This is a genomic window from Shewanella avicenniae (assembly GCF_017354945.1).
Taxonomy (GTDB): domain Bacteria; phylum Pseudomonadota; class Gammaproteobacteria; order Enterobacterales; family Shewanellaceae; genus Shewanella; species Shewanella avicenniae.
Window position 1 is genome coordinate 3,169,888 of record NZ_CP071503.1, and the last position, 57,671, is coordinate 3,227,558.

General features: G+C 47.9%; 54 protein-coding genes and 2 tRNA genes (1 of these 56 running past the window's edge). 23 read left to right on the plus strand and 33 right to left on the minus strand.

Features of this window, described 5'->3' with window-relative positions; genetic code table 11:
- The first annotated feature begins 71 nt into the window (after positions 1-71).
- Both mutY and JYB87_RS14080 read left to right on the plus strand, forming a co-directional pair.
- Positions 72-1,184, plus strand: a complete 1,113-nt coding sequence (mutY, locus tag JYB87_RS14075) for an A/G-specific adenine glycosylase (protein WP_207354102.1) — start codon at positions 72-74, stop codon at positions 1,182-1,184.
- Between the two features lie 3 nt (positions 1,185-1,187).
- Positions 1,188-1,466: an oxidative damage protection protein gene (locus tag JYB87_RS14080; protein ID WP_207354103.1), complete on the plus strand. Its 279-nt coding sequence runs from the start codon at positions 1,188-1,190 to the stop codon at positions 1,464-1,466.
- A 526-nt stretch (positions 1,467-1,992) separates the two neighbouring features.
- Here JYB87_RS14080 and JYB87_RS14085 read toward each other — a convergent pair.
- Together JYB87_RS14085 and JYB87_RS14090 are read right to left on the minus strand one after the other, a co-directional pair.
- The gene (locus JYB87_RS14085; protein WP_207354104.1) at positions 1,993-2,997 is read right to left on the minus strand and encodes a hypothetical protein; all 1,005 of its coding nucleotides are present in this window, start codon (positions 2,995-2,997) and stop codon (positions 1,993-1,995) included.
- Between the two features lie 130 nt (positions 2,998-3,127).
- A complete protein-coding gene (locus tag JYB87_RS14090) occupies positions 3,128-4,297 on the minus strand; it encodes an MFS transporter (protein WP_207354105.1) in 1,170 nt (389 codons plus the stop codon).
- A gap of 310 nt (positions 4,298-4,607) precedes the next feature.
- Here JYB87_RS14090 and JYB87_RS14095 point away from each other — a divergent pair.
- Positions 4,608-4,683: transfer RNA gene (locus JYB87_RS14095), tRNA-Phe, on the plus strand.
- 6 nt (positions 4,684-4,689) lie between these two features.
- Positions 4,690-4,765: transfer RNA gene (locus JYB87_RS14100), tRNA-Thr, on the plus strand.
- Between the two features lie 138 nt (positions 4,766-4,903).
- On the opposite strand, the gene JYB87_RS14105 is transcribed toward JYB87_RS14100, so the two are convergent.
- The 11 genes from JYB87_RS14105 to malQ all read right to left on the minus strand — a co-directional run bounded on the left by JYB87_RS14105 (position 4,904) and on the right by malQ (position 25,099).
- Positions 4,904-5,605, minus strand: a complete 702-nt coding sequence (locus tag JYB87_RS14105) for a SapC family protein (protein ID WP_207354106.1) — start codon at positions 5,603-5,605, stop codon at positions 4,904-4,906.
- Positions 5,606-5,839: 234 nt separating this feature from the next.
- On the minus strand, positions 5,840-7,129 hold the full coding sequence (locus JYB87_RS14110; RefSeq protein WP_207354107.1) for an NAD(P)/FAD-dependent oxidoreductase: 1,290 nt from the start codon (positions 7,127-7,129) through the stop codon (positions 5,840-5,842).
- A gap of 125 nt (positions 7,130-7,254) precedes the next feature.
- Positions 7,255-8,532, minus strand: coding sequence for an MATE family efflux transporter (locus JYB87_RS14115; RefSeq protein ID WP_228730016.1), 1,278 nt, complete (start codon positions 8,530-8,532; stop codon positions 7,255-7,257).
- A gap of 101 nt (positions 8,533-8,633) precedes the next feature.
- Positions 8,634-9,695: a CobW family GTP-binding protein gene (locus JYB87_RS14120; protein ID WP_207354109.1), complete on the minus strand. Its 1,062-nt coding sequence runs from the start codon at positions 9,693-9,695 to the stop codon at positions 8,634-8,636.
- A 169-nt stretch (positions 9,696-9,864) separates the two neighbouring features.
- Positions 9,865-12,915, minus strand: coding sequence for an EAL domain-containing protein (locus JYB87_RS14125; protein ID WP_207356715.1), 3,051 nt, complete (start codon positions 12,913-12,915; stop codon positions 9,865-9,867).
- Between the two features lie 73 nt (positions 12,916-12,988).
- Entirely contained in the window at positions 12,989-14,581 is a 1,593-nt protein-coding gene (locus JYB87_RS14130) for a glycogen synthase (protein ID WP_228729875.1), read from the minus strand.
- The gene (gene glgC, locus JYB87_RS14135; protein WP_207354110.1) at positions 14,581-15,849 is read right to left on the minus strand and encodes a glucose-1-phosphate adenylyltransferase; all 1,269 of its coding nucleotides are present in this window, start codon (positions 15,847-15,849) and stop codon (positions 14,581-14,583) included. The genes JYB87_RS14130 and glgC overlap by 1 nt, the downstream gene beginning before the upstream one ends.
- A 37-nt stretch (positions 15,850-15,886) precedes the next feature.
- On the minus strand, positions 15,887-18,403 hold the full coding sequence (locus JYB87_RS14140) for a glycogen/starch/alpha-glucan phosphorylase (RefSeq protein WP_207354111.1): 2,517 nt from the start codon (positions 18,401-18,403) through the stop codon (positions 15,887-15,889).
- The gene (glgX, locus tag JYB87_RS14145) at positions 18,400-20,646 is read right to left on the minus strand and encodes a glycogen debranching protein GlgX (protein WP_207354112.1); all 2,247 of its coding nucleotides are present in this window, start codon (positions 20,644-20,646) and stop codon (positions 18,400-18,402) included. Before glgX ends, JYB87_RS14140 begins: the two co-directional genes overlap by 4 nt.
- The gene (gene glgB / locus JYB87_RS14150) at positions 20,646-22,919 is read right to left on the minus strand and encodes a 1,4-alpha-glucan branching protein GlgB (protein ID WP_228729876.1); all 2,274 of its coding nucleotides are present in this window, start codon (positions 22,917-22,919) and stop codon (positions 20,646-20,648) included. Before glgB ends, glgX begins: the two co-directional genes overlap by 1 nt.
- Before the next feature lie 26 nt (positions 22,920-22,945).
- Complete coding sequence (gene malQ, locus JYB87_RS14155; protein WP_207354113.1) at positions 22,946-25,099, minus strand: 4-alpha-glucanotransferase; 2,154 nt, start codon at positions 25,097-25,099, stop codon at positions 22,946-22,948.
- Between the two features lie 12 nt (positions 25,100-25,111).
- Between malQ and JYB87_RS18795 the strand changes: the two genes are divergently transcribed.
- Positions 25,112-25,234, plus strand: a complete 123-nt coding sequence (locus JYB87_RS18795; protein WP_267459550.1) for a hypothetical protein — start codon at positions 25,112-25,114, stop codon at positions 25,232-25,234.
- A gap of 239 nt (positions 25,235-25,473) precedes the next feature.
- On the opposite strand, the gene JYB87_RS14160 is transcribed toward JYB87_RS18795, so the two are convergent.
- Positions 25,474-25,950: a MarR family winged helix-turn-helix transcriptional regulator gene (locus tag JYB87_RS14160; RefSeq protein ID WP_207354114.1), complete on the minus strand. Its 477-nt coding sequence runs from the start codon at positions 25,948-25,950 to the stop codon at positions 25,474-25,476.
- Positions 25,951-26,278: 328 nt separating this feature from the next.
- On the opposite strand from JYB87_RS14160, the gene yiaY reads away from it, so the two are divergent.
- The 5 genes from yiaY to JYB87_RS14185 all read left to right on the plus strand — a co-directional run bounded on the left by yiaY (position 26,279) and on the right by JYB87_RS14185 (position 30,130).
- The gene (yiaY, locus tag JYB87_RS14165) at positions 26,279-27,427 is read left to right on the plus strand and encodes an L-threonine dehydrogenase (protein WP_207354115.1); all 1,149 of its coding nucleotides are present in this window, start codon (positions 26,279-26,281) and stop codon (positions 27,425-27,427) included.
- A gap of 115 nt (positions 27,428-27,542) precedes the next feature.
- On the plus strand, positions 27,543-27,770 hold the full coding sequence (locus tag JYB87_RS14170; protein ID WP_207354116.1) for a hypothetical protein: 228 nt from the start codon (positions 27,543-27,545) through the stop codon (positions 27,768-27,770).
- A 22-nt stretch (positions 27,771-27,792) separates the two neighbouring features.
- A complete protein-coding gene (locus tag JYB87_RS14175) occupies positions 27,793-28,464 on the plus strand; it encodes a DUF2461 domain-containing protein (RefSeq protein ID WP_207354117.1) in 672 nt (223 codons plus the stop codon).
- A gap of 62 nt (positions 28,465-28,526) precedes the next feature.
- Positions 28,527-29,816, plus strand: coding sequence for an RsmB/NOP family class I SAM-dependent RNA methyltransferase (locus JYB87_RS14180; RefSeq protein WP_207354118.1), 1,290 nt, complete (start codon positions 28,527-28,529; stop codon positions 29,814-29,816).
- A gap of 146 nt (positions 29,817-29,962) precedes the next feature.
- The gene (locus JYB87_RS14185; protein ID WP_207354119.1) at positions 29,963-30,130 is read left to right on the plus strand and encodes a small highly charged protein; all 168 of its coding nucleotides are present in this window, start codon (positions 29,963-29,965) and stop codon (positions 30,128-30,130) included.
- A 92-nt stretch (positions 30,131-30,222) separates the two neighbouring features.
- Here JYB87_RS14185 and JYB87_RS14190 read toward each other — a convergent pair whose 3' ends face one another.
- On the minus strand, positions 30,223-30,561 hold the full coding sequence (locus JYB87_RS14190) for a P-II family nitrogen regulator (protein ID WP_037439230.1): 339 nt from the start codon (positions 30,559-30,561) through the stop codon (positions 30,223-30,225).
- Positions 30,562-30,773: 212 nt separating this feature from the next.
- Between JYB87_RS14190 and JYB87_RS14195 the strand changes: the two genes are divergently transcribed.
- The 3 genes from JYB87_RS14195 to JYB87_RS14205 all read left to right on the plus strand — a co-directional run bounded on the left by JYB87_RS14195 (position 30,774) and on the right by JYB87_RS14205 (position 32,360).
- Positions 30,774-31,280, plus strand: coding sequence for a GspH/FimT family pseudopilin (locus JYB87_RS14195; protein ID WP_207354120.1), 507 nt, complete (start codon positions 30,774-30,776; stop codon positions 31,278-31,280).
- 91 nt (positions 31,281-31,371) lie between these two features.
- The gene (locus JYB87_RS14200) at positions 31,372-31,875 is read left to right on the plus strand and encodes a GspH/FimT family pseudopilin (RefSeq protein WP_207354121.1); all 504 of its coding nucleotides are present in this window, start codon (positions 31,372-31,374) and stop codon (positions 31,873-31,875) included.
- 116 nt (positions 31,876-31,991) lie between these two features.
- Positions 31,992-32,360, plus strand: a complete 369-nt coding sequence (locus tag JYB87_RS14205; RefSeq protein ID WP_207354122.1) for a PilZ domain-containing protein — start codon at positions 31,992-31,994, stop codon at positions 32,358-32,360.
- 31 nt (positions 32,361-32,391) lie between these two features.
- On the opposite strand, the gene radA is transcribed toward JYB87_RS14205, so the two are convergent.
- Positions 32,392-33,759, minus strand: coding sequence for a DNA repair protein RadA (gene radA / locus JYB87_RS14210; RefSeq protein ID WP_207354123.1), 1,368 nt, complete (start codon positions 33,757-33,759; stop codon positions 32,392-32,394).
- Between the two features lie 148 nt (positions 33,760-33,907).
- On the opposite strand from radA, the gene JYB87_RS14215 reads away from it, so the two are divergent.
- Complete coding sequence (locus JYB87_RS14215) at positions 33,908-36,295, plus strand: PilZ domain-containing protein (RefSeq protein WP_207354124.1); 2,388 nt, start codon at positions 33,908-33,910, stop codon at positions 36,293-36,295.
- Positions 36,296-36,315: 20 nt separating this feature from the next.
- Here the strand turns inward: JYB87_RS14215 and serB are convergent, their stop codons facing one another.
- Positions 36,316-37,284 (minus strand): phosphoserine phosphatase SerB, encoded by a 969-nt coding sequence (gene serB, locus JYB87_RS14220; RefSeq protein ID WP_207354125.1) that lies wholly within the window; start codon positions 37,282-37,284, stop codon positions 36,316-36,318.
- 80 nt (positions 37,285-37,364) lie between these two features.
- Between serB and JYB87_RS14225 the strand changes: the two genes are divergently transcribed.
- Positions 37,365-38,039, plus strand: a complete 675-nt coding sequence (locus tag JYB87_RS14225) for an AhpA/YtjB family protein (protein ID WP_207354126.1) — start codon at positions 37,365-37,367, stop codon at positions 38,037-38,039.
- Between the two features lie 109 nt (positions 38,040-38,148).
- On the opposite strand, the gene folA is transcribed toward JYB87_RS14225, so the two are convergent.
- The 6 genes from folA to rplU form a co-directional block, all read right to left on the minus strand.
- Complete coding sequence (gene folA / locus JYB87_RS14230) at positions 38,149-38,631, minus strand: type 3 dihydrofolate reductase (protein ID WP_207354127.1); 483 nt, start codon at positions 38,629-38,631, stop codon at positions 38,149-38,151.
- Positions 38,632-38,643: 12 nt separating this feature from the next.
- A complete protein-coding gene (locus tag JYB87_RS14235; RefSeq protein WP_207354128.1) occupies positions 38,644-39,111 on the minus strand; it encodes a threonine/serine exporter family protein in 468 nt (155 codons plus the stop codon).
- Positions 39,111-39,869 carry a threonine/serine exporter family protein gene (locus JYB87_RS14240; protein ID WP_207354129.1) on the minus strand — a complete coding sequence of 253 codons (759 nt, stop codon included), beginning with the start codon at positions 39,867-39,869 and terminating at the stop codon, positions 39,111-39,113. Before JYB87_RS14240 ends, JYB87_RS14235 begins: the two co-directional genes overlap by 1 nt.
- Before the next feature lie 26 nt (positions 39,870-39,895).
- Positions 39,896-41,062, minus strand: a complete 1,167-nt coding sequence (gene cgtA / locus JYB87_RS14245; RefSeq protein ID WP_207354130.1) for an Obg family GTPase CgtA — start codon at positions 41,060-41,062, stop codon at positions 39,896-39,898.
- A gap of 124 nt (positions 41,063-41,186) precedes the next feature.
- A complete protein-coding gene (gene rpmA / locus JYB87_RS14250) occupies positions 41,187-41,441 on the minus strand; it encodes a 50S ribosomal protein L27 (RefSeq protein ID WP_037439204.1) in 255 nt (84 codons plus the stop codon).
- A 16-nt stretch (positions 41,442-41,457) separates the two neighbouring features.
- The gene (rplU, locus tag JYB87_RS14255; RefSeq protein WP_207354131.1) at positions 41,458-41,769 is read right to left on the minus strand and encodes a 50S ribosomal protein L21; all 312 of its coding nucleotides are present in this window, start codon (positions 41,767-41,769) and stop codon (positions 41,458-41,460) included.
- 267 nt (positions 41,770-42,036) lie between these two features.
- On the opposite strand from rplU, the gene ispB reads away from it, so the two are divergent.
- A complete protein-coding gene (gene ispB, locus JYB87_RS14260; protein ID WP_207354132.1) occupies positions 42,037-43,008 on the plus strand; it encodes an octaprenyl diphosphate synthase in 972 nt (323 codons plus the stop codon).
- A 95-nt stretch (positions 43,009-43,103) separates the two neighbouring features.
- Here ispB and mdh read toward each other — a convergent pair whose 3' ends face one another.
- On the minus strand, positions 43,104-44,039 hold the full coding sequence (gene mdh, locus JYB87_RS14265; RefSeq protein WP_207354133.1) for a malate dehydrogenase: 936 nt from the start codon (positions 44,037-44,039) through the stop codon (positions 43,104-43,106).
- A gap of 275 nt (positions 44,040-44,314) precedes the next feature.
- Here mdh and argR point away from each other — a divergent pair, with 275 nt between their 5' ends.
- A complete protein-coding gene (argR, locus tag JYB87_RS14270) occupies positions 44,315-44,785 on the plus strand; it encodes a transcriptional regulator ArgR (protein ID WP_207354134.1) in 471 nt (156 codons plus the stop codon).
- Between the two features lie 69 nt (positions 44,786-44,854).
- On the opposite strand, the gene JYB87_RS14275 is transcribed toward argR, so the two are convergent.
- Together JYB87_RS14275 and ggt are read right to left on the minus strand one after the other, a co-directional pair.
- A complete protein-coding gene (locus JYB87_RS14275; RefSeq protein ID WP_207354135.1) occupies positions 44,855-45,790 on the minus strand; it encodes a Dyp-type peroxidase in 936 nt (311 codons plus the stop codon).
- A 79-nt stretch (positions 45,791-45,869) separates the two neighbouring features.
- The gene (gene ggt, locus JYB87_RS14280; RefSeq protein ID WP_228730017.1) at positions 45,870-47,558 is read right to left on the minus strand and encodes a gamma-glutamyltransferase; all 1,689 of its coding nucleotides are present in this window, start codon (positions 47,556-47,558) and stop codon (positions 45,870-45,872) included.
- A 273-nt stretch (positions 47,559-47,831) separates the two neighbouring features.
- Here ggt and JYB87_RS14285 point away from each other — a divergent pair, with 273 nt between their 5' ends.
- Entirely contained in the window at positions 47,832-48,239 is a 408-nt protein-coding gene (locus JYB87_RS14285) for a hypothetical protein (RefSeq protein WP_207354137.1), read from the plus strand.
- A gap of 21 nt (positions 48,240-48,260) precedes the next feature.
- Here JYB87_RS14285 and JYB87_RS14290 read toward each other — a convergent pair whose 3' ends face one another.
- From JYB87_RS14290 to JYB87_RS14300, 3 genes are all read right to left on the minus strand, one after another.
- Positions 48,261-48,854 carry a glutathione S-transferase N-terminal domain-containing protein gene (locus tag JYB87_RS14290; protein ID WP_207354138.1) on the minus strand — a complete coding sequence of 198 codons (594 nt, stop codon included), beginning with the start codon at positions 48,852-48,854 and terminating at the stop codon, positions 48,261-48,263.
- 6 nt (positions 48,855-48,860) lie between these two features.
- On the minus strand, positions 48,861-49,595 hold the full coding sequence (locus tag JYB87_RS14295) for a ferredoxin--NADP reductase (protein ID WP_207354139.1): 735 nt from the start codon (positions 49,593-49,595) through the stop codon (positions 48,861-48,863).
- A gap of 93 nt (positions 49,596-49,688) precedes the next feature.
- Positions 49,689-50,291: a DUF5610 domain-containing protein gene (locus JYB87_RS14300; RefSeq protein ID WP_207354140.1), complete on the minus strand. Its 603-nt coding sequence runs from the start codon at positions 50,289-50,291 to the stop codon at positions 49,689-49,691.
- 154 nt (positions 50,292-50,445) lie between these two features.
- On the opposite strand from JYB87_RS14300, the gene JYB87_RS14305 reads away from it, so the two are divergent.
- Together JYB87_RS14305 and JYB87_RS14310 are read left to right on the plus strand one after the other, a co-directional pair.
- Positions 50,446-51,936 (plus strand): FMN-binding glutamate synthase family protein, encoded by a 1,491-nt coding sequence (locus tag JYB87_RS14305; RefSeq protein WP_207354141.1) that lies wholly within the window; start codon positions 50,446-50,448, stop codon positions 51,934-51,936.
- 106 nt (positions 51,937-52,042) lie between these two features.
- On the plus strand, positions 52,043-52,258 hold the full coding sequence (locus JYB87_RS14310; RefSeq protein WP_207354142.1) for a hypothetical protein: 216 nt from the start codon (positions 52,043-52,045) through the stop codon (positions 52,256-52,258).
- 17 nt (positions 52,259-52,275) lie between these two features.
- Here JYB87_RS14310 and JYB87_RS14315 read toward each other — a convergent pair whose 3' ends face one another.
- Entirely contained in the window at positions 52,276-52,542 is a 267-nt protein-coding gene (locus tag JYB87_RS14315) for a hypothetical protein (RefSeq protein ID WP_207354143.1), read from the minus strand.
- Between the two features lie 295 nt (positions 52,543-52,837).
- Between JYB87_RS14315 and JYB87_RS14320 the strand changes: the two genes are divergently transcribed.
- Positions 52,838-53,023, plus strand: a complete 186-nt coding sequence (locus JYB87_RS14320) for a hypothetical protein (RefSeq protein ID WP_207354144.1) — start codon at positions 52,838-52,840, stop codon at positions 53,021-53,023.
- Between the two features lie 81 nt (positions 53,024-53,104).
- Here the strand turns inward: JYB87_RS14320 and aroG are convergent, their stop codons facing one another.
- The 3 genes from aroG to glnK all read right to left on the minus strand — a co-directional run bounded on the left by aroG (position 53,105) and on the right by glnK (position 56,049).
- Positions 53,105-54,166, minus strand: a complete 1,062-nt coding sequence (aroG, locus tag JYB87_RS14325) for a 3-deoxy-7-phosphoheptulonate synthase AroG (protein ID WP_207354145.1) — start codon at positions 54,164-54,166, stop codon at positions 53,105-53,107.
- Between the two features lie 276 nt (positions 54,167-54,442).
- Complete coding sequence (locus tag JYB87_RS14330; RefSeq protein ID WP_207354146.1) at positions 54,443-55,690, minus strand: ammonium transporter; 1,248 nt, start codon at positions 55,688-55,690, stop codon at positions 54,443-54,445.
- Between the two features lie 20 nt (positions 55,691-55,710).
- Positions 55,711-56,049: a P-II family nitrogen regulator gene (gene glnK, locus JYB87_RS14335; RefSeq protein WP_207354147.1), complete on the minus strand. Its 339-nt coding sequence runs from the start codon at positions 56,047-56,049 to the stop codon at positions 55,711-55,713.
- A gap of 255 nt (positions 56,050-56,304) precedes the next feature.
- Between glnK and JYB87_RS14340 the strand changes: the two genes are divergently transcribed.
- Positions 56,305-56,847, plus strand: a complete 543-nt coding sequence (locus tag JYB87_RS14340; protein WP_207354148.1) for a hydrolase — start codon at positions 56,305-56,307, stop codon at positions 56,845-56,847.
- 213 nt (positions 56,848-57,060) lie between these two features.
- On the plus strand, positions 57,061-57,671 hold the 5' portion of the coding sequence (locus JYB87_RS14345) for a TatD family nuclease-associated radical SAM protein (protein ID WP_207354149.1). 4 nt of this gene lie beyond the right edge of the window; only the first 611 of its 615 coding nucleotides appear in the window; the start codon lies at positions 57,061-57,063; the stop codon falls past the right edge of the window.

The window sequence follows — 57,671 nt, forward strand, 5'->3', positions numbered from 1 at the left end:
CCACACTTTTAATCGCGCGCCTAATGCAGATTTGCTTGTGCAGCCACCACGCCAAAGCTACACTGGCGCCCATGAATACCGCCCCTTTTTCTCAGCGCATCATCGACTGGTATCGGCAGTTCGGCCGCACCACCTTGCCATGGCAACAGCATAAAACCCCTTATAAAGTATGGATAAGTGAGATAATGTTGCAACAAACTCAAGTTGCCACCGTTATCCCTTACTTTGAGCGTTTTATGGCCCGCTTTGAAAGCGTTACCGCACTTGCGAACGCCGACATAGATGAAGTGCTGCATCATTGGACCGGACTAGGCTATTACGCCCGTGCCCGCAACCTGCATAAAGCCGCAGTGATTATCCGCGATAAATACCACGGTGAGTTTCCTACTCAATTTGATGAGGTGGTCGCCCTCCCCGGCATTGGTCGCTCTACTGCGGGCGCAATTTTGTCGCTGGCCAGCGGCCAACATCATGCAATTTTAGATGGCAACGTTAAACGGGTATTGGCGCGTCACCACGCTGTGGCAGGTTGGCCGGGATTACCCAAAGTTGAGCAACAGCTGTGGCAGTTAGCAGACAACCTTTCGCCCGCTGAACATATCGACCAATACAATCAAGCGATGATGGATATTGGTGCCACATTATGTACCCGCAGCAAGCCCGCCTGTGAACGTTGCCCAGTGGCATTTGATTGCCAAGCGCAGCGCCAAGGCAGACAAAAAGATTTCCCAGAGAAAAAGCCAAAAAAGACCATTCCGGTCAAAAATGGCTTTTTATTGGTGCTGCGCCAGCAACAGCATGAACAACAGCAAGTGTTACTGCAACAGCGCCCGCCAGCGGGAATTTGGGGCGGCTTGTGGTGTTTCCCAGAATTTAGCACTGAGGCTGAACTCAAGGCTGCCGCCGCGAAAATCAATGCTGCTGCAAGCTTGCATCCACTGCCCGCATTTCGGCATACCTTTAGCCATTTTCACTTTGATATTCAGCCAGTGTTGCTAAACATAGCTGCAGCTGACAACGCCTTCAGTGAAACCATGCTAATGCCGCAAGCTGGCAATGCCGTCATGGAAGCTAAAGCCACTCTCTGGTATAACTTAACGCAACCATCAAGGGTCGGGCTGGCCGCCGCAACTGAGCGGATTATTGCCAGTCTTCAGACCGCTTCAATCAAGGAGCTTGAATAAATTATGGCACGCACAGTTCATTGTGTTTATTTCAACAAAGACGCCGACGGGCTGGATTTTCAACTTTACCCAGGCGAGTTGGGTAAAAAGATCTTTGATAGCATCAGTAAAGAAGCTTGGGCGCTGTGGCAAAACAAGCAAACCATGCTAATCAACGAGAAAAAGCTCAACATGATGAATCCAGAGCACCGCAAGTTGCTTGAGGAACACATGGTCGCATTCCTGTTTGAAGGTGATGAAGTGCACGTGGAAGGTTATGTTCCACCAAAAGATGAAGAGTGATTTTTCTCTTTTTGTAGCGCGTAGCTCAAAGTGACAAAAGGCCCTTGATGGGCCTTTTTGCTGCCTACTAAATTCGCTGATGTACGTTCATAAACGTTAGCTGAACTTAATGCTGAGAACCGTTGTGGCTGATACTTTGGGCGAAATATAAGCCAAGTGACCTACAAAAGGTTTCAGAGCTAACCGAATCCTCCACAAATTCGGATAATTATTTCACAGGACAATTTACTAATGATGTAACATATTTACCCGCAAGATTAAGTTTAAAAATAACCTTGTCTGAAGAAAAAATAAGGATAACGTTATAATTCAACCTCAAAGAATATTTACGCCAGAACCAATATCCTTTTACATTTCAACAGGAAAAAAAGCACCAACACCACCAACTGTGGATGGAGGAACTAACACCTGTACTGATCAAGAGAAAAATAGTTTTAGGACGATTTGTACTTCAGATATAAACACGGAGTCGCCATCTTATTCCGATTGTGTTAGATGTAGTTTGTTAACATAAAACAAACTTAATTTATTTTTTAAATGCAGCTTCATATAATTCACTAACTTGACTAGGAGTAAAATTTATTTTGGAGAATATATTCATTTTAGGTCCATCTTTTTCTACTAAGTCCCATTTTTTAGTTTTTATATATTGATAAGTAAGTTTCTCAAGTGTAACAAGTAAAGCATTATTTAACACCCTCATATTCCCCTTACCCATCTCATCTAACTTGTCAGTTTCTTTTTTAAATTTTAGGTAAATGGCTTTTTTCGCTTCTAAATCGCCATTGATGTATGAGTCCCATAATTGGTTTTGTTCAAGTACAATCTTTTGGTTTTCTTCTTCAGATAATGGCATATGTTTATATTTTTGATCTTCAAATACTTTTAACGTATAAACCATTCCTTTAATTAATTTTTCTTCTGAGGTTTGTAGTTCTTTTAAATTATAGGCCCAATAAGCACGACCAATTCCAAAATAAATACTTTCAATTTGTGGTTTTTTTTTAAAAACCTTACTACTAAGAGCATCTTCTGAGTTTATATGATGAATTATAGTTTTTTCAAGTAATCTATAATCAAATACTTTAGTTTTATCTCCAACATAAATTTCAGCAAGATCAGTATTTGCTTGTCTGCTAAATTCTCCTGCTGAAATATAACCTTTAATTTTATTTTCAATAGCCTGGGGACTTTCACTAGACTCGTTTTCAAATCTATATGCAAAAGAAGGTTTTTCTTTAGCAACTTTTTGTTCAAGTTGGTTTTCTTTTAATTTTTGAGCTCTAAGAGCAAGTTCTTGCTCTTTTAATTTTAGTTCTTTTGCTTTTAATTTAAGTTCTTGTTCTCTATTTTTAAGCTCCATCATTTGAAGCCTTGCTTCTAACTGTGCTGGTGTTTCTTGAGTTTGCACTTGTTGTGTTTGGCTATTTTGTTCAGAAGCTGAACTTAACCCATCTTGCGCGTTAGTGGCTGCTGTTGCAGCGCTCATTATCCCGCCCTGCAGGGCAAGTAGCACAATAGATCGCCACATAATTAGATTTCCTTGCTAATGCTAATTTAATATTGAACAAAATATACACAGAAAGCATATTTTTTGTATCCGTTAAGGTCACACTTCTCAGCTGCACATACTAAAACGCACAAGCATAGTGCTTCGAAAATTAATTGCGCTGCGTCATTCCCAAAAAGCTGATACCGACAAGTGAGAGCACAATCCCGCCGCTGCACACCGCCAACCAGCCTTGCCATTGATAGAGGATGACCGAGATATAAGACCCCAGTGCGCCGCCAGCAAAGTAGCTGGTCATATAGCCTGCGTTTAGGCGGTTACGGGCTTCAGGCTGCAAAGCATAAACTACGTTCTGGTTACTGACATGCGCCATCTGCACCGCCAAATCGAGCAGCACAATGCCGATGATTAAACTGAGCAGTGAATGGTCAGCTAACAACAATAGCCCCCAGCTGATTAACCCAGCAATCCATCCCACCCAACTGCCAATGCTGCCTTTACCTATATCGGCCAATTTGCCTGCCCATTTTGCTGCAGCAACGCCAGCAACACCGGCAATACCAAACAAGCCGATGACCGCATCAGAATACTCATACGGCGGGTTAGCAAGCAAAAAGGCCAGAGGCGTCCAAAACAGGGTAAACATGGCAAAGCTAAGCGCCCCTAAAAACGAGCGCTGGGCGAGCACAGGTTCGGTTTTAAACAGGGAAATCACCGAACTGAGTAACTGCTGATAGGTTAACGACACTTGGGGCTGATATTTAGGTAGCGATCGCCACAACGCCAAGGTGCAGATCAAAATGGCGACAGCGGCCACCCAATACACCGCTTGCCACGACAGCAAAGATGAGATGGTGCCAGCCACTACACGGGCGAGCAAAATCCCCAGCAACAAACCGCCCATCACAGTGCCAACCGCTTTACCGCGCTGTTCAGGCGCCGACAAGGTGGCAGCCAGCGGCACTAATACTTGCGCCACCACCGAACACGCGCCCGTTACCGCGGTACCCACAATCAGCCAACCCACTGTGGGCGCTAAGGCATTAACAAACAAGCCCACCGTTGCCAGTAGCATTAACAGCACAATCATGTAGCGGCGCTCAACCAAATCGGCCAACGGCACCAGAAAAAACAGCCCGAGCCCATAACTTAACTGTGCGGCGGTGACGATACTGCCCGCCATTGAGTGCGATACATTTAACGCTTGCGCTATGGTGTCGAGCAAAGGCTGCACGTAGTAGTTGTTGGCCACGGCTACACCGGTGGCAATGGCCATCAATAAAATGAGTTTGGGAGAAAGCGTGCTGGTTTCAGGTTGCATATACGTCCTTGGCAAGATGAACTGGAAAAGCGCCGTTTGCGAATCCCGCATTATGCGCTTTTATGGCTACATCAGAAAGGCGTGATACTGGCCACCAACAGTATCAATGGCGTTAACAAGCTAAGAATATGGCGTTTTTGGGTGACTTTGGTGCTTAAAAACGCATTTTGTGCATTAACTAAGCGAATAAAACCTTGGAGATAAAAAAGGGCTTGCGCCAGTAAAATGTCCTGCTATATGATACGCACCACTTCAGCGGGACAGGATGTTGTGTGACTCGCTAAAGTAATGACTGATAAAGAAATCAGTTGCCCGAATAGCTCAGTCGGTAGAGCAGCGGATTGAAAATCCGCGTGTCCCTGGTTCGATTCCGGGTTCGGGCACCACTTGATGCCGGCATAGCTCAGTTGGTAGAGCAACTGACTTGTAATCAGTAGGTCCCGAGTTCGACTCTTGGTGCCGGCACCATTTTTAAGGCCACTTTTAAGTGGCTTTTTTTATGTCTAAAATTCACCATATCCTGCCAAATTATCGGTTGCCACGGTCAATTTTGGACAATAAAAAAGGCGGTGAATCACCGCCCTCTCGTCAACCGTTAACTCACTCTTACAGTGCGTTTTCAGCCAGTACCAAACGTGGAATTTGGTTCAGTGAAGTTAGGTGGCTGTAGATAGGACCTAACAGGCCTTTCTTACGCAGATCCAAAAAGTCTTCGTCGCTCAGCCCAGCCAGTTTACGCTCATCGATCAGGTAGATACCGTTGATGTTGCGTTTTTCGCCTTTGACTTCAACAGTCAGGGTTTGTTGGATCAGCAGTTCTTTTTCAGCAAGGAACTTCAACACAGCGCGAGATTGTTGATCTTGTTCGAAGTGACGCAGTACTTGCTCACGACGCTCTTTCAGCGCAGCAGTTTCTTCGCCGTTTTCAAACAGGGCTACGCCCTCTTCTTTGCTCAGCAGTTCGCTTTCTTCGCGAATACCAAACCATACGCGGTCAGTTTGTTCTGGGTCTAATACTACAGCCAGTGGGTAGTCACGCAGTACGTTTGGAATGTAAGTACCCGTCCATTCGTCATCTTTAACACGCAGGTTTTGTTGTGGCTTTAAGCCCAACATCATAACGGCTTGGAAATCGTTAGATTCAGCGTTTGCTTTAACAAATACAACAGGCACGTCGGTGGCTGCATACATCACTTCATGCAGGCTTACTGGCATCAGATGTTCATTAGCAACATGCGCAAAAGTCGGTTTCTTAAATTTAAGATCGGCATGTTTAGTTGGATCTAACAGTGAAATTGCTTGGGTCATTTAAAGCTCCTTGAGGGCTCTTTTTCTCTAAATTCTAAGTTCCGATTTAACAGGAAGCGCTTTTCCCTTGCCCGTAGTTATACCCTGTTTCATTCACGAATAGAAATACAAAACCATAACAAACTGTGACTCAAACGCCGAGAAATGGGCGATTTTGCCTCGACTGCGGGATTTTTAAGCAAGCAGAAAACAGAAAGGGAAGCGAATGCTTCCCTCAATCGAATATTTGTAGCCTTAATGCAGCTTGAGTTTTGGCCGCTGCCATTTCAATAATCGCTGCGCCAAGCTAAATACGGCAGCTGAGAACCAGCCATATAAGCTGCCTAAGTGGCGTTGATACAGCGACAGATACATCATCCGCGCCACGTAGCCTTCAATAAACAGTGAGCGCGAACGTAAGTTGCCCATCAAGTTACCCACAGCAGAGAAACGGCTGAGTGACACCAAAGATCCATAGTCACGGTATTCAAATGGGTTTTCCGCTTTGCCTTTCATGCGGTTGAGCAAGTTTTGGAACAAGCATTCGGCCATTTGCGATGCAGCTTGCGCCCGTGGCGGTACGGGCTTGCCACTTTCTTGGATCAGCATAGCGCAATCGCCGATGGCGTAAATACATTCATGGCCTTTAACGCGCATGCAGGCATCTACTTCCACTTGATTACGTTTGTTGATTGGCAAAGCAGTAAAACGTTGCAGCGCATCAGGGCCTTTAACCCCAGCAGCCCACACTTTTAAGCCGCAGTTGATCAAAACGTTATCGGGGGTGATAAAGCCTTCTTTAACCACTTCTTTTACCTGCACACCGATATGCAAGCGCACGCCGATATGGTCCAGTACGGTTTGCGCGCGGGCGCTGACTTTATCGGGCAAGGCTGGCAGGATTTTTTGCGCGGCTTCGACCAAGTGGATCTCAAGGTGAGATTTATCGATATTGAGGTAGCCGTATTCTTTGACCGATTCCAGCACATGATGCAGCTCGGCGGCTAACTCGACGCCGGTCGCCCCTGCGCCGACAATACCAATGCTGAGTTTTTCATTGGTTTCATCGAGCAACAGCAGCTCATCGAGCAGTTTTTTATGGAATAGGTTGGCGCTTTCTAAGCTATCAAGGAAGATACAGTGTTGTTCAGCACCTGGGGTATTGAAGCTGTTCGATACGCTACCAATCGCCAGCACGAGGTAGTCATAGCTGACTTCACGCTCGCCGAGTAGCTCTTCGCCTTCATCATTCAATACACGAGAAAGGTAAACGCATTTTTTCTGGGGGTTACAGTCGTTGATCTCGCCGCGCAGAAAACGATAGCCGTTCTTCAAGCCATGGTCGCGATACAGCAGCCCTTCAACAGACTGATCAATCACGCCAACTGCGACTTCATGTAACTTTGGTTTCCAAATATGTACAGGGCTTTTATCAATCAAACAGATTTCAGCTTCACCTGACAAACCGAGTTTTCGGCCAAGTTTTGAAGCAAGTGCTAAACCACCAGCACCACCTCCAACAATCACGATTCGTTTAGCGGTCACAACTCAAATCCCCTCATGAACCTCAATAAATTGTGTTAGTTATATCACATTTATACAGACTAATGAGCTGAGCCTATGACCAGATCACTAAGTTTTGTTTTGTAAAAAATCTAATAAATGGACAGCTAAGTTGCCAGTGTTCGCTGCTGTAATTGATTAAACTTACGCAACATCCACACGGCTAACAGCGTACTACAACAGGATAACGACACCCACACACCGTTTACCCCAAACAGCGCGCCAAGGCTTGCCAGCAACAGCCCAATCAGCAGCAGTTTACTGCCGGTCAGCAAGTTGGCCTCTTTCGGGCGGTTCATTGCTTGAAATAAGGCTGCACCCACTAACACCATCCCTTCCATCGGTAAGCCCCAAAAGTAGAGATACATGCCTTCGACCGCATAGGGCGTAAGTTGCGGGTTATCGCCGGCAAACAGAAACACCAACCACTCGGGCTTACTGTAGATAAAGCCCATGCCCAATATGGCCACCAGCAAGCTCAAGCTCAGCGCCAGCTTTACGGTTTGCCTAACGCGATCATATAAACCTGCGCCTACGTTAAAACTGAGTAGCGGTTGCGTGCCCAAGGCGATGCCTTCAAAGATCAGATAGAACAGCGCTTCGGTATAACTCACCACCCCGTATGCGGCGAGATGAATCGCACTGCCCTGCCATAAAAACGCCAGATTATGCAGCGTTAACACCACCGAAAGATACAGCGTCATCATCATGCTTGGCACGCCAAGGCGCAGCATCTGTTTGCTCCAATGCCAACTTAAGCGCAACTGTTCACGGCCAATGCGCAAGCGGCAGTCTGCCGAAAAAAAGTGGCGCATACACAGCCATGCGGCAACGCCTTGGCAGATCATGGTGGCAATCGCGACCCCAGCAAAATCAAGCGGGATGACCACAATCAGCAGCCAATCCAGCACAATATTGAGTACGCCGCAGCCGATTTGGATCAACGTTACCCGCAGCGGAAACCCATCATTGCGCAGCATGGCGGTGAAGGTCATCGATAGAATGGGAAACACGCTGAGCAGAAAGTACCAGAACAGGTAGGTTTTGGAGTAAGTAAGCACTTCGCCGCTGACGCCAATCAGCCCTAGCACAAACTCTCGGCTAGAAATCCCAATGATGGCCAGCAGCACACCGGCGATAATCGACACCAATATACTGTTGCCAATAATCTGCCGCGCCGCACTAAGATTACCTTTGCCAAGTTGCAACGAGGCTAACGCCGCGCTGCCCATGCCCACCAGCGCGCCAATCGCATAAATCACCGCGCCCACTGGATAGGCCAAAGTGATAGCCGCCAACCCAGTTTCACCGAGAAAATGGCCGATAAACATGCCATCGACGGTGACATAAATGCCGGTGGCCAACATCGACACCACGGTCGGCATGGCATAACGCCAAAACAGCCGCGTGATGGATTGGATTGCCAGCTCATCTTGCAGCGCATCCACTTGCTGTTCTTTCTGTGCCAATGGTTCAGCGCTCAAACTCATGACGAATAAGACTCCAACCAGCGGCACGCCATCAAGCTTTGCTGTAATTGCGCAGCATCCAACGGTTGACGTGAAATAAGCTCAATACGTGACTCCATTGCGTCATCAAGCTCTGATAAATTCAGCTGTTGTTGCAGTTGATTGATGCCGATAACGCCTTCGTCGGTCAGCATCACCGCTTTTAGGCGCTCACAATCTTGCGCCTTCACCCATGCCATTAATGGCGCAAATTCAAAAATCCACGCAGGGCTAAAACGCCAGCCATAACTGTAATGGCCTTCGGCATGCTGCTGTTTGAAAATGATGCCGCTGGCGTCAAAATCATCGCTGGTTTCGTCTGCATCTGAAGCGTTAAACGCCTTACCCAGCCCAAAGCCTGCGTCATTAGCTAAGGCGCGCTGAGCTGGAACCGCCGTTTTCGCTTGCTGCGAGGCTAATAATGCGCGGGGTTGCTGCAAGGCTGCCAGTAAATCACTATCGAGCGGTTGTTGTTGGCTCCACCGAAACAGCGCACTGGGAGCTAACTCAGCAGGCAACATCGCCAAAGCGGCATTAAGATCTAAATTCTCAGACCAAGTATCGGCTTTACTCAGCAACCACAGGTCACTGCTACGTAATTGATTTAAAAAGGTGTCATGCTCTGTGTAGCGCGTATCGAGCAGATTGCGCGGGTCAACGACACAGCAACTGCGCTGCAAGCTAATAAGTTGCTGAAACTGCGAAGATGATAACAGCTTGATGATCTGCTGCGGATGCCCAAGCCCTGTGGGTTCAATGATTAATCGGTCAGGCTTGGCTTTGGCTAGAAGTTGGGTAACCGCCACTTGCAGCGGCACGCCAGCGGCACAGCACAAGCAACCGCCCGGCACTTCGCGGATCACGACCGAATCACTGCCCTGCATCAATGCGGCATCAATGCCAATTTCACCGAACTCGTTGACCAACACCGCCCAGGTTTCATGGGCAGGTTTGGCCTTTAATAGCGCTTGAATAAAGGTAGTTTTACCCGCGCCTAAAAAGCCGGTAATCACATTGGTAGGAATATTGGCAAGAATCATCAGTTTGGTCGCTAGTTGGCTGTGGCAAATTGGCTGTGGCTAATTTGCCGCAGCTATTTGTCTACAGCTGTTTATATAAAAGAAAAAACGACCAAGTGTACCCTGATTTATGTGCGGCCACACAGGCTAACGCTGATTTTTTGGCAGAAGAACGCCATTGCAAACGGAGTCACCCGTGACGGCGTTTATTAGGTGCCAGATAGCGCAGCTCAAACTGTTCACAAGGCAATGGACGGGAATAGAAGTAGCCCTGCGCATAATCACAGCCCATCTGTTGCAGGATCTCGACCTGCGCCTTGGTTTCAACTCCTTCGGCTATCACCTTAATCCCCAATTTATGGGCCATCACGATGATCGCTTCACATAAGGTGACGTTGTTTTCATCCTCTTCCAACTGATTGGTAAAGGAGCGATCGATTTTCAGATAATCGATATCAAACCGCTTCAAATAGGCCAGCGATGAATAGCCAGTACCAAAGTCATCGAGCGACACCTGCACCCCGTTATCGCGATAACGCAGCAGTTTTTCCGAAACGTTATCATTGGCTTCTAGCAGCAAGCCCTCGGTGATTTCGATACACACACAACTGCCAGGCACGCCTTTCTGCTCAAGGTAAGTAAACCATGCATCAAAGCGTTGCCCTTCATCGCGGAACTGAATGGGGGATTTGTTGATGCTAATTTGCACCTCAATATCGTAACGCTCACGCCACGCCACTATTTGGTTTACCGCCTTGCGGAAGATCCAATCGCCAATGTCCATGATCAAGCCGGTATCTTCTGCGATTGGAATAAATTCCCCCGGTGAAATAGCACCACGGGTGGAGTGATGCCAGCGGATTAAGGCTTCCACCTTGACCACTTGTTGGGTATTTAGGTCGGTGATTGGCTGGTAGTACACATCGAAATCACAAGCAGCCACAGCCTCACGCAGATCTTGGATCAGCTTCATTCGATAGTGAGCGTGCTGCTGCATCGAATGAGTGAAATAGTTGAAGCGATTGCGCCCCATCTCTTTGGCGGCATACATTGCCTGATCGGCGTGCTTCAACAACACCTCTTCGCTGGTGCCATCGTCAGGGAACAACGTAATGCCGATACTGGCGCTGATGTAGGCGCTTTCATCGCCCAACTGAAATGGCTCAGCCAACTGTTGCAAAATCAACTGCGCCACCCGCTCGATACCTTTGCTGTCGTTGGCATCCATTAACAGCAGGGTAAATTCATCCCCGCCTAAACGCGCCACAAAGTCAGATTCGCGCACACAGCTGCAAATGCGCCCAGCCGCCTGTTGCAACAAGCGGTCGCCCATATCGTGGCCAAGGGTATCGTTAATCTCTTTGAAGTGGTCTAAATCTAAAAACAACAACGCCAGTTTGGTGCCACGACGATTGGCTTTACGGATTTCGGCACTGATCTGCTCAAGGAACATGCGTCGATTGGGCAAACCGGTAAGCGGATCGTAGTTCGCTTGTTTCCAGATTAATTGCTCACTGGTTTTCTTCTCAGTGATATCAGAGAACAGCACAATCCAGCGCTGATCATTGGCTTTATCGGTCAAGGTATTGATCGACAACCACACCACAATCTCACGGCCATCTTTGCAGGTGAGCCACAACTCGCCTTGCCAGCGTTTTTCACGCGCTAACTCTCGCCGAATATGGCGATAATCTGTGCCCGTATGTTGCTGACTTTGGAGCAGATTGATATTGCGCCCCAAAATATCGCCCTCGCGATAACCGGTAATGGCTGAAAACGCCGGATTAATGGTGATAATTACCCCGCGGCTGTTGGTCACCGTCATCGCTTCAGTGCTGTGCTTATAAACGGATGCGGCCAACAGCAAAGAACTTTCACGCTGCTTTTGTTCGGTAATATCTTCATGCACCCCACAGAGGCTGATGGCGCTACCTTGCTCATTTCGCTCCGTCACTTTACCGGTAACACGCAGCCAACGCGGCTCTCCGTCAGGTCGCCTCAAACGATACTCATGGGTAAAACGCGGTGATTTTCCCGCAAGGTGTAATTCTAACTTCTGAAATAACTCGGTCAGTTCAGCGGGTTCTATCAGGCTAAACAACGCATGACGCCCGCGTTGCTCAACATCTTCCGCGGTGCAACCTATGAGTTCGATGGAGCGCTTATCCAAAAAGAACTTATCGCTGGGCACATCCCAGCGCCAATACCCTAATCCGCTGCTGTTAAGCACTAATTCTAATTGCTCGAAACTCGCAGCAAGCTTTTGCTCAGTCACTTTTGCAGAAGTCACATCGACAAACCCAGTAATCACCAAAGCAACTTTGCCATTTTGATATTTACACGACACCGTGGTTTGGCAGTAGACGGATTCGCCATTCCTTTTTATCAGGCGTTTCTCAAACTCGTAGCTATCAATTTTGCGCGCCAGCAGTTGGTCGCTGAGCGCTTGTTCGCGGTTTATATCTTGTGGGTGAGTAATTTGAATCCAATTCAGCTCAAGCAATTCCGCTTCAGAGTAGCCCAACATGCGGCATAAGCCTGGGTTTACCTTAATCCAATGAAGTTTAGCGTCGGCAATGGCAATGCCTATATTGCCGAGATCAAACTGAGCGCGAAACAGGTAATCATCATGGGATTTTTCCAATTGGTACTGCTGATATTGCAATCTGTTCGCCAGCAAGATCCCCATAATCGCGGTAGCAATTGGGAAGATAGTGAGAGCGGGTAACGCCATGGTAAAGATCACATCAACCGCCACATCAATCGGCAATAACTGATTCGCTAACAACATGGGCAACTGAGTTACGCCGGCAAACACTAGTAATTCTGGAATTTTGATGCTGTGCAGCTCGCCGTATCGATGTTGACGCCACTCGCGCCACGCCAAACCAATCAAAATAGCGGACCAGATAGCCGCAATCCCCGGTGCAACGCCAATACCGCCGAGTGACATGCGAAAAAACGTCGCAATAACGCCAGCAATTACGGTTGGAATGGGGCCGAAAAACAGCCCCGCAAGACTAAGTAGAATGGTGCGACCATCATGAATAATGCCGGGCGAGACACGCCATGGGGTGAGAATAACCGCCATGCACAGAATGCCGATAATAATACCAGCGAGTATCTGCCAAGCGTATTTATAGCGAGAATTGCTATTAAGCGGAATAGCCTCAAAAGCGACAATTAGGACTAATAAAAGCGCAGCATTTTGAACGATAACCAGCACAATATTGGGCGCCATCTGCGACATAGAATCCCTAATAAATTAAGCAACTAAGTCAAAGTTTAGCACAGCGCCCGATTCGCAGAGTTAATCAAGCAAATCCATATAACTCATTCACATACCGCTCGGCGCTGGCTTGCCATTCAAAGCGACAACTGCCGGCGTTCTCAACCATTGACTGCCACGCTTCAGCGCCATAAAGCGCTAAAGCACGATCAAGGGTATCGAGTAATTCTGCGGCTTGCGCCTGCAGATTTTCACCGCCGAACGTAAAACCGTTTTTGCCATCCACGACAGTATCACGCAGCCCGCCCACACTGTGAACTAGGCAAGGTTGTGCCGCTCGCAATGCTAACATCTGGCTGATGCCACAAGGCTCAAATGAGCTGGGCATTAAAAACAGATCGCCACACTGATACAAAGCCGTTGACAGTTCTTCATGGTAGCCGTTGATAAACAGGAAATTATCATGTCTTGCGGCGACTTCGCTGAACTGCCGCGCAATCGCATCATCACCGCTGCCCAATAACCAAAAACGCGCTTTTTCATCCCATTGCTTGAGCCGCTTTAATACCGCATCAAGCACGATGCGGCCTTGCCAAGGCTGCCGCAGCAGTAGCACTTTTTGGTCGGTTAACCGCCCCACGGACGTCATTAAAAAGCCCTTAGGACGACGCTGTTGGAACAAACGGATCTGCGCAATTAACTCAGATGGATGCACGGTTTCACTAAAGCCAAGTTTGTATAACAGCGCTTCGTTGGCCAGTGACACCAGTTTGCGTTTGGTCTTGTCTCGCTGCACTTCAGTAACCCGTTGCTCGGCATATTCACAGCCGTTGAGGATGCCGTAAAGCTTACCTTTGCGCTGAATATATTGCAGATCCAGCTCTAACCCTTCACCACCGAAGAAGCCTTGTTCATGCTGCGATGGTTGCAACACTTCTTCCGCATAGCCCGGTGACACTAGATGCACCGCATCACTCAGGGTGATCGCCGCGCGTAGCGGATTGACGCAATCAGGATAGCGAGGGTCAATCACTGAATTAAGCAGATGATGCTGCAAGCGCAATAGCTCAGGAAACCACGCTTCGAGCGAGGAGATATCACCACGAAGTGGACGGATGCCCTGCATCGCCAAGTTATGAATACTCAACACGACAGGCACATCCTGCAGGGCTTTGTATTCGGTAATATAGTGACGCAACATAGTAAAAAAGCCGCAATGCCAGTCATGCAGATGTAGACGCTGTGGCATTGGAATAAAACCCGCACATAGCGCGGTTGCAACCGCAGTACAGTACAGGGCGAATTTTCCTGCATCGGTGGCAAATGGACGCCCGGGGGCGTCCTGGGTGTAAATCGCATGGCCGGGGGAGACAAACATCTGGTGCGCTAACAGATAAATTAACGCCCCTTGTTGCAGCGGATTGGGCATACGATAGAGCTTCATCAGATAATGGCCGCTATCAAAATGCACCGGAAACTCACACACATATTCCGCCTGCTGCTCTCTGGCGAGAAAACCATAGTCAGGCATGACGATATGGGCGGTGACACCGTTTTTGGCGAGTGCGCCGGGCAAATCCCGAATCACATCCGCCATTCCCCCAACTTTTGCTCCTTTCAAGGCGGCATTTTCTGCCGCCAACATCAACACTTCACGCACATTTGGCGATTGCTGCATTATTCGTATCCCACCGGCAAGCCAAGCATATCTCGAGTGACTAACACGACCCCATCTTTGGAGACCCTGAAGCCTTTAGCTCGGTCATGGTCATGGTTGTAGCCTATCTCCATTCCTTCAGGAATAATGCAACCACGATCGATAATTGCCTTCTTAATTTTACAGTTACGCAGCACAACTACATCGGGCAGAATCACCGAATCTTCTACCAGCGAGTATGAGCAGACACGTACCTCGTTAAACAACACGCAGTGACGTACAGTCGCCCCAGAAATAATACAACCGCTTGAGACCACCGAGTCCACAGCCATACCGCGACGGCCATCATCATCAAACACAAATTTAGCCGGTGGCAGTTGCTCTTGGTAGGTCCAGATTGGCCACTTGGCATCGTACAAGTTCAATGCTGGCGTTGGGTACAGCAGTTCCATATTGGCCAGCCAGAACGAATCCAAGGTGCCCACATCGCGCCAGTATGCCGGTTCATTGGGAAACGCACTGCGGAACGGATAGGCAAATACATTGTGTTTTTCGATAATAGACGGAATGATATCCATACCAAAATCACGTTTTGATTCAGAGTTTTGCGCATCTTTACGCAACTGGTCAAACAGAAATTCAGTATTGAATACATAGTTGCCCATCGACGCTAAACATAATTCGGCGTTATCTGGCAGCGGTTTTGGATGCGCGGGTTTCTCTTGGAAGCCTAAAATGCGATTGCTGTGATCTACTTCCATCACCCCAAACGAATTCGCCGCTTCTTCAATGGGCACTTCCATACAGCAGCAGGTCATATCCGCGCCCGACTCCGCATGAGCCGCCAGCAAACCAGCGTAGTCCATGCGGTACACATGGTCGCCAGACAACACCATCACGTAACGGGGTAATTCGTGACGAATAATATCGATGTTTTGGAATACCGCGTCGGCGGTGCCTTGGTACCAACTATCAGAAAATCGTTGTGACGCTGGCAGAATTTCAACTGACTCGCCCAACTCTTTCTTAAAATGCCCCCAACCACGCATGATATGGCGAATAAGTGAGTGTGACTTATATTGGGTCACGACCCCTACCCGGCGTATACCGGAGTTGATGCAGTTCGACAATGGAAAATCAATAATCCGAAATTTGCCCCCGAAATACAGCGCAGGCTTTGCCCGCCAATCGGTTAATTCATGCAAGCGGCTCCCACGGCCCCCAGCAAGAATCAAGGCGTACGTATCTCGAGTAAGATTACTGATATAACGCGGACTAGAATTTGGCATATAGCTCCGTCTCCCCAAACCTAAATTAATGGATAGCCTAGTTAGCTTTCCAGATATGATCCCTATAACCTGCAATGGTGAAGTCGCTCGAGAAGCGACCACTCGCTGCAGTGTTTCTTATACTCATGGCTGTCCAGCGTTGGCGGTCTTGATAGAGATTAGCTGCATCAAGTTGCGCTAAGCGGAAAGCTTCAAAATCGGCAGCCAACATCCAAGGATCGGTCGGTGATTCAATTGCCATCACCAATGGTTCAAAAATACCGGGTTCTTGTAAGCTAAAGTGGCCACTCTTTATTAATGTCATTACCCCGTTCAGCGCCTCTGAAGCGGCAATGTATTCCCATGGTCGATAATGGCGGCGTAACTCTTCTACCTGTTTTGCATTAAGACCAAACAGGAAGAAATTCTCTTCGCCGACTTGCTCTAACATCTCAATATTGGCGCCATCGAGGGTGCCTATCGTCATCGCGCCATTCATCATAAATTTCATATTGCCGGTGCCGGACGCTTCTTTACCGGCAGTAGAAATCTGTTCCGACAGATCAGTGCCCGGACAGATCACTTCCATCGCCGATACGTTGTAATCCGGCAAAAATGCAAACCGCAGCCAAGGATTGACCTTAGGATCGCAATTGATCATATGCGCCACATTGTTGGCTAACTTAATGATTAACTTGGCGATGGCGTAACCTGGTGCGGCTTTCCCCCCAATCAACACACATCGTGGCTGCATACCTTGAGTATCGCCATTGATAATGCGTTGATACAAATGGATAACATGCAAAATATTCAGCAACTGACGCTTGTATTCGTGGATCCGTTTTACCTGCACGTCAAACATCATTGAGGTGTCGAAATTCACATAACAACGTTCCGCCACCAGTTTGGCCAACGCCGCTTTGTTTTCCTGTTTCACCTTGTACCAAGCATCGCCAAAGGTTTTGTTGTCAGCAAATTTGTTGAGCCCTTCCAGTTTAGACAAATCCGTGACCCAGCTATCGCCGAGTTTGCTGCTGATCAGTGACGCGAGTTTCGGGTTACAGTGAGCCAGCCAACGTCTTGGCGTCACGCCATTGGTGCGGTTGTTGAATTTTTCTGGCCACAACTCATAAAAATCGCGGAATAAGCCACTCATCAGCAACTCAGTGTGCAATGCCGCCACACCATTCACCGAATAGGACGCCACAATTGCCAAATAGGCCATGCGAACATGCGGCACTGGTCCCTCTTCAATAATCGACATATTACGCAGCTTGTCGATATTGCCTGGCCAACGATGGGCCACTTGATCTAAATAGCGCGCGTTAATCTCAAAGATGATCTCCATGATCCGCGGCAACATATGCTGGAACATGCGTACTGGCCAGCGCTCCAACGCTTCTGGCAGTAACGTATGGTTGGTGTAGGCCATACTTTGGGTCACAATGGCCCACGCCGGATCCCAATCCATTTCATACACATCCACCAGCAGGCGCATTAACTCAGGGACAGCAATCGCGGGGTGCGTATCGTTCAGTTGAATCGCATTCAGTTTGGCAAATTCGCTGAAATCCATGCCATGCTGCGCTACCCAGTTGCGCAACAAGTCCTGCAAGCTGGCCGATGACAAGAAATACTGTTGCCGCAGGCGCAGCTCTTTGCCGTTTTCACTGCTGTCATTGGGATAGAGCACCATGGTGATCTGTTCCGCCAAGTTTTTAGCGGCCACCGCTTCGGTGTAATCCCCTTGGTTAAACTCGGCCAAATCAAACTCGTTGGTGGCTTCGGCTTTCCACAATCTCAAGGTGTTAACCCGGCCATTGCGATACCCCGGCACCGGCATATCGTAGGCCACGGCAGCCACATCTTGAGTATCGCTCCACAACATGTGACGGCGGCCAGTGGCATCCACATAGCTGTGGGTGTGACCAAAAAATTTCACTGTGACATTGTGCTGCGGCACTCGCACTTCCCACGGATTACCATCACGCAACCAACGGTCAGGCTGTTCAATCTGATAGCCATCAACAATCTTTTGCACAAACATGCCGTATTCGTAACGAATGCCATAGCCAGTGACTGACAGATCCAGCGTGGCGCAGCTATCCAGAAAACACGCTGCTAAGCGGCCTAAACCACCATTCCCTAAACCAGCATCGTGCTCTTGTTGCTCCAAGGCTTCGAGCGATACCGCATACTCATTTAATACTTGGCGACATTCATCGGTCAGATCCATGTTCAATAGCGCGTTGCCCATGGCACGCCCCATCAAGAACTCCAGCGACAGATACGCCACATGTTTCTTGCCTTGCTGATTGTCCTTTTTACGAGTTTCGCGCCAGTCATCCAGCAATTGCTCTTTAACTGCAATAGCAAGAGCATGGAACATGCTGGCTTCGGACTGCTCATCTCGGGTTAAGTCGTAACGTAATTGCCGTTCAAACGCGACTTTCAACGAATCGCACGGTTCGCATCCTGCTGTGGGTTTAGGAGCGGCAGATTTCGTGGTCGCGGCTTTTGCAGTAGTGCGCGTAGTCGACCTTTTGCTTGGCGTTTTCTTTGACTCTTCAGTCATGCGTTACTCCTTTTTCCATATTCCTGTTCACCCGGCATTACGGCGCCCAGTAGCTTTAATGATCTTGGTTCGATCAGCAGCGATTTACCCGCAGCATAACGTCCCTCGGGATGTTGCGGCTCGCCAGTTGTTGAACTGGTACAGAGCAAAGGTTGCCAGCGACAGCCGACTATCACCTCTGGTACCACGAATTCGTATTCCTCTTCGCCGGCATGCAGCATCAGCAGTAACATTTCCACATTGCCGTCTTCATCGGTCATCTTTTGTAGCAACTGCAAGCTGCGACATTGCCCCTCAGCCCAATGCTTCCAAGTCATGGCTTCACCGTGGCGGTCGTACCAAGCGAGAACTTCGCTATCAGCAGGTTCAGATGAGTGAATGAAATCGCGCGTGTGAAAGATGCTTGATTGGCGACGCAGCGCAATCACCCGCTGACAGAACTGCCGCATCTCATCGGCAGCGACATCCTCGCTCCAATCAAGCCAGCCTATTGGGCTATCCTGACAATAAGCGTTATTGTTGCCGCGCTGGGAGTTGGCTTGTTCATCGCCCGCCAACAGCATAGGCACGCCTTGGGAAAGCAAAAGTGTGGCCATAATATTGCGCTGTTGGCGCTGACGTAGCGCGATGATCGCAACGTCGTCAGTTGGCCCTTCAGTACCATAGTTAGCGCTGAAGTTTTCATGATGGCCATCGCGATTTTCTTCACCATTATCAAGGTTATGGCGCTGCACATAACTGACCAAATCGGCCAGCGTAAAGCCATCGTGACTGGTGATAAAGTTCACTGAACTACAAGGACCACGACCAGAATGTTCAAACAGATCACCCGAGCCGTGTAGACGCCGCGCCAGCTCTGGCAACATGCCATGATCGCCACGCCAGAATCGTCTCACAGTGTCGCGGTAACGGTCGTTCCATTCAGAAAATGGCAGAGGAAATTGCCCTAACTGATAACCGCCAGGACCGATATCCCACGGCTCCGCAATCATCATTGCGCCACTAAGAACGGGGTCTTGAAGCAGCGCATCAAAGAAGCCCGCACCGGTCGAAAAGCCGTTCGGCTCACGTCCTAAACAACTGGCGAGGTCAAAGCGGAAACCGTCAACGCCCATCACTGAAACCCAGTAACGCAGCGAATCCATCACCATCTGCAATACTCGAGGATGGCTGATATCAAGACAGTTACCGCAACCGGTGTCGTTGATGTAAAAGCGTTTATCGTTGGGGTGTAAACGGTAATAACTGAGGTTATCTATACCGCGAAAACTATAAATTGGCCCAAGGCGATTGCCTTCAGCGGTGTGGTTATAAACCACATCCAAAATGACCCGAATCCCAGCCTGATGGAAATTGGCCACCATCTGCTTGAACTCAGCAATACCATCATCGGTGGCGCAATAACTGCGCTCAGGACAGAAGAAGTTGATGCTGTTGTAACCCCAGTAGTTATTCATTCCTTTGTCATTTAAAAATGGCTCAGAAAAAAAACTATGAACGGGTAGCAGTTCTACGCAGGTCACGCCAAGTGATTGAATATATTCAATCACTTCTGGGCTGCCTAACCCTGCGTAAGTGCCTTTTAGCGCCGCATCCAACTTGGGGAATTGCTGGGTGAAGCCCTTCACGTGCAGCTCATAAATCACTTCAGAGACCAATGGCCGCGACGGCAAACGCTCGCCCCCAAAAGGCGTATCTTCCATCACCACGGAACGCGGCATTGCCCAGGCGTTATCAACACTGTTGAGTAAGGTGTCATCGCCGATGTCACCATCAGCGGCAACTCGCGGGCGATTAGCACTATCGCGCTCGATTTCGGGCAGCTCGAGTTGACGTTCCACATCAAGCGGCTTGCCTGTGTCATCAATGCGGGCATAGCCCAGCATCCAAGGCCCAGGTTGTAAGGCGCCATCTAACCAACGAGTGTAGGGATCTAACAGTAGTTTGTTAGCGTTAAATCGATGGCCGAGGTGCGGTTGATAAGGCCCTTTGACGCGATAGCCATAGCGTAAACCGACATCTGCGCCCTCAAGAAAACCGCACCAGATCTGCTGCCGGTGTTCAGGCAGGGTAAAGCGCACGGTTTCTTGCCAGTGACCGCTGGAGTCCTGCACAAAACAGCACAATTCAACCTCAGTGGCATGCGCTGAAAACAGCGCAAAGTTTACCCCTTGCACCTTGCCGTCAGCATCGCGCACCACCGAGCTGCCAAGGGGATAAGGTTGCCCCTTACGCATCAACATTATTCACTCTCCAACGTGAAATAGACGGTTGATAACGGTGGCAGTGTAATTACCGCTGAATGAGACATGCCCTGCCAAGGTTGCTCTTCACTGTGAATAACCCCGCCGTTGCCCACATTTGAGCCGCCATAATAGGCACTATCACTGTTGAGAGATTCGCGATATTGGCCCCAATGCGGCAAGCCGACACGATAGCCTTCACGCACAGTTGGGGTGAAATTACTCACCACCACAACGGCTTTGCCTTTGCCATCAAAACGGCAGAATGCTAGCACACTGCTGGCAGCGTCGGTGCAGTCCAACCATGCAAAGCCACTGCCGTCCATGTCTTGCAACCACAGTGCAGGCTGCTCAACATAGAGTTTATTTAGATCTGCAACCCACTGTTTTAATTGGCTATGAGGCGCATATTGCAGCAGATGCCAGTCAAGACTGAAGTCATGTTGCCATTCACGGCGTTGACCAAACTCATCACCCATAAAAATCAGTTTTTTACCGGGATGGGCCCACATAAAGCCGTAATATGCACGCAAAGTCGCGAATTTTTGCCAATCATCACCGGGGATCTTTTCGATCAGTGCGCGTTTGCCATGCACCACTTCGTCATGGCTTAACGACAAAATGAATTGCTCGGTGTAGGCATACACCATAGAAAAGGTCATCTCATGGTGGTGATAACTGCGGTGCACCGGATCACGACCGAGATAACACAGAGTGTCATGCATCCAGCCCATGTTCCATTTAAAACCAAAGCCTAAACCGCCACCACTGACATCACGGCTAACGCCACCCCATGCGGTGGACTCTTCAGCAATCATCATGATGCCAGGATAACTGGCATACAGACGGGTATTGAGATCTTTTAAGAAATCAATCGCTTCGATATTTTCGCGACCGCCAAATTGATTTGGTGTCCATTCTCCGGCTTTGCGACTGTAGTCCAAATAGAGCATGGAAGAGACCGCATCTAAGCGTAAACCATCGATATGGAACTCCTGCAGCCAATAGCAGGCATTACTGAGCAAAAAGGTTTGTACCTCTTTGCGGCCGTAGTTATAAATCAAGGTATCCCAATCAGGGTGACTGCCACGACGTGGGTCTTGGTGTTCATACAAACAAGTGCCATCAAAATTGCCTAATCCGTGCGGATCTTTCGGAAAGTGCGCGGGCACCCAATCCAAAATCACCCCTATCCCCGCTTGGTGGAATTCATCGATCATCATTTTGAGACCAGCAGCATCACCGAAGCGGTAAGTAGGCGCGTACATGCCCACAGGCTGATAACCCCACGAGCCATCAAATGGATATTCACTGAGTGGCATAAACTCGACATGAGTAAAGCCCATCTCTTTGACATATGGGATTAAATGGCTAACAGCATCTTGGTAGTTGATGTATTCACGGCCATCGGCGCCCTTACGGCGCCATGAGCCTAGATGCACTTCGTAAATACTGACGGGTGCTTGATGCCAAACAGTTTTGGCGCGCTTTTTCATCCATTGGCTATCACGCCATTTCCAAGATTCGTGCACTGGCACGATTGACGCGTTGTGTGGAGGTGGCTCCATCGCCCGTGCGAATGGGTCAGCCTTTTCATGCCAGCCGCCAACGGTTTGAATGGCAAATTTGTAGTGTTCCAATCCCTGCAGCTCTGGAATAAAAATATCCCAGATCCCTGATGCAGGGTGCTTACGCATACTGTGCCGTCGTTTATCCCAATAGTTAAAATCGGCAATTAAGGATACTGATTGCGCGTTGGGCGCCCACACACAAAACAGCACACCATTTACATCCTCAACTTGGTGCCAGTTAGCCCCGAGGAACTGCCAAGCTTGCTGTTGACGCCCTTCATTAAACAGATAGACATCATCATCATTCAATTGAGAGCCATAAGCGTAGGGATCGCGCAGTGTATGTTCAGCCGCGGGATAAGTCACTTGCAACAGATAGGGGAATGGCTTCACCCGCCGGCCCATCTTGCCGACGAACAGCGGCTCAGCCCCTGATACGGGATCTAAGCTGGCGACCTTTTTACCTGTTTTTTCGTCTAAAACATCAACTTTTAGGGCACCGGGCAACACTGCCCGCACCACTAACGCTTTCTTTTCCGCATCAACAAGGTGCATCCCCAACCAACTAAAGGGATCGCCATGACTGCCATTGGCAAGTGCCCGGGCACAACCATATTCCGGACAGATATTGTCTGGAGCATTGCTTGTCGATGTTGCTGAAACTACGTTCTCTGAGACTGTTTCTGACATCTCCTGCTTCATCTCCTGATCCTCCTGTCAAAACTTGATTAATTCTGTGTGCGCCGCGCGGACCTAATTTCAGCCAACACGCGGTTAAGCAATTCATTCTGAGATAGCGCTGTCACCGATTGCGAGTAGCGGCGACGCCAATTGGGATACTCGGTACTGGTCCCAGGAATATTGATGGCATCTTCTTCGGCTAATAGATCGGCTAATGACACGCTGTAGAGCTGCGATTGGCCAGCGGCAACCGCCCCAGCCCATCGGGGTAATAAATGGGTAAAATGTGTATCGCTAACATCGCATTGCGCGATTTCAGCTAACCAACGTAAAACGCCCTGACGCTGGGTTTCTCGTCGCTGTTGCAACTGCGCCAACTCGCCCTCTTTGAGTAATCCAAGCTGGTCACGCATGGTTAAATCTTTGCCCGTCCACCATGCCGCCATCGTCGGTACATCATGGTTAGCTAACATCATCAACGAATGATATTTGTAGTCGTTGGGGTGCTTGTATCCGGCATACTGAGAAAAATGATAATCATCAGTACAGAAATAGAACAGCTCGTTGGAGTAAATCCCCGCTGCAACCATAGGTTGCTTAATTTCAGGCGGCACAATCCCTAAATCTTCACCGATCACCATGCAGTGCGCACGATGACTTTCTAGCCGTAAGATGGCCATCATGGCGTCAAACGGATAGTAGATATAACTGCCACCCGGCTGTGGCGCGCCTGCAGCCGCTATTGGCCACCACCAGATGCGAAATAACCCCATAAAATGGTCAATCCGTAACGCACCACAGTGACACATATTGCTGCGCAGTAAATCGATAAAGTGCTCAAAATTATGCTGTTTTAGCCCTACAGGATCTAACGGCGTCAGTCCCCAGTTTTGCCCTTGTGGCGCAAACGGGTCTGGCGGTGCACCAATACTGGCTTGCGTACAAAACTGCTCTCCGGCTTGAGCAACTTCAACGCCACCTCCCACAGCACCGACAGCCATATCGCGCACTAATCCGATCTTCATGCCACGCTGCAAGGCTAACTGCTGACACGCCGCCAGCTGCTCCTCTGCCACAAACTGCAGGTAGAGATAAAACTCGCTATTTTTCAGCCATGGTGCAACCGCTTGTGCTGCCTGCTGCTCGGCATATTTCAGCAATGCATCGCCGTGCTCTGCCACAAACTCATTAAAGGCGATTCGCCGTTGCGCTGCTTTATCGTAGCCACAAAACACCTTATAAATTGCTTTTAATTCAGCCGCTTTGACCTTAGCGGCAGCGGTGTAATCAATCCACTCAGTGCCACTGTCCGTTTTGGGCATACGTTTAGGTAGGTGCTGCCGCCAGGCATCGGTTTTCCCCTCTTCGGTCATAGCGAGCGAGATATATAAAGGGTTGATGCGACGTCGGTCATAAGGGCTATAGGGGCTGGCTTCTTCGGGACTATGTAGCGGTAACGCATGCAATGGATTAAGCAGCAAAAAATCCGCGCCCTGCTCAGCAAAAAGCGTCACAGTGTCGGCCAATACCGAAAAATCGGCTATCGCCGTGGGGATGTTGCCAGACATAGCAGGCTGCCACAGCGAAAACAGTTGCAGGCTAATCCCCCATGGTCTGCACGAAGGTGCAATGGCAGTTAAATCTGCGCCATACACCTGCTCAGGAGCAATCACGAGTAGCCCTTCGGCGTGGCTTTCAGACGTATCGGCATATGCCAAGCTGAGTCGATGGTAACCTGCGTTTGGGCAAGTTAATCCAGCATCGGCAAACAAATCAGCCAGCGGATATTGGCGCGAAACATAGTATTGATTATCGGTAAAATAATCGCCGCAGACAGCAGCAGCTTGAACATTAAATTGCAGCGTTACAGCACCATTGTGCTCATCATTAAACTGTAACAGCAGCTCACCGACATAGTCAGCTGGCACTTGAAAAGTAAGCAGCGGTTGTTGCGCGGAGGTCCATTGAAAAGCGCGTAATAAGCTACGCCAAGGCGCGGCATCAAGTTCATCAATACGCGCATCTACCCAAGTTGCAAATCCATCTTCTGCCGCGGATTGTTCATATTGCGCCAGTTGTTTGCCACACATAGTCCGCAGCAAATTCACACGATCTTCCAATGGAATTTCATGATAAATACCGTCGCAATCTACAAAGCTATTTCCGACACCTTGCAGATAAAGCAACTTGTCTAGATCCATCCGTAGTTCTCCATGACCGCTTCTAAGGGCAAATATTCAGCAGGTTACATGCCAGAAGCAAACGCTAACCCCAGCAAAGAGTTAGCTGATATCAATCCCGTTTTGTACTCATTAAAAATCAGTCAATTACAATAGTACTGCACCATAATCTCACTAGACTATGACGTAAATATTGAAAAAAATAGAGAAGATAATGAATCAAAAACGTGCACTAGTTCACCAAACAAGTGCAAATTTTGAATGATATCTGCCAATATCTGCTTAAAAATTCATCTTAAACATATATTGGCGCATTTTGCAGCAGATTCCTATCTGCCGCCGGAATAGCAATTCGTGAAAATAGCGCGAAATGGACAAGAAAGTACCAAATGGGATCACTCATCTTCAGAAATGTGCCCCACCACTAGTACCGGGGCGGCATCAAGCTCTTGAGCATCCATCATGGTGGCAATACGTTCTACCGCAGCTAATAATTGACTTTGTTCCCAATCTTCAAGCGATTGATAACGTTCAATAAAGTATTCTTGTAACGGCGCAGGTGCGGTATCTAATAATGCGCGACCAGTGTCACTTAACAATAAATGCACTTTGCGTTTATCGGTTGTGGAGCGTTCGCGAATGACAAACCCTTTACTTTCAAGACGGTCAATAATCGACGTTACCGTGGCAGGACTCAGATTGATATCAGCGGCAATCTGCTTAACCAAAGGATTACCCAATGCAGCAATGCGCTGCATCACCATCAATTGCGGACCAGTTAATCCAGAATGTTTACTTAACTGACGACTATGTAAATCGATCGCGCGAATGACTTTTCGCAACGAGATCAGCAGCAGTTGATGTTTTTCCATTAGCTCAATAACTCACCAGCAGTTGTGGTTATCCACGAGGATGACCAGAGCATATCAAAATCCGCTTTGTGCCACAGAAAAACAGCCGAGATTTTTCGCGTTTCAGCAAAAAGACACAGCCAAAACAAAACAGTTAGCCTAATCCTTAACCATAGCATTTGTCAGCTGTCACATAATTTTTTGAAACGTGATCTTAATCTTGATCAATGTTTCTTAACAAAAGGAATATTAGCTATTTAAATTAATTTACTTTAGAAAATGCTTCTGTTAAACCAGTTGCCGCAAAAGGAGATGTAACTCACATATATGCCAGTAGGGGGTTTTAAACATGGCAACAAAATTCTTTATCCCATCAGTCAATATTCTCGGCCAAGGCTCTGTTGATGAAGCCGTTAATGACATCAAATCTCTTGGTTTTAAACATGCACTGATCGTGACCGACAAGCCGCTGGTTGAGTTTGGTATTGTAGGGAAAGTGGCTGACAAATTGGCAAGCGTTGGTCTGTCAGCAACGGTTTATGATGGCGTCCATCCAAACCCAACCGTTTCTAACGTAGAAGCGGGATTGAAGCTGTTAAAAGAAAACAACTGTGACTGTGTTATCTCAATTGGTGGTGGTTCACCACACGATTGTGCCAAAGGTATTGCATTGGTTGCCGCTAACGGTGGCACCATCGGTGACTATGAAGGAGTTGACCAATCAGCCAAGCCACAACTGCCGCTGATCTCCATCAACACCACCGCAGGTACAGCCAGTGAGATGACCCGTTTCTGCATCATCACTGATGAAACCCGTCATATCAAAATGGCGATTGTTGATAAGCACGTTACCCCGTTGCTGTCAGTCAATGACCCAGAATTGATGCTGAAAAAGCCAAAAGGCCTGACAGCAGCAACCGGTATGGACGCACTGACACACGCCGTTGAAGCTTATGTTTCAACCGCAGCGACCCCAATTACTGATGCTTGCGCCATCAAAGCGATTGAACTGATCCGCGACAATCTGCGCAATGCCGTTGCTGACGGTAGCAATATCCAAGCCCGTGAGCAGATGGCCTATGCACAATTCTTGGCGGGTATGGCATTTAACAACGCCAGCTTAGGTTATGTGCACGCAATGGCACACCAATTGGGCGGCTTCTACGATCTGCCACACGGTGTTTGTAACGCACTGTTGCTGCCTTTTGTGCAAGAGTACAACGCACAAATTGCTGCACCACGCTTGAAAGACGTAGCGAAGGCATTGGGTGTCGACGTATCAACATTGAGCGATGCCGAAGGCGCACAAGCCGCGATCGACACCATCAAACAACTGGCGAAAGACATCAATATTCCGGCCAACCTGACATCTATCGGCGTTAAAGCGGAAGATATTCCAGTGCTGGCGACTAACGCACTGAAAGATGCCTGTGGATTTACCAATCCAAAACAAGCAACTCACGAAGAGATCTGCCAAATCTTCCAAAACGCAATGTAATTGAGATTGCGTGATTGACTGAGGCTCGCCAAGTGCGAGCCTTTTTATTGGTTTGATGCCAGCTAAACTAACCCCGTATAATCGGCTTTATCAGCACAACGAGGTCGATACCCAGATGAACGCACCGAATTTTACTGAATTCAACCAACGCAACAGCCTGTCCTTTAAGCAACAGCAACGCATGATTAAAGCCCTGCTCGCAGGAAAAACCATCCTCTGCGAACATTGTAGGCAATCTCTGACCGCCAAAATGCCCAGTGCCAAAGGTGATATCAACGGCACCATTCGCTGCACCAAAGGCTGCACTAACATCGAGCTGGAAGCCGATATCGCTATAAAATAGCCTGAATAGTTACGAGGACTGCATGTTTTCAGACCGCACTTTTACGTTTTTAAACGCACTCAAACACAACAACGAACGCGCATGGTTTAAAGAGCATCAACAAACCTATGAAGATGACGTGCGCACCCCTGCGTTGCAATTTATTGAGCAAATGCAGCCGCATATTTATGCCATGTCGCCACGGCTAACCGCTGTAGCCAAAAAAGTTGGCGGTAGCTTAATGCGGCCGCAACGAGATACCCGTTTTAGCCACAATAAATCGCCCTATAAACTGAATGTCGGTATTCAATTTCGCCATTTTCAAGTGGGCGATGTGCATGCGCCAGGATTGTATGTGCATATTTCAGAAGAGGAATGTTTTCTGGCGGCAGGCTGTTGGCATCCAGCGGGGCCTGAATTGAACAAATTCCGTCAATGTATTGATGACAATCCCAACAGCTACCTCAAAGCCATCGAGCAACTGCATGCTGGCGGTTTTACCCTTGATGGAGATAAGTTGCAGCGCCCCCCCAAAGGGTTTGATAAACAACATCCGTTAATTGAAGAACTTAAACGCAAAGACTTTATCGCGATAAAACCCTTAAGCCGCGCGCAGATCACTGCCGATGATTTTGTTGATTTTTGTGCGGCAGAATTCAAAGCCACGCAAAAACTGATGGGCTATCTATGCTTTGCGTTAGGGTTGGATTATTAAGCCGCTCGCGCCGTTTTTTGCTATACTCCGCGCCCCTTGGCGCACATTGCTGGAATCTGTAAATGACCCCGATTGAAAAAAGAGCCTTTAGCTATGCCTCTACCATTATTGCGTTGTTTGATGAGGTATTAGCCACCAAGAAAAATGCCGATCGAGTGATTGCAGATTATTTTCGAGCCAACAAAAAGCATGGTGCGAAAGACCGCCGCATTATTCGTGAAACGCTGTTTGGCCTGTTCCGTTGGTGGGGATGGTTGCAGCGCATCCCCGCTCAACCCGAAGCAACGCAGCAGTTGCGATTACAACAGCTTTATTTCACAGCCAAGCTTGAGCAACATCCGTGGCAAGATATCAGCGACGCGTGGGCAAGTTTGGCGGAGTTTGCTGCGCCGTCTTGCACCATTGTAGATGTGCAAAGCGGATGCGCTTGGCTAAATCAGCTGTTTGCCGAGGGTGAATTCACCGCAGAACAACTGGTACCGGCATGGCTTTGGCCACTGCTGCCCAAGGATTTTTCCGAACAAGAGGCATTGATAGATGCCCTTTGCCAACGACCACCAATTTGGGCTCGAGCACAGCAGATTGACCGTGATGTCGCGGTTACGCAATTACGCGCGTTAGAGATTGATGCCGCGTCAGGCCCATTCGCCGATACATTATCGCTGGGTCATAAAAGTCTTAATCTGCAGCAAGTTGAACTCTATCAAACGGGTAAATTGGAAATTCAAGATCTTGCATCGCAAGTTATCGGCCAAGTCTGTCAGCCACAGCCAGCTCAACGTTGGTGGGATGCCTGTTGTGGTGCAGGTGGTAAGAGCCTGCAACTTGCTTCATTGATGGTGCAAAATGGTGCGGGTGACGGCCAAATTGTAGCGTCCGATATTCGCCCTGCAGCAATGAATGAATTAGCCAAAAGAGCATCACGCGCTGGCTTTAACAACATCCACTTACAAGCGTGGCACAACGATGAATTACCGGTCAGCGCTGCGAGTTTTGATGGTGTATTGGTCGATGCACCTTGCAGCTGCACGGGCACTTGGCGCCGCAACCCTGATCAGCGCTGGTTAGATACCGAAGACACTGTGCATGAGAGCGCGCAATTGCAACTGAGTATTTTGACCAAAGCTGCAGCAGCGGTAGCACTCAATGGCAGCTTGGTGTACGCGACGTGTTCAATTACCGATGTTGAAAACCAACAACTGGTATCAGCCTTTTTAGCCAATCATCCACAATTTGAGATAGTCGAGTTAACCCACCCGTTTAACGGTGCTCAAACAAAATTTCTGACCATTTGGCCATTTGATGCCAATAGCGATGGAATGTTTGTGGCAAAAATGCGCCGTATCTCATAGGTGTTAGCCGTGTCAACCAGCCATTCAGTGACGAGGGCTGGTGAAAATTACTGACCGAAAATCACGAAATTTTTCGCTTTAGCTTGCTGTTTGCTTTAGGTAAAAAGAGTGCGTGCAATATTTGCACTGTGAATTGGAACAGTAAGATGTCACGCGAATACTATTTTGATGAAGAAGATTCATCATGGGATGATGAGCAACTGCGCGGCAAGCCACGTAGTAAGAAAGTTAAGCAACGTCGTCGCGACACCAAACGTCGCTACTTTGACGAGCATATGGAGACCGAATATCTGGACACCAAATGGCAAGACTAATGCTCGACACATCTAGATAATGGTCGCACCGAATAAAAAGAAGGGCTGGTAATTACCAGCCCTTTTGTATTCTGCAGGACAAGAAAGCGCTATTAAACAGCTTCTTCGTTCTCTTCACCAGTGCGGATACGGATAACGCGTTCCACATCAGTGACAAAGATTTTACCATCACCAATTTTACCGGTACGCGCGATATCAACAATCACGTCGACAGTCTGTTCTACCAGTTCTTCTTTGATGACGACTTCAATTTTCACCTTAGGTAGAAAATCAACCATATATTCTGCGCCGCGATATAACTCAGTGTGGCCTTTTTGACGACCAAACCCTTTTACTTCAACCACTGTCATGCCAGTAATGCCGATTTCCGCGAGCGCTTCACGTACGTCGTCTAATTTGAATGGCTTGATAATCGCTTCTACCTTTTTCATCAGGTACTCCTTTATGCCTTAATAATGCACGATTGCGGCAAGCTTAACATGCACTGTTACGGAAAACCGTCTTTGATGACCAAAATTTAACTATAACCAGTGTTTTTGGTTATTAGATAATCGTCTAAGTAAGCCCGAGCAATCCCAGTTTCAGCTTCTACACTTGTTAAACGGGCGCAAGGAATGCGCCAATTAAACAAAAGGAATTGTTTATGAAACGGGATAACTCTCGCGGTTTTACCTTGGTAGAACTGATGGTCACCATCACTGTTGCCAGTATATTACTTGGTATCGGTGTTCCCTCACTGACTGCACTGCTGCGTACTTATCAGGCCGATTCAGCCGTCAATCAACTCAAACAAACCATCTGGCTGGCACGCAACCAAGCCATTAATTACGGTGTGCGGGTTGCGCTGTGCCGATTAGAAAATAACAGCTGTATCGCTCAGAATTGGCAACAAGGCGTTACCGTGTTTACGGATCCTAATGGCAACTACCAATTCGATGACGGTGAAACGATTCTCTATCAACTGGAATCACTGGATAGCAACAGCCAAATCTTTTTTAACCGCCGTGCGATTCGTTTTTTACCAACGGGACTCGCCAGTGGCATGAACGGCACCATGAGTTATTGTCCCAATACTGATGATGTGCCTGCGCGCGGCATAGTGGTCAATCAAGCGGGACGTATTCGCCTGAGTGACCTGACGAACTGTTGAAGCACTCAATATCGCTTATTTTGTATTCCAATGCCGAACAGCTATCCCTATACTTATTTTTAATAGGCGCGAGCTCAATCGGAGAAATGGAATGCCAAGGTTTCAAGCAGGATTCACCTTAGTCGAGTTAATGGTCACCATTGCAGTGGCCGCAATTTTACTGACCGTTGGGGTGCCATCGTTGAAATCTCTCTACGATGGCTATCGCGGCAGCTCTTCAATCAGTCAAATCCAGCAAACGCTCGCGTTTGCCCGCAACCAAGCAGTGAGCTATGGTAGACCCGTATGGGTATGTGCAGCAGGAGATATAACGTCCTCGACAAAGTCTTGTGGTAGCGATTGGAAAAAGGGGATTTGGGTTTATTTTACAGAAGATTCCAAAATTGAAGTCATAAAGGTTGTTGATGCTTTCAACAGTAATGACAACGTTAAAGGAGGCAGCTATGAATTTAGAGCTGATGGCATGGGTGCCGACGCCTCTAAATCTGTAACATTTATCTATTGCCCCAATAATGAGTCCACTGCATCCCGCAGTGCTGTAGTAAGTCCTTCTGGAATGGTACGTGAAGGCCCAGACAACCAGACATGTAATTAACACTAAGCTACTCATCTTAAATAGAAAGTCATAAATAATTTGCCAGCTAAATATCGTTCGCGAGTTTTAGCGACTACAATTTAGACAGATTCTCAGGCATCAGTGGATACCGCAAAATGGAAGATAAACGTAAGTTTTCGCGCATTCTGTTTGAAACCAAAGCCAGCTTACATAATGAGCAAGGTGAGTGGCAGACTCGGCTACATGATTTATGCCTTAATGGCGCAATGGTTGAGCAACCTGATGGGATGCAAACCGATAAGCCAATGGAATTAGGCTTTACCCTACCGGGCTCAGATATCGAATTGCGCATGACGGCAGATGTGGTCTACCAAAATAATGGCTTTCTTGGTTTGAAATGCGCGTTTATCGACCTTGACAGTATTACCCATCTTAGACGGTTGCTTGAGCTTAATACCGGTGATACGTCACTGCTCAACCGTGAACTAAAGCAATTCATTACGGAACATGAACAAGCGCAGTAAACCGCTGCGCTTGAACCATCTTAAGCCACTATTAAACCAAAGCATCTAGCGCTTCGCTGAGTTTGGCAACGCCAACCACTTCCATTCCGGCAGGCGCTTTCTTTGGCACGTTAGCTTTGGGCACAATAGCCCGGGTAAAGCCGTGTTTCGCCGCCTCAATCAAACGCTCAGTGCCATTCGGTACCGGGCGAATTTCACCCGATAACCCTACCTCACCAAACACCACCAGATCGCGGGGCAATACAATTGAGCGGAAACTCGATACCATCGACAGTAGCAAGGTTAAATCGGCGCTGGTTTCAGACACTTTGACCCCACCAACCACGTTGACAAACACATCTTGATCCGACATCTGCAAGCCACCATGACGATGCAACACCGCAAGTAACATTGCCAGACGGTTTGCGTCCGTGCCCACCGCGATTCGCCGAGGATGGCCAGCCATCGACTGATCGACCAACACTTGCAGCTCGACCAAAAGTGGCCGCGTGCCTTCCCACACCACCATCACCACTGAACCAGGCGCCGCTTCATCTGCACGCGACAAGAAAATTGCCGAGGGATTGGCGACTTCACGTAAGCCCTTTTCGGTCATGGCAAACACACCGAGCTCATTGATGGCGCCAAAGCGGTTTTTATGCGAACGCAGGGTACGATAGCGGCTGTCGCTATCCCCTTCAAACATTACTGAGCAGTCAATACAGTGCTCAAGTACCTTTGGACCCGCCAGACTACCGTCTTTGGTAACGTGTCCGACCATAATAATGGCGATGCCATTTTGTTTCGCAAAGCGAGTCAGAAACGCCGCAGACTCACGCACCTGCGCCACGCTGCCCGGCGAAGATTGCACATCGCTGATATGCATCACCTGAATAGAATCGATGACGATGATTTTTGGTTGTTCACGTAACGCGATTTCGCAAATCACATCAACACTGGTTTCCGACAGCATCTTGAGTTTATCCGTCGGCAAGCTAAGGCGATGAGCCCGCATCGCCACTTGCTGCAGCGATTCTTCCCCGGTAACGTAAAGTGCTGGCATGGTTTGCGCCAAGCCACACAGGGTTTGCAACAGCAAAGTACTTTTACCGGCGCCGGGATGACCACCAATCAAGATCGCACTGCCCGCGACAATGCCACCGCCTAGCACACGGTCAAACTCAACAAAGCCGGTCGCAATGCGTGGCACCTCGTTTAGATCAATCTGATCTAAGGTCTGCACACTGCCACCTGAAGAACCTGCATAGCCGCTGAAGTTACTGCTTTTGACGGCGGTCACAGCCCCCAAGCGCACTTCGGTAATCGTGTTCCATTCTTGGCATGCGCTGCATTGCCCTTGCCAACGAGGGAAATCTTGTCCACATTCATTGCAGACATATGCTGTTTTATTTTTCGCCATACCCGTCTAAATATTGCGCTACAGAAAAATATTTACGATACCACTATCTTAACTATCTGATACTAGTGGATATAGCTTTAGTTTCTCTGTATTTTGCCGATAGTTATCTATAGATTTGTCAGTGTAACACTGTTTTGAGGTGAAACGGATGAGCCCAGAAGCTCACGCAAGTTTGATTGAACAGCTCAAGCCGATGATGATGGAACCGAGTTTCGAGGAAATCTTCGCCCGCTTAACCGCTAAAGAATCAAACTCAACTCGCTTTTTGTTGAAGATGGAAATCAACCGTCTCGCCTCGCCGTGCATGCGTGTTATCGATTTACGCGATAAAAGTGATGCGCTCTGCAGTGAAGTATCTTTTGGCGGCCAACGCCATTTTTTAGATGAAGCGGCCAAGCAAGATTTTGAAACCGCCTTAGCGCTTTATCGCAACAACTACACTATGGGTGTGTATGAGCATGTGATGAACATGCACACTGAACGCAAACGTCGCCAACGCTCGCTAAACGACATCGATGAAACGGACGATTCCTATAAAGTACGCGGGATTATTCTCGGCAACTACATTCGCCGTACCGAAGAGCGGATGAATTACAGCATTAAGATTTTGGTATCCCAACCTGGGGTTAAAGAAATTGCCGGTAGTACTATCGATCTCTCCGTCGGTGGCGCGCGTGTCAAAATCCCAGTCAGACACAACCTCGATCTCAATCAACCCTTGTTGATCAAACTGACTGAGCTCAATGATGAGTTTTACTTTGAAGATCTTCAACAAGGTGTGGAATATCTGGTCGCCGATGCCAGTAGCAAAGATGATGATTGCGTCTTACGCCTAAAACGAGCCGGCGGCAGTGAAAAGCTGTCAGAGATGCTGACCAATCTGATCCGCGGCTTTAAATTCCGCTATAAAGTTGATATTAACGATCTATTGGTGAATGCCAGTGGCATGGGGTTTGAACGCCATTACTTACCGCATTACCCGCACTTACCGGTATTTGTTGAGCGCGATGAACAAGGTGATTATCACGCCACCAATGTGCTACTCAGCCATGATAACCAAGGATTACTACATCACTTTGCCGATGATAATGAGATCAACCAATTGCCGGTCGTCCTCAATAGCGATCGTATTAATGCGTTAATCAGCGAGCCTAACAAAGTAGCACATGGGCTGCTGTTTAGTTTTACATTTCATGCCCAAGGCCGAGTGTTCTTCTACGGCGCAACATTGGCAGAGTTACAACAACAGCCACACTTGATGCCGCTATTTTTAGGGTTTGGAGCTAAAAAATCGGGTTGGCGAGTATTTCGAATGTACGCCAACCAAATTGACCACAACCAAACCTACAAAGCGTCTATTTTGCCGGGTGACGATCAAAATTACGCACCGTTGACGGAACAGCAACTAGCACGCTATAGCCATTTAATCCAGCTAGTTGACTGCACTTGTGAGGCTGGACAAGCGCGATATCAACGCTGGCAGTCATCACTCAGCGCCAACGAACTAAAGTGTTTTGGTCTCAAAAAATTGACCAAACAAACATTACGGCCAATTTCGATGCAGTTTAGTGAACGCCGGATTGAGCCGCGTTATACCTTTAGAACCAGTGTATTGATCCACCTTAACGGCAAGGATTATGAAGCTGTCACCCAAGATATCTCTAGTCGCGGGCTGCAACTTAACCTCACAGAAGCACTCAGTGAAGAGAATATTCACGAGGTCAATCTGAGCTTTCCTAAGCTGCAAGAACTGTCGCCGAAAGCGCAATTGCAACAACTGCCCTACCGTATTGTCAAAAGTCGCAAAAACGGTTTAGCGCTGCATCTGGCCGCCGCTATCGGCCATGAAGTGCATAATGGGGTGGAGTTTTTAAACCGGCTTATTATTCATAACCGTGCCAAACTCGACCAACTGAGCGAACAAAATATTGAAGTAAAAGAGCTGGCGGATGCTCTGAAAAACCAAGTGATGCGCCATCTGCATTCTGTGCCCTACATGCTTGAAAAAACCAGTAAGTCATTTCGTATTGCCGCCATTGGGGTGGGTATGACCCGCGACCCCATCAGTGACCGATTTGCCTGCGAGCGTGAACAAACCTTGTTGTTTGACCTGTCGCCTTTGTTAGCTAATGGCCATTTAAAACAAAATATTATTGCCCCCATCAGAGCTCTGCGGCCGCAACAGAATGGCACCTTTACTGAAGTATTTGCAGTCTCCGTTGGGCCTAACAGCAACCGTAAATTGGTGCGCTGTAAGTATTTAGATAGTTTTGTTTCGCCAGAGCAGGAGATTCATTACATCAAACAAGCCGATGAAATTGGCGAGTTTGTCGCGTTTAGGATCTATCGCGCAGCCACTGACAAACCGGATTTATCATATCTGCAACGGGAATTGGAATATATTCGGCTGCATGCCATGCACAAAGGCAAACAACTGGAAAGTTTGTTATGGCGGATTGTCGGCGTGGGTGAAATTGCCGACGTCAGTGATGAAGTGCGCTGTCGCTATCCAGAACTGAACCCATTGCCTGAATAGCGCCAACGCTGCGCACCAAATTATCGTTGCAGATAATATGGCAATACCTGTAAGCCCAACTGGGTGATTGCTGCATCGGCAGCCGCGGCCAGCTTGGGTTTGGCATGATACGCCACACCAAATGCGGCGGCTTCGACCATGGGGATATCATTGGCACCATCGCCAATCGCCATGGTTTGCGCCGCGCTGATCTGCCACTCAGCAGCACAACGCAGTACTGTGTCGGCTTTAAACTGGGCATCAACCACTTTGCCAGTCACTTCACCGGTAAATTTGCCATCTGCAAACACCAACTCATTGGCATAGGCTGCATCAAACCCCAACAGTTGCTTTAGATGTCCCACAAACGGGGTAAAGCCTCCAGACGCCACAACTGTGCGCCACTGATGGGCTTGCAGTTCCGCCAACATAGTCTCTAACCCTGGACTTAATGGCAAACGGGCACACAACGCCTCAACAATACCGCGATCAGCGCCCTTCAATTTGGCAACGCGGGCTCTGAGACTTTGTTCGAAATCCAATTCGCCCTGCATGGCGCGTTCAGTCACTTCAGCCACTTCTTTGCCCACCCCTGCTGCAGCCGCAAGTTCATCAATACATTCAATTTGAATGGCGGTTGAGTCCATATCCATCACTAATAAGCCGGGAACGGTTAATGCTGGCAATGGCGTGTTTTGTGTAATCAACAGATATTCGGTTTCCGTTAATTGCTGCAATTGCTGCAATGCCGCATCAGAGGGTGTTTGGCTCAGGACCAACTCCAGAGCGAGCAAAGGCTGTTGGCGCTGAATTTCGGCCACACTTATGACAGGGAATAATGCAATCTGCTCAATCGCTGCGGCTTCTGCGGCGGCCGTAAAAATGAGTCTAAGCCTCACGCCTGCTGGATGTTGTCCCTCGTCATGAGCAGGCCATTGCTGCGTTTTGCTCACATAAAATGGTGCGCCTTGAAGTAGTTGTCGCGAAATACAGGAAAACGCTAGGGCCATGCTCAAAAATTCTCCGTATGGGCGCTGGTCGAATTATCCATTATGATTAACAAACCACCAGCAGTTAACTAGGGGACAAAGTGTTATTGTTCAGAGGTCTAAAAGCCACTCACACCATTATTCGTCTGCTACAGATCGCCTTAGCGGTCACGCTGATTATTGGCTTGGTGCAATTGTGGCAGACCAGCCTACTACAAGGCCAGCAGCTTCTAAAGACTCAAACTGAAAAGATGGCGCGATTAATGGTACAACAAACCGCTTATGGCGCCGCACCCGCACTACAACTGCAAAATGATGAGCAGCTGCAATGGCTCACGTCTGCCTTAGTAGAAGACCCCAAAGTGATGGCGGCCACCATCTACAACGCTGAAGGAATGCGGTTATCCTTTGCCCAGGATGTGAATGACGATGACATTGATCCGGACACTGATGAGCTAGAAGCGCTACTTGCGCCCTATCCGCCCTACGTAGAAGCGATTATTCAGCAGGGAGAAAACCTAGGGTTTATTGAAGTGAGGCTTAACCCGCGGCTATTTTTCGATGAGATTAAAGCCGCGCACCAACAAAATATGCAACAGCAGCAGATAATGTTAATCGTTGCTGGCGTCATCGGTCTGCTGCTTTCCAGAGCACTGTCTTTTAAACGCGCGGCAACAGATAGGCGCAGAACGCGGATTAAACGTAATCGCAAACAACAGTCAGCGGCGGCAACAGCGTCAGCCGTCACAGAGGACGTTCACCCGCTGGAATCTTAGCAGCATCGATGGGCCGATCATTTGCCTATCCAGCTAAAAAAACCATCACCAAGTTGAAGTAATGGTTTGTTGTGTAGCAATTTCAGCCGACGACGCTAATGTAAGCAGCTCAGTACTTTTTCATTAGGCTAATGAAACGGTATTTCAGTCCCTTTTCGCTTTCGCCTAAGGTTTCGCTTTCAAGCTGCCAACTGCCGTCATCCCACTCGGGGAAGGTAGTATCACCAGCGACCTCGAGATCGATTTCAGTCAAATAAAGCCGCTGAGCTAACGGTAATGCTTCACGATAGAGCTGGCCACCACCAATCACCACCACTTCCTCTACCTGCCCCGCAGCTAACAGAGCGTCTTGCAGAGAGGCCACCAGCGTAATGCCATCGGCGTGGTAATCTTGTTGGCGACTAACAACAATATTGCAGCGCCCCGGCAGCGGACGACCGATCGACTCAAAAGTTCTGCGCCCCATAATTACCGGCTTGCCGAGCGTCATCGCTTTAAAATGGCGTAAATCATCGGGAAGATGCCATGGCATTTGGTTGTCTTTACCAATGACTCGGTTATGCGCCATGGCGGCAATCATCGCGATATGCATCGTCTATTCCTATTAAATAATCGGACGCGTACGGTAATACACAAGCGCTGGCATTGCCAACCCTACCGATAACGCTCCCAATATAAATATCGTTTTTAAGCCGTTAGTGACTGCACTATTGAGCAACTCAGGCTGCAGCGACTGACTCGCCGTTAATTTCACTATAGCAATGACGGTATTAAACGCATAGGAACCGGGGATCATCGGAATGATCGCCGCAACGGCATACAGCAATGGCGGCGCTAAATGACGCTTCGCAAACGCGATGGTAATCACGCCGATAATGGCCGCGGCGACAAATGTCGCCCATTCAATAGGTAAACCGTAACGCAACATCAAGGTTCTGGCGCAGTGACCGGTTGCCCCGGCTAACGCACAAAACACTAAAAAACGCTTCGGCACGTTGAAGAGCATCGCAAAGCCAATGGCGGGGATTGCCGAAAAAAACGCATCATTGAGCAACAGCAGCACTAACTCCATTACAACAAGCCTCCGAGCTGCATCGCGATGGTAATCCCAATCACTGACGAAACCGTCATCAGCGTTGCCTGTCCCCAGCGGGAAACACCCACGTTCATATGACCTTTGACCATATCTGAAATAGCATTAATCATTGGAAAGCCGGGCACCAACATCAACACAGCTGCCGCCATTGACAGCTGAGGCGTATCGGTTATTGGTTCAAGGTAGCCTACCTGTGCGACCAGCGTGGTAATAAAGGCGGTGACGGCAAAATTGATCAGTACGTTGAAATGGCGCGCAGCCAAATGCAGCCGCACAAACATGCCACAAGCAGACGCCAGAAACGTAATCAAACAAGCGACGAGATCACCACCCGAAAGGTGACAAAAGCTAGCGCAGGACAGCGCAATAACCGGGATAACAACAGCGCGAGGATAGGTTCGAGGGTGAATGCGGGCCAATCGCTTACGGACTTCATTTGGCCCGTATAGGCCCTTCTCGGCCAGCAAACAGATGCGTTGTAATTCGCAAACCACGGCCATATTAATGCCGTGTTCGCGAATTCGCCGCGTGGTGGTGACACAGCGCCCATGCACTAGGCTGGTCATCACCAAGGCGTTAGATGAAATGGAAAGTTCAACACTGGCAAGCCCGAGCGCACGACCTAATCGTTGGCTGATCTCTTCAACCAGATCCGATTCGGCGCCGTAGGCTAATAATAACTGTGCGGCCCGGACAACCTGCCGGGTGATATCATTTTGGGTATCAGCGTACACAGGACGTCAGGCTCTCACTTTAGCTATTAGCGTTGATAAATAACCTCAACATCGTAATCATCGTCGTCGAAGTCGTCGTCAAAATCATCATCATAGTCAGGGTTGAGGTCTTCAACACTTTCTTTGTGGTAATTATCCCACTTGAATTCAACTTCTTCTTCGGCGTCCTTCTCACTTTCATCATTTGGCAGTGTAGAGATGAAATCATAGAGCTTTTCGGCCAGTGCGGCGGTACCTTCACGGGTATAAGCTGACATGGTATACACATCACCTTCCCAACCGATCTCTTTCACTACTTGAGCAATCTTTTCTTTTAGCTCATCTTCCAGCAGCAGATCCGATTTATTGAAGACTAACCAACGCGGTTTAGCAGCCAATTTCGGCGAGTATTTTTCCAGCTCAGCCACAATCGCGGTTGCAGCTTCTGCCGGGCTAGAACCATCAATCGGTTCGATATCAACAATATGCAACAGGATACGACAGCGCTCAAGATGCTTTAGGAAGCGAATACCCAAACCAGCACCATCTGCCGCACCTTCAATCAGCCCTGGAATGTCCGCCACCACAAAGCTTTGCCCTGGACGTGGATTAGCCACCCCAAGGTTAGGCACCAGCGTAGTAAACGGATAATCAGCCACCTTCGGCGTAGCACGAGAAATAGCACGAATAAAGGTCGATTTACCCGCGTTTGGCATGCCTAACAAGCCCACATCCGCCAGCAGCAACAACTCTAGGCGCAAGCTACGAACCTCACCAGGAGTGCCCATGGTCTTCTGACGCGGCGCACGGTTAGTACTGCTTTTAAAACGGGTGTTGCCTAAACCATGGAAGCCACCTTTCGCCACTAATAGCTTTTGACCATTGGTGGTAAGATCGCCCAACACTTCGTCGGTGTCCTCATCCACAGCGCGGGTACCCACGGGTACACGCAGCACGAGGTCATTACCACCATGACCGGTACAGTCACGGCTACGGCCATTCTCACCACGCTCAGCTGCGTGAAAACGCTCAAAGCGATAGTCAATTAGGGTATTGAGGTTTTCGTCCGCCTGTAGGTAAACGCTGCCACCATCGCCGCCATCACCACCATCAGGGCCGCCATCTGGCAAATATTTCTCACGACGAAAGCTAACGCAGCCATTGCCGCCGTCGCCCGCTTCTACCCTGATCACTGCCTCATCAACAAACTTCATACATTCTCCTGGCTGCTACAGATGGACAAATTATACAGTTTCCACACTATTGCTGCCAAAATAACCAACATACAAAACAAAAGCCCCACCAATGGCGGGGCTTATATACTGCAGGAACTAAACCTTATTCTTCGATGCTTACGAATTTACGGTTGTTAGGACCTTTAACTTCGAACTTCACTTTGCCGTCAGTCAGCGCAAACAGAGTATGGTCACGACCGATACCTACGTTTACACCTGCGTGGAATTTAGTACCACGTTGACGCACGATGATGTTACCTGCCAGTACAGATTCGCCGCCGAAGCGCTTTACACCAAGACGTTTACTTTCTGAATCGCGGCCGTTACGAGTAGAACCGCCAGCTTTTTTGTGTGCCATGAGTCAGACTCCTAAATTAAGCGTTGATAGCAGTGATTTTAACTTCAGTGAACCACTGGCGATGACCAGTTTTCTTTTCGTGATGCTTACGACGGCTAAACTTCTGGATAGTCACCTTTTCACCACGACCATGGCTAACTACAGTAGCAACCACTTTGCCGCCTTCAACTAAAGGGGTACCAACTTTAACGTCTTCACCATTTGCAACCAGCAGAACTTGATCAAATTCAACAGTTTCACCAGTAGCAACTTCGATTTTTTCTAAGCGAACAGTGTGACCTTCAGCAACACGGTGTTGCTTACCACCACTTTGAAAAACAGCGTACATAGCTATTTTACTCCGAAATTCTTAGCACTCAGGATGTAATAACGCTGAGCGCCACAAAAACTTTAATGACAATGGGCGCGGATTCTACGCGAAGAATCCAACACTGGCAAGCCCTAATTGGTACCGAGATAAAAAAGAGCAGTTTATTACACACATCCTTAGCTTAAGTACTGTCTTAACAGTCAATTTTAGGTAAAATCCTGCCGCAGTAGTATCTCAACTCAAGCAAAACGGGGGAGTCGCATCCCCGTAAAATCTAGGTCGAATATGGATTTAACCGCAATACGTCAGTTAGCCGATACTGACATGCAAGCAGTCAACCAACTGATTTATAAACAACTAGAATCAGACGTTGCGTTGATCAACCAACTGGGCTTCTACATTATTAATGGCGGCGGCAAGCGCTTACGTCCTTTATTGTCGGTACTTGCAGCCCGTGCAGTTAATTATAACGGTGGCGACCACGTTAAGTTAGCGGCAATCGTAGAATTTATTCATACGGCGTCCTTACTGCATGATGACGTGGTGGATGAATCAACCCTGCGTCGCGGTCGTGAAACAGCTAACGCCCTGTTTGGGAATAGTGCGAGTGTATTGGTCGGTGACTTCCTCTATACCCGCGCGTTTCAGATGATGACAGAATTGGAATCAATGAAAGTACTGCGTGTATTGGCGGATACCACCAATATTCTGGCGGAAGGGGAAGTATTGCAGTTAATGAACTGTAATGACCCTGACACGAAAGAAGAAACCTACATGCGTGTCATTTATTGTAAAACAGCCAAATTGTTTGAAGCAGCTACTCAGCTCGCTGCGGTAGTCGCAGGTTGTGATAAGCACATAGAACAAGCGATGGCGGATTACGGTAAATACTTAGGTACTGCGTTCCAATTGATTGATGACCTACTTGATTACACTGCCGACCCTGAAGAGTTAGGTAAAAATATCGGTGACGACTTGGCTGAAGGCAAACCTACTCTGCCATTGATTTATGCCATTTCAAACGGCGATGACACGGCCAAGCAGATCATTCGCGCCGCGGTTGAACAAGGCGATGGCACTGAGCATATCGCCACTATCGTTGAAGCACTGAATACCTGTGGTGCACTCGACTACACCTATCAAAGAGCGGTTGAAGAGTCAGAAAAGGCCATCGCAGCCCTAGCCCCTATTGCCGAAGGTGAAATTAAACAGGCGCTCATTAGCCTAGCGAAAATCGCGGTATCAAGAACACACTAGATACCGACAACGCCGTTAACAGCAGTTCAGCAAACAGACATGAAAAAAGCGGAGCATATTTATTGGCTCCGCTTTTTGATGCAATCACACTCGTGTTATTTAACGAACTCAACACCCAGCTGAATATCGGCGTTTAGAGTATCGAGCATACTGTCGCGTGCTTGCGCTTCAAATGCGCTAACGTCACCGTAAGGCAGTACTTGCTCAATACCATTTTTACCGAGCAATACCGGTTGGGCGAAGAAGGTTGCATGTTCGCTGCCGCCATCAACATAGGCGCATTCAACAACATTCGCTTCACCAAGCAGACCACGCACCAACGACAGACCAAAGCGACAAGCCGCTTGCCCCATCGACAACGTGGCACTACCGCCACCGGCCTTGGCTTCAACTACTTCAGTACCCGCGTTTTGAATACGTTTAGTGAGTGAGGCAACTTCATCATCGCTGAAGCTCACACCTTCAACTTGCGACAGTAACGGCAGAATAGTCACACCGCTGTGACCGCCAATGACGTTAATTTTAACGTCAGCAACGTTCAGCCCTTTAAGTTCAGCAATAAAGGTTTCAGAACGAATCACGTCTAAGGTCGTGACACCGAACAAGCGATTTTTGTCGTAAACACCGGCCTTTTTCAACACTTCAGCCGCGATAGCAACAGTCGTGTTAACTGGGTTGGTGATAATACCAATCAAGGCTTTCGGGCAGGTTGCAGCAACTTTTTCAATCAAGTTACGCACAATACCCGCGTTGATATTGAACAGATCAGAGCGATCCATTCCGGGTTTACGCGCTACACCCGCAGAAATTAACACTACATCTGCACCAACGAGCGCTGGTGAAGGATCTTCTCCGGAAAATCCTTTTATTTCTACGGCTGTAGGGATGTGGCTTAAATCAACCGCAACACCTGGGGTAACAGGGGCAATATCATACAACGACAGCTGAGAACCTGCAGGTAATTGGGTCTTCAGCAAAAGTGCAAGAGCCTGGCCAATACCACCAGCAGCACCAAGTACGGCAACTTTCATAGTCTTACTCCGTCAATCATCGGACTTTTTGTGATGTAGATCCAACTTTAGTGTGAAGTGAATTTAAGTCATGATCACAAAAGCTGCAATTATCCCTTAGTCATAGGGTTAGGTACTAGTTTGAAAGGGGATTTAAAAGTTTCAAATCTCTATGTCTATAAATGCTTACAGTTAAACATGCATTATTATTCACTCAATCTGACTATTTGTTGACAAAAATTTGAAATATATGCAGCATTAACCTGTCTAAATGAATACCTGGAATAGATAACTTAATGAAAACAGCAAAAAGCCAGGATGATCTGATCAAGACATTCAAAGCACTTTTAAAAGAAGAGCGATTTGGCTCTCAAGGGGAAATTGTCAGCGCACTGCAGACTGAAGGGTTTAACAACATTAATCAGTCTAAAGTATCGCGCATGCTCAGCAAATTTGGCGCGGTGAGAACCCGCAACGCCAAGCAAGAGATGGTGTATTGCTTACCGGCTGAGCTTGGTGTGCCAACGGCAGGTAGTCCGCTGAAAAACTTGGTACTGGATGTTGACCACAATCAGGCGATGATTGTGGTGAGAACCAGTCCCGGCGCGGCGCAGCTGATCGCGCGCTTACTGGATTCTATCGGTAAGCCGGAAGGTATTTTGGGTACTATCGCTGGGGACGATACTATTTTTATCTGTCCATCAAACATTAAACAGATCGATGACACCTTAGAAACCGTCAAATCGCTGTTTAATTACTGCGAATAAGCTGACCCACGTTGGAAGCAAAACAGGCACCCATGCGGTGCCTGTTGTTTTATCTGTCATCGATAGCGATTAATCGTCATATTGAAGCATAAAATCCAAAGATGGTGCAAAGAAGGATGAACCGCTCATCGCTTGAGTAAAATGCAGCATATGGTCGTGATGCCCCGCACCGTCGCCATGAATCATACTGGCCAACATCTTTTCAAAGTGTTCAGGGGTGCGGCAAGTCGAAATGAACATCAACCCCTGCTGTTTTAAACCACCAAACGGCATACTTTGACGCAGAATCTCCATAGACTCACCATTTTCATCTTTAAGATTGACGCGTTTAATATGGCTGGTCAGCGGCTTATCTTCAGATTCATACTCAATGTTATCTTGCTTAGTACGGCCGATAATATCTTCCTGTTTTTTCATCGGTAAGCGTTGCCACTTCTTCATGTTGTGCGCATATTTCTGCACATGAATGTAGCTGCCACCGCGAAATGGGTGGTCTTCATCGCCAACTAACGCGACTTTTTGACGATTACGCCCTTTAGGGTTCTCTGTGCCATCGACAAACCCCGTCAGGTCGCGATTATCCATGTAGCGAAAACCGCGCTCTTCTTCTTGCAGTTCAGCGAGATCGTCCAGCATGTCATACACCTCATTGGCCACAAGATGCAGAATATCTAGTCGATCGCAACGAAGGTGGATGAACAGATCATACTCAAGCGCTGGCGCATCTCGATTCCCCTCTGCCATTGCTGGAAATGGGCGCAACAAGTGTGGTCGGCCATCTGGATACAAGCTATCCCAATAGTTAGCTCCTACAGCAACAAACCCGTTAAAGGCACTATCAGCATACTGATCTGATAACTCATAAATGTGCTGGGCGATGCTCGCTAAGCAAGGCCGCATCTGCACCTCAGCACCTTCTACGGCATTAAACATCAAATAGATGCTATGTAGATTACCTTCGGCACAAATTCCCAACTGTTCACGTGGCATATCGATAATATCCATCAAGATACCTTTTACTGCAGATGATATTTACGCAACATTATCCGCTTATCTATTCAAATGTTAACGCGTTATTTTGTTACTAATATCCGGAAACCTGTCCGTCTTTACGGCTTTCCGAAGCACCGCGGTAAACGCCAGATTTGGCGTCGAAACCAATAGCTTGATAGCCACCAAATGCGCCCAGCGAGTCACGCATGACATGGCCTTTTTTCATTAATTCTCGGCGAGTTTCCATCGGGAAGCCCGATTCAAGGCTGACGTAGCCGCCGTCTTCCATCACCTCACCGGTTGGCTGAGTCGAGCCGGTATGTAATATTCGTGGTGCATCGCCAGCTTCCTGTAAATTCATACCAAAATCAATGATATTAATCATGATCTGGGCATGCATTTGCGGCTGGGTTGCCCCGCCCATAACACCAAAGCTCAGCCACGGCTTACCATCTTTGGTGACAAATGCGGGAATAATGGTGTGAAACGGCCGCTTTCCGGGAGCATAACTATTAAACCTGCCAGGGGTTAGATCAAATAACTGACCACGGTCTTGCAATACAAACCCTAAATCTGGCGGCGTCATGCCAGAGCCCATCCCACGGTAGTTACTTTGAATCAGCGACACCATATTGCCTTCTGCATCGGCAGTTGTGAGATAAACGGTATCGCCATGTAAAAGGTTGGGATTACCTGGTTCAACGCTTTTAGCCGCTTTGTTAAGATCGATTAACTTGGCACGTTCATAATTGTATTTTTCCGAAATCAACTGCTTTACGGGGATATCGTTAAAGGCAGGATCGCTGTAAAACTTAGCGCGGTCAGCAAACGCGAGCTTTTTCGCTTCAACAAACAGATGCACATATTCAGCACTTAATTGCCCCATCGCTTTTACATCGAACGGCTCCATGGTTTTGAGGATTTGCAGCGCTGCAATACCTTGTCCGTTTGGCGGTAATTCCCACACGTCATAGCCACGATAGTTCGCAGAAACTGGCTTAACCCATTCGCTTTGATGGCTGGCAAGATCGTCATAGCTAAGATATCCGCCCTGCGCCTTCATATACGCCGCGATACTCTTGGCAATATCACCTTTATAGAAGGCATCACGCCCCCCCTTAGCAACTTTTTCTAAGGTACTGGCTAATGCCGGATTTTTAAAAATCTCACCAGTTTTCGGCATAGCGCCATGGGGCATATAGGTTTCTTTGAAGCCGGGAAATTTACCCAACCGCTTAGCGCTCGCTTGCATGTAGTACGCAATCAATTCAGAGACAGGAAAACCATTACGCGCATAAGCGATAGTCGGCGCGAGGTTGTTTGCCATCGGCAATTTACCGAACTTATTATGCAGTTCAAACCAGCCATCAACCGCCCCGGGCACAGAAACGGGTAATGGACCAAAAGGCGGTAAGTATTCCAGCCCCATCTGCTGCAACATATCCAGTGTCAGCGATTTAGGACTACGACCAGACGCATTTAGCCCATACAGCTGCTTGTCCTTCGCACTCCACACTATCGCAAACAGATCGCCGCCCATCCCTGCACCAGTGGGTTCCACCAGCCCGAGCATCGCATCTGCTGCGATGGCTGCATCAACAGCGCTACCGCCCTGTTTTAATACATCGAGGGCGACTTGTGTGGCTAAAGGTTGACTAGTTGCAGCCATGCCATGGGTCGCGTAAACCTCGGAACGACTGGCAAATTCAGCACCGGTAATTCGATCATAAGCAAAAGCATTGGCTACCACAGTTACAGAACCAATGAATACAGAACACATAATTGCGGGTAATAGGCGCATCAACACTCCATCACATTATTTTTAGCTGTGTTTCGCCAATACCGATGACCGGCATTGGGGGTGAAATCGCGGATTGATTACGAAAAAGTAGCACAGATGTGAAGATTTGTTGATAACTGCGGCTGTAATAAAACATTTCAAAATGAACTAGCTAGTGCATTTCCGCCTTTATTCATCCTAATTTAGCCAAGACGTATGTAGAAACTGCACTACACTTTATGAACTGTGTGGATGGAATAAGGAGTTGCTTAGATGGAACTAATCATTTTGTTGGCGGTATTACTGGTGTTGTATTTTGCATTTATGCAGATATTGGCTCCCAGCCCCAGAGTGAAAGCACAAAAATCGACTGCCAAAAGCCGTAATCCTTACCATGCTGTCAGTATTATGAGTGACAAGGAGTGTTGCAATGCTGCAGTGGAAATAGAAGGTAAACGTTTCTTATCAGCAGATGCTCCTATTTTACCACTCAAACAATGCTCTGCGGCCACTTGCCGTTGTCGCTATGAGCATTTTGAAGACCGCCGGGTTGTGGGTAGCGATCGTCGTTTAGACTACGGCATCACACATGATCTTTACGGCGCCTTTGGTGAAGTCAATCGTCGCGACCGGCCGCAAGGTCGCCGAGCAACGGATAAACACACCATCGAGCTGATATAACGTCATCGGCTAAGTGAATGATTAGCACGGTGACGTTTCAGCAAACAAACTCACCTGCGACAGCGGTCTTTGCCACAAGGCAATCGCTGGAGCAACATTACGCCAATTAAGTTCAGAACAGCGAAAATCAAGGTAATCGACAATACACTTCAACATGATATGCCGCACGTCAAAGGGCTCAGCGGTGATTCCGCTTTTGTCTAAATGTTGTAATGCGCGCAAAATCGCCTGCTCATGGCGCATTAACCATTGTTGTGAACCGCAATGCTCTTCGAATCGCCGAATTTCCATTCGCAATCCAAACGCTGCATCCATAACCCCTTTGAGCAATGAGAACTGTGTCGCCGCTTGCCATTCATTAGCTGCGAAAAACAACTTAGTACCGCCCTGCGATAACGTGGCGAGATACCGCAGAATCACTTCGCTGTCATAGATGGCAGCTCCGCCATCAATAATCAAACAAGGCACTTTGGCCAAAGGATTTGCTTCAAGTAACTCAGCGCCATCTTCAAACGGATCACAGAGTTGTTCATCGATATTGGTAAGATGTAAATAGCGCCATGCCACCCGCACAGCACGCGCATAGGGAGAGGCAACGGAATAAAGTAGCTTCATATCAGGTTACCAGTATTTTTCAGTGGTGATTTGCCCAGGGGCTCGACGCAAATTTTTGCTAAATCCACGCTCAGTTAATAAGTCATTACATTGTTTGATCATCTCGGGGTTACCGCACAGCATGATTTGACTCTGAGTCGGAGACAATGATAGCCCAACGCGCTTTTCCAATTCACCAGTTTCTAATGCCGTGGTAATTCGGCCCGGATAACTTGTCTCATCCGCCTGACGGCTGATGGCCGAAACAAAATGAAAATTTGGCCGTGCTGCGGCAATCTGAGCTATTTGCTCACGGTAGGCTAGATCTGAGACTTGCCTAACCCCATAAACCAAAACCACTTGGGTAAATCGCTGCCATACTTGTGAGCTTTGCAGTATCGAAATAAAAGGGCCAACGCCAGTGCCCGTTGCCAATAACCACAAGTGTTCTCCCTGTGCTGGCAATTCTGACAAAGTTAAAAACCCTGTAGCGCTAGTGGAGATATCGAGAGCATCGCCAACGTTCAGATGATGAAGGCGCGGAGACAATTGGCCATCAGCGACTTCCATCGCCAAAATCTCGCTAAAATCAGCCGTTGGGGAGTTCACCAACGAGTAGGCTCGCGCCAATCGACGATCTTCGCTGGGTAAACTTAGCTTAATAAACTGCCCCGCTTCGAACGGAATTTTTGCGGCCAATCGCAGACTAAAGAGCCGCTCATTCCAATCGATGCGTGCAATGACATTGGTGCTTTGCCACATAACAATTCCTCCCATCGAATACACTCTAGCTTATCCTGCGCTAGATAAAATAAAACCCCAACGATGTGGGGTTTTACGCGAGTTACGAATTTATTATTCAGTGATGTCTGTGGCAGTCTCGTCTGTGGGCTGCAATAAGTTTTGCTGAAACTTATCTAATCCTTGCTGCACGAAGTCATAGGTCGCGTTGACACCATCAGCAATGTCTCCATCCAACACATTGAGCTTATCGAGAATATCGCGCGCCTCGCCAAATCCTTTATCGATAGCGCCGCCAATAATCCCCATAAAGTTACTGAGTTGTTCTTCAAACGATAATTGCTGATTTTGCTGCTGATAAACGCTGAAAAACTGAGTCGCAAAATCGACAATTCGGCCGGCAGTAGCCTCTGGACTGTAATCAACATCACTATTCGCTATCGTTTGAATGGCATTATCGCCCAGTGCGGGCGCAAGCTCTTCATTTATTGCTTCTAGTGCGGTGCGGTATAGCAACGCTAACGGCTGATTACCGCTGCTTAACGCGACATCTTCTTGAGCGGCTAAGACAGCGCTGTTCATATAGTCGCGGCTTTGCGCCCGAATACTTTTGCTGCTGGCAACTTCAGACACCGCTTTGCCATGATTACCATCAACCGTTGCGGATTTGTCTTTCGCTACCTGCGACACTTGATAGCCATGATTCTGGACTTCCATAACCAACACTCCGTTGTGACGATACCTAATCTATATCGGCCATTATTTACACAAGTTTAGTCGCTGCTGAATAAATATCCCGTCAAATAATATGGTATACACTAACAATCAAAGCCGGTTGAACGACTAACGTCATAATTGTAAGGGAGAATTTATGGCTAACTCTGAATGGTTGTTGTGGCTGCTCGAACTGTTCTCAAGCCTTTTTTTAATTGTTATCGGCACTGTGGCCTTAATGTTGGTGTATATGTACTTGGTCGATCGCTTTCAGACCAAACAGGCGGTAAGGCACAACTATCCGATTATTGGTCGATTTCGCTATTTCTTCGAAAAACAGGGGGAGTTTTTTCGACAGTATTTCTTCGCCATGGATCGTGAAGAATTACCGTTCAATCGTGCAGAGCGAAGTTGGGTCTACCGCGCAGCGAAGAATGTCGACCGGACCATCGCTTTTGGTTCAACCCGCTCTCTAGAAGCCAACGGCTCAATCATCTTCTTAAACACGGCTTTTCCGGCAATTAGCGGTGAAAGCGTTGCAGCAACTCCAATGACGATTGGTGAACATTGTCGGCACCCCTATGTCACCGACAAGATTTGCCATATCTCAGCCATGAGTTTTGGCGCCTTGTCACGCCCGGCGATTACCGCATTATCACATGGTGCTGCGATGGCAGGTTGTTGGCTTAATACCGGTGAAGGTGGCCTTAGCCCTTATCATCTAAAAGGAGGCTGCGACATTGTGTTTCAGATTGGCACCGCAAAATACGGCGTTCGCAACGATAAAGGGCAGCTGGATTACAGCAAACTCAGACAGCTCGCTGAAAAGCCACAAATTAGAATGTTTGAAATCAAAATGAGCCAAGGTGCCAAGCCCGGTAAAGGCGGTATATTGCCAGGAATTAAAGTCACCGAAGAGATTGCCACGATTCGCGGGATACCTGTTGGACAAGACTCCATCAGCCCGAATGGCCATGTTGAATTTCAATCTGTCGGTGACATTCTCGATATGATCGATAACGTAAGAAGCGCCACAGGCAAGCCCACAGGGCTCAAATTCGTGTTAGGCGAACAACAATGGTTGGCAGATTTATTGGCGGAAGTTAATCAACGTGGCATAGCAGCGGCACCAGACTTTATCACCATTGATGGGGCAGAAGGCGGTACAGGCGCAGCACCACAACCGTTAATGGATTATGTAGGATTGCCACTCAAAGAAAGCCTGCCAATTGTGGTGGCGTTACTGAGACAACATGGATTAAAAAACCGAGTGCGAGTAATTGCCTCAGGCAAGCTGATTACTCCATCTCGCGTTGCCTGGGCGTTAGCCTTAGGCGCTGATTTTATTGCATCAGCTAGAGGCAACATGTTTGCCTTGGGGTGCATTCAGGCATTGCAATGTAATAAGGACACCTGCCCTACTGGCATCACCACCCACAACAAAAAATTACAACAAGGATTAGATCCTCGTGATAAATCTGTAAGAGTTGCCAATTACAATCGCATTCTGCATCACGACCTTGGGATGTTGGCGCATACTTGCGGCATTAACGATCCCCGAGAATTGTCACCGCGACATATTCGCATTGTGACGGAATCAGGTTTTAGCCAAGCGTTGGACGATAGTTACCGCCACTTGGAACGTTGATCTCGTGTCTGGCGCAAAATTTTAATAAGTTACATTGTGCGCCACATCACACAAATGATAGTATTCGTGGATAAGATCAAAGACTTTGATACTGAGAGGAACAAGGATGAAAACGACCTACATGAGCCTGTCGCCCAGCACAGACTTAGTTAAAGAGGCATCCTTCAGCTGCAAAAGTTGTAGCCGCATGATCGAAATCGAAGGTGAATTGCTGTGCTATCACGGTGGTAAAATCACCAGCCTCAAGCCATTAAATCCGGTCGATGGTTGTAAGAATCTGCTGTGTGATGGCTGGGAAAAAGAGCGTAGCTCTGAAGAATAACGGCATTGCCATCCGCATTACTGCGGATGGTGAGCCAGATTCGTTTTGTTAATTGACGCATACAGCGCATCGTAATTTATCCCACCCAATTGCTTCTCTGGCTTCATCGCCAACGTCAGCCCTCTCGTAGTAATAATCAACCCAGCGCGTAATTCGGTATGAAATTGTGCTAATTGCATTTCATCAATACCGCGTTTAATCAGCGTTGCAGATAGACTGCGCCAGTCGGTGGTAACCTGATGCTGAGTGCCTTCCAAGCTGACTAACAACGAAATATTTTCCATATATTCTCTCCAGGCTATTTTCATCATCTATCCCTAGATACTAGTCAGCACAAGCTGAATCATTACTGAATCTAGATCACGATCTTTAACTAACTTAGTTGCATAGTACCTGATAAAAAGCTAATGCGCTTCAATGTAATATCATCTTGCACTTTTTTTCCTTGTGATGAGATCCATGAGGTTATCGGCAACCTATTTCTTTGCTAATCTAATTCGCGCAGATAGCAAGGGACTGACGCGAAGAAGATAGGAACCGTTAAGATCTGTATAACTAAAGCGAGAACAAGGTCCCGTTATGCCGGATTCAAAAAATAATCGCCCGCCATTGCCGTTGGTACAGACGTGGGTGTGGATGATGGTTGAGTCGAACGTGCCAGAAATCAGAGAAAAAGGTAAAAATAATCTCATCGCTTGTTTCGGCAGTTTGGCAGAAGCCAATAAATACGTACAACAACAGCTAGAAACGGACAAAACTTCTTAGGGTTGTATCTGATAGACAAATCCCCACTGAGCAGGAGCTGAGTGGGGATTTTTTTAACCCAAAGCATTGGGTGTAGCTGGCTTACTTACTTGAATTACGGCGCGCGATAACCGCTTCATTCAAGGTTGCCAACAAGGTTTCGGTATCATCCCAGCCAATACAGCCATCGGTGATACTTTGGCCATAACACAAAGGTTGACCAGGCTTAAGATCTTGACGGCCTTCAACCAAATGACTTTCCACCATTACGCCGAAAATCGCCATTTCACCTTTTGCCATCTGCTGAGCAACATCTTCAGCAACCACCAACTGACGTCGATAGTCTTTATTCGAGTTTGCATGGCTAAAATCGACCATGATGTTAGGACGCAAGCCTGACTTTATCAGCTTGGCTTTAGTATCTTGCACATATTCTTCTTCGTAGTTAGGCGCTGTGCCACCACGCAAAATGATGTGGCAGTCCTGATTACCTTTGGTCGATACAATCGCAGAATGACCATATTTCGTTACTGAGAGAAAGTAATGTGATGCACTCGCGGCGCCAATGGCATCAATCGCAATCTTGATATTGCCGTCGGTACCATTTTTGAAACCCACTGGGCAAGACAAGCCGGAGGCCAATTCACGGTGTACTTGTGATTCAGTGGTCCGCGCGCCAATCGCGCCCCAACACATTAAATCAGCCAAATACTGCGGCGTGATCATATCCAAGAACTCACCGGCAGTCGGCATACCTGCATCGTTCACCTGCAACAGCAAACTACGCGCTTTGCGTAAGCCATCGTTAATATCAAAGCTCTTGTCCATGTACGGGTCATTGATTAACCCCTTCCAACCGACTGTGGTACGCGGTTTTTCGAAGTAAACCCGCATGACAACTTCCAGCTGATCTTTGTACTGTTCCCGTAGCACACTTAAACGGCGACCATATTCAATGGCTGACTCAGGGTCATGAATTGAACACGGCCCAATGATCACTAACAGACGATCATCAGCCCCCTTCAGAATATTGTGAATACTCTTACGTGAGTTAAACACAGTTTCAGAAGCTGCGGCAGTCGCCGGAAATCTTTCCAGAATGGCTATCGGTGGTAAGAGTTCTTTTACTTCATTAATTCTTAGATCATCATTCTGGTACGGCATGATTTCTACTGGCCTCTAACATTCAACGACACAAAAATTTAAATTTATACTTTTAGTAGTTATGTTTCAAATATTGAACAAAGTTTATTAAAACACAGGTAACAGGTATTAATCCACCAATGATTTAGGCTTTTTAGCTAAATAAATTCAAGAAATTGTGCATAAAGTAATAACCTGAGTAGCGCCAGATTTAAATCAGGGAAAGCGAAGAAATTAGCCATAAAAAAAACAGGGCTTAAGCGCCCTGTTTTTCAGCCAAACTTACTGTTTTAGTGATTATGCGTTTTTAACAGTCACGAACTCTGGGTATGCATCAACACCACAGTCGTAGGCATCAACACCGTTGTACTCTTCTTCTTCAGAGACACGGATGCCCATAGTCGCTTTCAGGATTGCCCAGATAACCAGTGAAGTACCGAACATCCATGCGAAGATAGTCACAGCACCCAGTGCTTGTGCACCGAAGGTCGCATCAGCGTTAGATACAGGTACGACCATAACACCGAACAGGCCAGCCACACCGTGTACAGAACATGCACCCACTGGGTCATCAATCTTCAAGCGGTCGAAACCAACGATTGAGAATACAACCAGCGCACCAGCAACCAGACCAACAATACCCGCCATCACTAATGATGGGCTTGCTGGGTCAGCAGTGATAGCAACCAGACCAGCCAAAGCACCGTTCAGCACCATAGTCAGGTCAGCCTTGCCCCATACCATCTTACACACGATCAGCGCAGATACTGCACCGAATGCCGCAGCAGAGTTGGTGTTCACAAATACTTTTGCTACTGCAGATGCATTTTCAGCATCAGATACCATCAGCTGAGAACCGCCGTTGAAGCCGAACCAACCGAACCACAGGATAAAGGTACCCAGAGTTGCCAGCGGCAAGTTACAGCCTTGGATTGGGTTAACTTGGCCATTAGGACCGTATTTACCTTTACGTGGGCCAAGTAACAATACGCCAGCCAGTGCAGCAGAAGCTCCAGCCATGTGCACGATACCACTACCAGCGAAGTCAGAGAAACCAGCTGCAGACAGGAAGCCTGAGCCCCAAGTCCAGTAACCTTCGATAGGATACAGAACAGCAGTCAATACGACAGAGAAGATCAGGAATGCCCACAACTTCATACGCTCAGCAACAGCGCCAGAAACAACTGACATTGCAGTTGCAACGAACACTACTTGGAAGAAGAAGTCTGATTCTAATGCGTGATCAGCACCTTCAGCTTGAGAACCGATCAGTGTGCCGAATGAAGGCAACCAGCCACCTTCAGTATTGTCTACATACATAATGTTGTAACCGACCAGCAGGAAGGTCACACAAGCGATTGCATATAGAACGAAGTTCTTGGTCAGAATTTCGGTGGTATTTTTAGCGCGAACCAAACCAGCTTCGAGCATCGCGAAACCAGCGGCCATCCACATAACAAGAGCTCCAGACACCAAGAAGTAAAAGGTGTCCAACGCAAAGCGAAGCTCTGTAACGGTAGTCCCCAATTTGGTTAATTCTTCCATTGTTATTATCCCCTTTCCCCTTAAAGCGCTTCAGAGTCAGTCTCACCCGTACGAATACGGATAACTTGTTCTAGATCTGTCACGAAAATTTTCCCGTCACCGATTTTGCCTGTGTGGGCAGCGTTAGTAATCGCTTCCAGCAGGTGCTCTAGGTTTTCTGCTTTTGTTGCAATCTCAATCTTCACCTTAGGCAGAAAATCCACTTGGTATTCTGCGCCACGATAAAGTTCGGTATGCCCTTTTTGACGACCAAAGCCTTTAACTTCGGTTACTGTCATGCCTTCAATCCCGATTGCCGCGATAGCTTCGCGAACATCATCTAGCTTGAATGGCTTGATGATTGCGCTGACTAATTTCATCCAGACCTCCAAATCGCCTTTATATGTAGTGTTGTTGGATTTTTTAATTCAAGCATTAGGCCAAAATGTTAATTTTTTGTATTACAAGGAGTTAGCAGATCACCCACCATTTTCGTGCGTTACATTTGCACCAATAAGTTACATAGCGAACATTTTTGCACCAATTTGAATCAAACAATGTTCTTTGGCTGCACCGTTGTCGACATCAAACTTAATGACCTAAACTTGATCGGGGTCTCACTACAGGAGAGTACAGTGATAAACAGTAATGAATGCGTAATGGTGTTGGTGGATGTACAGGGAAAACTTGCCCGCATGATGGCAGATTCAGAGCGGTTGCATCAACGGCTAGCCACCTTAATTAAAGGCATACAATTATTTGATATTCCATTGATATGGCTTGAACAGTTGCCCGAAAAACTCGGTTCCACAAGTGAAGAATTAGCCACGATTCTCGCAACTCAGCATAGGCCAATAATTAAGCAGCACTTTAGCGCATGGCAAAATGACAGCTGCCGCCAAGCGTTGGCCGATTTGGGGCGTAAGCAGGTGATATTAGCGGGCATAGAGGCCCATATCTGTGTTTATCAAAGTTGTGCCGATTTTTTAGCTCAAGGCTTTGATGTACATCTAGTTATTGATGCGATTGATAGTCGAGACCCTGCAAACAAAGAAATTGCCGTGCAAATGATGCAAGCTAGAGGTGCAATGCTGACCCAAACTGAGTCATTGCTGTTCGAATTGCAGCAGATTGCCACAGGGGAACGTTTTAAAAAATTGCTAACACTGATCAAATAAGCACTAGAAGCTCAGTAAGCCTCGCGCGCAGTTTAGCAGTCGCGCGCCAAGCGAGGTTGCCGCTATTCACCACGCCATTAACAAACAAAACCGCTCGATGAATTACCAGCGTTAATTTCACATTAGCATTTGGCAATTTGACCTTGGCGACATTATCGCCCCCACAAACTCGCTACACTTTCACTAACGTTTTTGTAGAACCGCCTCTCTCATATGAATAGCGAAAGCCACTGCTGCACCTTAGTTTACGATATTCGCGACAGCCGCTACCTTAACATTACGGGTCGCTGTACCCTGCGCTGTCAATTCTGCCCTAAACACAACGGCAGTAAGCAAGTGCATCAATATCAACTCGCACTGGATCACCAACCCAGTGCCGCCGAGATCATTCCACAACTGGGTGATGTAACCGCCTTTAAAGAGTACGTGTTTTGCGGCTATGGTGAACCAACACTCAACCTCACGACCTTGCTCAATGTGGCGCACGAAATTAAGCGTCAAGGCGGTCGCGTGCGGATCAACACGGATGGTCTAGGTAATCTGTTCCACCGCCGCAACATTTTGCCAGAACTGGCAAAGTGTACCGATGCGCTGTCTGTATCCTTGAATGCACAGAATGAAGCGGTATATCTGCAGCACTGCCAACCGCGTTTAAAAGATTCGTGGGTAGCAGTGAATCAGTTCATTAAAGATGCGCCACGCTACATCAAAGATGTGCAAGTATCTGCCATTGAAGGATTGCAAGGGGTTGATATTGCCGCCTGTAAACAATTGGTTGAAGCGGCAGGCTGCCAATTTAAGCATCGCGTGTTGGATGTCGTCGG

Excerpts from the sequence above, each read along its gene's own strand:
- mutY (WP_207354102.1), top strand. The coding sequence starts at position 72 with ATGAATACCGCCCCTTTTTCTCAGCGCATCATCGACTGGTATCGGCAG.
- JYB87_RS14080 (WP_207354103.1), top strand. The coding sequence starts at position 1,188 with ATGGCACGCACAGTTCATTGTGTTTATTTCAACAAAGACGCCGACGGG.
- JYB87_RS14085 (WP_207354104.1), bottom strand. The coding sequence starts at position 2,997 with ATGTGGCGATCTATTGTGCTACTTGCCCTGCAGGGCGGGATAATGAGC.
- JYB87_RS14090 (WP_207354105.1), bottom strand. The coding sequence starts at position 4,297 with ATGCAACCTGAAACCAGCACGCTTTCTCCCAAACTCATTTTATTGATG.
- JYB87_RS14105 (WP_207354106.1), bottom strand. The coding sequence starts at position 5,605 with ATGACCCAAGCAATTTCACTGTTAGATCCAACTAAACATGCCGATCTT.
- JYB87_RS14115 (WP_228730016.1), bottom strand. The coding sequence starts at position 8,532 with ATGCCGACCGTGGTGTCGATGTTGGCCACCGGCATTTATGTCACCGTC.
- JYB87_RS14120 (WP_207354109.1), bottom strand. The coding sequence starts at position 9,695 with ATGATTCTTGCCAATATTCCTACCAATGTGATTACCGGCTTTTTAGGC.
- JYB87_RS14125 (WP_207356715.1), bottom strand. The coding sequence starts at position 12,915 with ATGGCGCCCAATATTGTGCTGGTTATCGTTCAAAATGCTGCGCTTTTA.
- JYB87_RS14130 (WP_228729875.1), bottom strand. The coding sequence starts at position 14,581 with ATGCAGCAATCGCCAAATGTGCGTGAAGTGTTGATGTTGGCGGCAGAA.
- glgC (WP_207354110.1), bottom strand. The coding sequence starts at position 15,849 with ATGCCAAATTCTAGTCCGCGTTATATCAGTAATCTTACTCGAGATACG.
- JYB87_RS14140 (WP_207354111.1), bottom strand. The coding sequence starts at position 18,403 with ATGACTGAAGAGTCAAAGAAAACGCCAAGCAAAAGGTCGACTACGCGC.
- glgX (WP_207354112.1), bottom strand. The coding sequence starts at position 20,646 with ATGTTGATGCGTAAGGGGCAACCTTATCCCCTTGGCAGCTCGGTGGTG.
- glgB (WP_228729876.1), bottom strand. The coding sequence starts at position 22,919 with ATGAAGCAGGAGATGTCAGAAACAGTCTCAGAGAACGTAGTTTCAGCA.
- malQ (WP_207354113.1), bottom strand. The coding sequence starts at position 25,099 with ATGGATCTAGACAAGTTGCTTTATCTGCAAGGTGTCGGAAATAGCTTT.
- JYB87_RS18795 (WP_267459550.1), top strand. The coding sequence starts at position 25,112 with ATGACCGCTTCTAAGGGCAAATATTCAGCAGGTTACATGCCAGAAGCA.
- JYB87_RS14160 (WP_207354114.1), bottom strand. The coding sequence starts at position 25,950 with ATGGAAAAACATCAACTGCTGCTGATCTCGTTGCGAAAAGTCATTCGC.
- yiaY (WP_207354115.1), top strand. The coding sequence starts at position 26,279 with ATGGCAACAAAATTCTTTATCCCATCAGTCAATATTCTCGGCCAAGGC.
- JYB87_RS14170 (WP_207354116.1), top strand. The coding sequence starts at position 27,543 with ATGAACGCACCGAATTTTACTGAATTCAACCAACGCAACAGCCTGTCC.
- JYB87_RS14175 (WP_207354117.1), top strand. The coding sequence starts at position 27,793 with ATGTTTTCAGACCGCACTTTTACGTTTTTAAACGCACTCAAACACAAC.
- JYB87_RS14180 (WP_207354118.1), top strand. The coding sequence starts at position 28,527 with ATGACCCCGATTGAAAAAAGAGCCTTTAGCTATGCCTCTACCATTATT.
- JYB87_RS14185 (WP_207354119.1), top strand. The coding sequence starts at position 29,963 with ATGTCACGCGAATACTATTTTGATGAAGAAGATTCATCATGGGATGAT.
- JYB87_RS14190 (WP_037439230.1), bottom strand. The coding sequence starts at position 30,561 with ATGAAAAAGGTAGAAGCGATTATCAAGCCATTCAAATTAGACGACGTA.
- JYB87_RS14195 (WP_207354120.1), top strand. The coding sequence starts at position 30,774 with ATGAAACGGGATAACTCTCGCGGTTTTACCTTGGTAGAACTGATGGTC.
- JYB87_RS14200 (WP_207354121.1), top strand. The coding sequence starts at position 31,372 with ATGCCAAGGTTTCAAGCAGGATTCACCTTAGTCGAGTTAATGGTCACC.
- JYB87_RS14205 (WP_207354122.1), top strand. The coding sequence starts at position 31,992 with ATGGAAGATAAACGTAAGTTTTCGCGCATTCTGTTTGAAACCAAAGCC.
- radA (WP_207354123.1), bottom strand. The coding sequence starts at position 33,759 with ATGGCGAAAAATAAAACAGCATATGTCTGCAATGAATGTGGACAAGAT.
- JYB87_RS14215 (WP_207354124.1), top strand. The coding sequence starts at position 33,908 with ATGAGCCCAGAAGCTCACGCAAGTTTGATTGAACAGCTCAAGCCGATG.
- serB (WP_207354125.1), bottom strand. The coding sequence starts at position 37,284 with ATGGCCCTAGCGTTTTCCTGTATTTCGCGACAACTACTTCAAGGCGCA.
- folA (WP_207354127.1), bottom strand. The coding sequence starts at position 38,631 with ATGCATATCGCGATGATTGCCGCCATGGCGCATAACCGAGTCATTGGT.
- JYB87_RS14235 (WP_207354128.1), bottom strand. The coding sequence starts at position 39,111 with ATGGAGTTAGTGCTGCTGTTGCTCAATGATGCGTTTTTTTCGGCAATC.
- cgtA (WP_207354130.1), bottom strand. The coding sequence starts at position 41,062 with ATGAAGTTTGTTGATGAGGCAGTGATCAGGGTAGAAGCGGGCGACGGC.
- rpmA (WP_037439204.1), bottom strand. The coding sequence starts at position 41,441 with ATGGCACACAAAAAAGCTGGCGGTTCTACTCGTAACGGCCGCGATTCA.
- rplU (WP_207354131.1), bottom strand. The coding sequence starts at position 41,769 with ATGTACGCTGTTTTTCAAAGTGGTGGTAAGCAACACCGTGTTGCTGAA.
- ispB (WP_207354132.1), top strand. The coding sequence starts at position 42,037 with ATGGATTTAACCGCAATACGTCAGTTAGCCGATACTGACATGCAAGCA.
- mdh (WP_207354133.1), bottom strand. The coding sequence starts at position 44,039 with ATGAAAGTTGCCGTACTTGGTGCTGCTGGTGGTATTGGCCAGGCTCTT.
- argR (WP_207354134.1), top strand. The coding sequence starts at position 44,315 with ATGAAAACAGCAAAAAGCCAGGATGATCTGATCAAGACATTCAAAGCA.
- JYB87_RS14275 (WP_207354135.1), bottom strand. The coding sequence starts at position 45,790 with ATGGATATTATCGATATGCCACGTGAACAGTTGGGAATTTGTGCCGAA.
- ggt (WP_228730017.1), bottom strand. The coding sequence starts at position 47,558 with ATGTGTTCTGTATTCATTGGTTCTGTAACTGTGGTAGCCAATGCTTTT.
- JYB87_RS14285 (WP_207354137.1), top strand. The coding sequence starts at position 47,832 with ATGGAACTAATCATTTTGTTGGCGGTATTACTGGTGTTGTATTTTGCA.
- JYB87_RS14290 (WP_207354138.1), bottom strand. The coding sequence starts at position 48,854 with ATGAAGCTACTTTATTCCGTTGCCTCTCCCTATGCGCGTGCTGTGCGG.
- JYB87_RS14295 (WP_207354139.1), bottom strand. The coding sequence starts at position 49,595 with ATGTGGCAAAGCACCAATGTCATTGCACGCATCGATTGGAATGAGCGG.
- JYB87_RS14300 (WP_207354140.1), bottom strand. The coding sequence starts at position 50,291 with ATGGAAGTCCAGAATCATGGCTATCAAGTGTCGCAGGTAGCGAAAGAC.
- JYB87_RS14305 (WP_207354141.1), top strand. The coding sequence starts at position 50,446 with ATGGCTAACTCTGAATGGTTGTTGTGGCTGCTCGAACTGTTCTCAAGC.
- JYB87_RS14310 (WP_207354142.1), top strand. The coding sequence starts at position 52,043 with ATGAAAACGACCTACATGAGCCTGTCGCCCAGCACAGACTTAGTTAAA.
- JYB87_RS14315 (WP_207354143.1), bottom strand. The coding sequence starts at position 52,542 with ATGGAAAATATTTCGTTGTTAGTCAGCTTGGAAGGCACTCAGCATCAG.
- JYB87_RS14320 (WP_207354144.1), top strand. The coding sequence starts at position 52,838 with ATGCCGGATTCAAAAAATAATCGCCCGCCATTGCCGTTGGTACAGACG.
- aroG (WP_207354145.1), bottom strand. The coding sequence starts at position 54,166 with ATGCCGTACCAGAATGATGATCTAAGAATTAATGAAGTAAAAGAACTC.
- JYB87_RS14330 (WP_207354146.1), bottom strand. The coding sequence starts at position 55,690 with ATGGAAGAATTAACCAAATTGGGGACTACCGTTACAGAGCTTCGCTTT.
- glnK (WP_207354147.1), bottom strand. The coding sequence starts at position 56,049 with ATGAAATTAGTCAGCGCAATCATCAAGCCATTCAAGCTAGATGATGTT.